Here is a 57,671-nt window from a genome sequence, read left to right on the forward strand (position 1 = left end):
TTCGGCGGGCGGCGTCCGGGGAATCCAGACCGCGCAGCAGCTCGACGATGCGCAGCACGTCGTCCCAGCTGCCGGGCTCGGCCGCGTCCACCGCACGCAACCGGTCCAGCAGTTCCTGTTCGCGACGCAACCGTTCCTCGGTGCGCCGGACCAGATCCGCGATCAGGTCGGCCGGAGCGAACTCGGAATCGTCGAGGGCACTGCCGATCTGGCTCAGCGACAAGCCGAGTGTGCGCAGACCCTCGACGTACAGGATGCGGCGGATGTCGGCGTCGGAGTACTCGCGGTAGCCGCCGACGGTGCGGCCGGTAGGCCGCACCAGCCCGAGCGAGTCGTAATGCCGCAGCATTCGCGCACTCACACCGGACCGGCGCGCCACCTCACCGATCAGCACGCGGCGGCCTCGTGCTCCGGCCCCAGCGCCGCAACCCGTTTCGCCGCGTCCACCGCGAGGTAGAACCCGGACTCGGGGTCCAGTCGCAGCCGCTCCGTTGCTTCGGCATGCGCGCGCACGGCCGGGTCGGGGCTGGTCATCGCCGCCCGCAGCACCGGTTCGGCGACCTCACCCAGCTCGGCCAGCGACCGGCTCAGGCTCAACCTCAGCTCCCGGTCGCCACGGGCGAGCTGGGTGGCCAGATCGGCGGCGAGTCCGGCCGCCGCCGACTCGGGCACCAGCGCCACGGCCGTACGCCACGCGGTCCGCGCTACTTCGTCCTCGGTGTCGAACAGCAGGTCCCGGGTGATCGACGGCCAGACGCCGCGATCTCCGATCTTCGACAGCGAATGCAGCGCCTGGCTGCGGGCCTGGGCGCGCTCGGATTCGAGCTCGGCCCGCAGTTTCGGCACGGTGTCCGCCGGCGCGTGCCGGGTCAGCGCCCAGGTGAGCATGTCGCGGACGTAGAAGTCGGGTTCGACGGCGCACCGTTCGATCAGCGCGTCGACGAAACCGGGGTCCGGGTGCGTGCCGATGGTCAGGGCGGCCGCGAGCCGGGTCGACGAGCTGTCGGCGGCCAGGCCGGTGATCACCTGCTGCGAGTTCCTCTGTGTCGTATTGATGGGTACCACCTCCGACTGTCAGTGAACGGCTTATCACTGTGTCAAGGTCAAATGCGCGAGCGCGCGGGCGTGGCGTGTCGAACTGAAACGTGTTCTAATTCTGGACATGAGCGGTGGCGCGCACGGCCAGGTCGATCCGGCCTTCCAGCAGGTGCGCGAGGTGTTCGAGGCGCACCTCGAGATCGGGGCGGCCGTGGCCGTCTTTCAGGCGGGACGGCCGGTCGTCGATCTCTGGGGCGGGGTCGCGGACTCGCGGACCGGGCGACCTTGGGAGCGCGACACGGCAGTCGTGACCTACTCGTGCGCCAAGGCGGTGACGACGGCGGCGGCACTCGACGTCGCGCATCGGCACGGCGTCGGCTGGGACGAACCGGTGACCACATGGTGGCCGGAGTTCGGCGCGGCGGGTAAGTCGGCGACGACACTCGCGGACCTCCTGACCCACCGCGCCGGGCTACCGGCGTTCGACCGGCCGGTTTCCGCGGCGAAGGCCGCCGACCCGGTGGCGATGGCGGCGCTGCTGGCGGAGCAGACTCCGGTATGGGAACCGGGCACCCGGCACGGCTATCACGCGCTGACCTTCGGCTGGCTGGTCGCCGAATTCGTTCGGCGGCACACGAATTCGACGATCGGCGAATATGTCGCCCGGCACTTCGGCGCCGAACTCCGATTCGGTGCCGCGCCGGATATGGCTCGCGTGGAATCACCGCCCGCCGAGCAGCGGCGCTGGACCGACCCTGGCCCGATCGGCGCGGACACCGTGGCCCGGATGGCACGCGCCTACCGGGATCCCGGCTCGCTCGCGCTGCGCGCGTCGACGAACCCGTTCGGGTCCTACAACAAGCCGGAGGTGGTGGCGGGCGGCTGGCCCGCCACCGGCCTGATCACCACCGCACGCGGATTGGCCCGGTTCTACAGCGATCTCGTCGGCGGCGCGATCCTGCCCCCGGGCCTGCTCACCGCGGCGATCGGCGAGCAGGTGCGCGGCACCGATGCCGTCCTGCTGCTCGAGAGCGCCTTCGGCCTCGGCTTCGTGCTGCCCTCGGAGAACATGATCCTGCCCGCCGCCGCCCGCCCCACCGCGTTCGGCCATCCCGGCGCGGGCGGCGCGCTCGGCCTCGGCGATATCGACCACCACCTGGCGATCGCCTTCGCCCCGAATCTGCGGCGCGACTGGCTCGCCGGCGATCGCCGCGCCCACGACCTGGTCACCGCGGTCTACGACGCGCTCTGAGCGTGTCGTCCCGCGACGGGCTCCGCGGTCCGGGCGGCCCGGTGGATACCGACCAGCAGCGCGACCGCGGCATGATGTCTCGGAACTGCTGGTTCCGCATGTTGCCAGCACCCGACCGGCCGGGTAAGCCGGTCCGGACGCGATATGGATCCCATTCCGATCAGTCGAAGGTGCACCCGGTGACCGGTTTGCCGGCCAGGCGATCGAGGAGATACGGGATGACGTTGTCGACGAAGCCGTCGATCAGCTCGGGACCGAAGTGGTTCGGCAGCGTCGCGCCCGGGGCGATCGCGGGCAGGTGGTTGGTGCGGAAGGTGACGGTGGCGCCACGTGCGCACCAGTACTGGGCCATCTGCCGGACCTGGTCGTAGGGAATGGTGTCGTCGTTGATCCCGCTGGTGACCAGAACCGGCACGGACGGAACGCGGTGGCCGATTCGCTGCGCGTCCAGAACTGCTGTTGCGGCCGGGATTTCGAGCAGATGCTGCGGCAGCGAGCGACCGTCGACGGTGAGGGCGGTCGACCGCAGGAACGGCTGTCGCAGGATGACGTCGCCGATGCACTCGGTGGCCAGCGTGTCCAGGGTGGCCCGGCCCTGCGGGGTGATGCGCCGGTCGACCTCGACGGCCAGTTCCGGGTGACGTTCCCGGAAACCGTTGAGCGCGAACCCGATCGCGCCGCCGATCAGATTGCCGCTGTCGATTCGGCCGATCACCGCGGTCAGATCGGCGGGCGGCGCACCGGACCAGACGCCTTTGAGATCCAGCTCGGGCGCGTACTCCGGCTGGAGTTCGGCCGCGGCGGCGGTCGCGCCGCCACCCTGCGAGTAGCCCCAGAACGCCAGCGGAGTCGGCGTTCCCGCGAGGCGGACCGCGGCGCGCGCCGCGTCCAGGACCGCGTGCGCGGACTCGGCGCGGTTCACGTAGGTGTGCACGCCGGGCGTGCCCAGCCCGATGTAGTCGGTCAGGAAGACGTTGGCGCCCAGCGCACTCCACGCCGCCAGCGCCACCGCCTCCTGGTTCGGCGAGATCGAGCGCCGCCCGACATCCACGGCGAGCCCGGTCGACACCGCGACCGAGGCGGCGCACTGATCGCCCTGCCCCGTGGTGCCCGGCGCGATGACGATCGTCGGCCGCGGGCCCGAGCCCTGCCAGGGCCGGGTGCCCGGCACGTACGCGCCACTGACGGCGACCGGCGAACCGTCCTGGCGCTGCGAGGTGTACAGCACCAATTGCCCTGGGACAGGCCACTGTTCACCCGGCACGGTCGCGAGGATCGAGGTCGGCTGGGTGCGGATGATCGAGCCGGGCGCACTGTCGAAACCGACCGGCGGCTGATAGAACGCGCCGACCGGATCGGCGGCGGCTTCGGCGCCGATCCCGGCGGCGGCCAGACAGCTCACGGCGAGGGCCGCGACAGTGCGACCGAGGGCAAATTTCATTGTTGTCTCCAGTATTTCGGGGTTCAGATGACGGCACCGACGTCGCGCGCGACCAGATTGTCGAGTGCGCGTTCGGCGATGGCCGCGATGGTCATGGAGGGATTACAGGCGGCGGCGCTGCCGGGCAGCAGCGCGCCGTCGACGACGTAGAGTCCGCGCTGTTCGAGCACGCGCCCGTCGAGATCGCAGACCGTGCCCATGCAGGCGCCGCCGAGCGGATGCCAGGTGGACGGGAACACCGCGTTGGTATCGGTGAGAATGCCGGTCGCACCGGCGATTCGATGCGCTGTCGGACCGATGTGGCCCTCCTGGATCACGCGATCACCGTCGGACGGCCAGTGCAGGACGGCATCGTCGGTGGCGGGGTCGTAGACGTAGCGCCCGCGGCTGGCGCTGACGCCGTAGCCGACCATCATGGTGCTGTGGGCATCCGCGCCCATCGGTGGTATGGAGGCTTGGATCAGGGTGTGCGCGCTGTGTGGGTCGGCCCAGTTCAGGCTGCCGTAGACCACCGGACCACCCTGCGCCGCACCGAATTCCGCGCTCGGATCGCTCCAGAGGTAGATGCGATCGGCGTTGGTGCCCCAGCCCTGTCCGACTCCGTCGGGCAGGTCGGGTATCTGCCCCTTGGCGGCCGCGCGCACCAGCAGGCGAGTGGTGTTGACGCTGCCCGCCGCCAGGATCAGGGCGCCGGCGGTGAGGATCCGGTGCTCGAGCACGGCGCCGGTAGTGTCGATCCGGTCCACCCGGACGACCCAGCGCCCGTCCGGCGCGCGCTCCAGATCCGTGACCTGGTGCAGGGTTTCGACGGTGACCCGGCCTGTCGCCTCCGCCTGGGCGAGGTAGGTGACATCGACCGAATGCTTGCCGCCGTTGTTGACGCCCAGCGCGCCGTCACCATTGGTGTAGGAGGCTTTCATCTCCCCGCGGAGCTCGGCGAGCGCGAAATTCCAGTCGATCGGCATCGGAATCTTCGACAGCGGCAGTCCGGCCCGGCGCACTCGGTCGGCGAAGAGCCGGGGTGCGGCGTAGGTGGGGCTCGCGATGAGTTCGTCCGGGGCGACGGCGAGTCCGAGCATGCGTTCCACCCGCCGGTAGTGGACCCGGTCCAGGGTCGCCCAGTCGAGTTCCGGCGGCAGGTGCGCGTTGAAGACGGACTCGGCGGGCTGTAGCGACATGCCCTGGTAGATCAGGGATCCGCCGCCCACTCCGGCGGCGCACAGGGCGGTCATATTGATCCCGGGCACCGCCTCGATCAGGCCGGGATAGCGCTCGACGGCCAGCTCACGGCCGAACGGGCTGCGCATGGACTCGTGCCAGAGCATGCGCCGATCCGGCCGGGCTGGGTGCGGGAAGGTTTCCGCGTCGGGCCCGGTCGGCCAGCGCAGTCCGCGTTCGAGCACGGTGACCGGAACACCGGCTTGGGCCAGGCGCAGCGCCGCCACACCGCCGCCGAAGCCGGAGCCCACGACGACGGCGCGGTGCTCGGACCGCGTCAGCGGAATGGGTGTGGCGCGCGCCGACGGTGGGCGCAGGAGCAGTGCTCCGGCCGCGGCGGCCCCGGTCAGCAGTGACCGGCGCGTCATGGAGGGCATGGCAGATCTTTCGATTCAACGGTTCGAGTAACACGGTTACTCGAGTAACGGCGTTACTGTAGCGGGGTGAGCAAAGAACCGGAAGAGGCTCTGCGCGGCCGCATCGTCGACGTGGTGCGCGCGCAGCTGGAAACCGAGGGCTACGACGCGGTCCAGCTGCGCGAGGTCGCGCGCCGTGCCCGGGTCTCGCTCACCACCATCTACAAGCACTTCCCCACCCGCGACGAGCTGATCCTGTCGGCGCTCGAGGCGTGGATGGCCGAGAACTCCTATGTCGCAATGGAATACCCGCCGCCCGGGGAGAGCATCTACGACGGGCTGATGCGGGTGATCCGGCATGTCTTCGAGCCCTGGGAGCGGCATCCGATGATGCTGCGCGCCTACCACCGCGCGCGCCGCGGCCCCGGCGCCGAACGCCTGGACACCCAGGGCCTCGACGCGGTCCTGCCGGTCGTCGGGGCCGTCCTGGCCGGGGCCGAGCAGACCTATCTCCAGGACATCGCCACCATCACCTCGAATATGGCGTTCGCACTGCTCGGCCAGTGCGCCGACGGCACGCTCGAGGTCGCCCAGGCCCTGCCGCTGATCGAGCGGGCCATCTACCGGCTCACCGCCGACAACGTGCCCGAGGCCACCGCCGCCGTCGAGCGCCGTACCTCCGATCCGGCCGCCACGCCGTTGGACCCCGAAATCGCCGGACCCTACCGCCGCACCCCGAATTCCGAAGCGCTTTAGCGCCTTTCCCCATCCCGCAGGTACAGATACCGTTCAGGAACCTCGATTACGGCTGCGATCACCTGACCAACTCGCTATCGTCCGGACCAGCAACCGACCACCAAGCTACGGAGTCGACGCATGACCCACCCCCAGGACATCCCGGAAGCTCAGCCGCCCTCGCGCGGAAACCGCGTCGCGCTGACCGTCCTCGCCGTACTCATCGTGGCCGCGCTCGTCACCGCCGCCATGTCGGTGGGCTGACCCCGGACACACGAACGGCGACCCGCTGTCGCGGGTCGCCGTCGGTGTGCACGGCCGGAACTCAGTAATCGATCCGGTCGGTCTTGGCCAGCCATGCCTCGAAGGGAGCGTTGCGGTTGGGCAGATCCAGCTGCTCGACCCGGGTGGGCCAGTTCGCCTTGGGCTTCAGCTCGAACAGCTCGTAGAACTTCAGATCGTCGAAACCGGCGACGGCGGCGTCATGCCGGTCGGCGGCGTAGACGATCCGGTCCACCCGCGCCCACAGCGCCGAGGACAGGCACATCGGGCACGGCTCGCACGAGGTGATCAGCACGCAGCCTTCGAGCGAGAAGGTGCCGAGCTCGCGACAGGCGGCGCGCATCGCGGTGACCTCGCCGTGCGCGGTCGGGTCCAGCGTGGAGGTGACCTGGTTGTGGCCGACGGCGACCACCTCGCCCGCCTTGGCGATCAGCGCGCCGAACGGGCCGCCGCCATCGGCCACGCTGGTGGTGGCGACCCGGATCGCCTCGTCCAGCCAGGCCCGTTCCAGGTCCTGGACGCTCATCTCTCGAGTCGTGGTCACGGTCACTCCATTCGGCTACGGCAACGTGTGTTCAGGAGTACACAGGGAAACCGCGGACGCCAGCTAGAGGTGGAAGACATGAAGACATTACCGGCCCGGCCGCGGCTTTTCGTAGGCTTTTACAAGCGTCACGAAGTGTTGACCGACAGAAACGAATTCGTCATCTCCGATGGTGTGAATAACCGACCCGGCGCACCATTTCCATCGCGAGTGTCGGAGCTTCCTACAAACGGGGCACGGCGGCTTGACCTATGGCCTGGGTCACCGTAACTTCGAGCCCACCGACCCGTGAGCTGCCCGAAGGAGGCGATGTCGATGCCTACCAGCTACGACCTGCGCCGCCGCGCTCACCGGACCGTCTGGGTCCCGGGCCGGGTCGCCCACGGCAACTGAGTCGTTGCCGCGGCATTCTTTCGATCTTCCAGACCTCTGCGGCATGTTCGTCGTGCCGATTCGCGCGCCCCCGTTCGGCTGCGCGACCGAATAGAAAGCTCCTGAAATGGCGACTAGGATTGGCGTATCGAGCGCGCTCCGAAATGAGGTTGTGCCATGGTAGCCGCGCGAATCACGGTGAATGGTTCCTCGACTCCGATTTCCCCGGCCGAGCCGAACACCTCGGTCCTGGATTTCCTGCGCGAGCGGGGTTTCACCGGCAGCAAAGAGGGCTGCGCGGAAGGCGAATGCGGCGCGTGTTCGATTCTCCTCGCCCGCCCCGGCGTCGAGGCGCCCACCGACTGGGTCGCGATCAATGCCTGCCTGGTGCCGGTCGCCGCGCTGGACGGGCAGGAGATCGTGACCGCCGAGGGGCTGGGCACGCTGGACCCGACGGGCGCGCCGACCGCCCTGCATCCGGTGCAGCAGGAGATGGCTGTGCGCGGCGGCTCGCAATGCGGTTACTGCACCCCCGGATTCGTGTGCAGCATGGCCTCCGAGTACTACCGGCCCGGCCGCTGCGCCTCGCTCTGCTCGTCCGGCGAAACCGCGGATTCCGCTGCCGCCGAATCGGATTCGCATGATTCCGAGCACGGACCCAATGGCTTCGACCTGCACGCGCTGAGCGGAAATCTGTGCCGCTGCACCGGATACCGCCCGATTCGCGATGCGGCGTTCGCGCTCGGCGCGCCCGAGGCCGACGACCCGCTCGCTCGGCGGCGCACCGAGCCCGCCCCGGCCGCGGTCGCCACCGAGTACACCCAGCGGGGCCGCACGTTCCGCCGCCCGGAGCACCTGGCCGAGGCGGTACGACTGCTGCGCGCACGTCCCGACGCAGTGCTCGTCGCGGGCTCGACCGACTGGGGTGTCGAAGTGAATATCCGCGCCCGGCGCGCGGAGTACGCGCTCGGCATCGACCGGCTGCCCGAATTGCGGGAGCTGCGTATCGAATCCGATCACCTCGAGATCGGCGCGGCCGTGCCGCTGACCGAGATCGAGCGCCGCCTCGACGGCAGCGTGCCGCTGCTGGCGCAGCTGTTCCCGCAGTTCGCGTCCCGCCTGATCCGCAACAACGCCACCCTCGGCGGCAATCTCGGCACCGGCTCCCCCATCGGCGACAGCCCGCCCGCGCTGCTCGCGCTCGGCGCGTCGGTGGTGCTGGCCTCGGTCGACGGCGAACGCGAGATCGATCTGGCCGACTACTTCACCGGCTACCGGCAGAGCGTGCGCCGCGCCGACGAGCTGATCCGCGCCGTGCGGATTCCGCTGCCACTGGCGCCGGTGGCCGCGTTCCACAAGATCGCCAAACGGCGCTTCGACGATATCTCCAGTGTCGCAGTCGCTTTCGCGCTCGAGCTGGAGGACGGCGTGGTCCGCGGCGTCCGCATCGGCCTGGGCGGTGTGGCCGCCACCCCGATCCGCGCCCGCGACACCGAGGCGGCGCTGCTCGGCAAGCCGTGGACCACCGAGACCATCGAGGCCGCGGCGCTGATCCTGCGCTCGGAGGGCACCCCGATGAGCGACCACCGGGCCAGCTCCGAGTACCGCTCCGCGATGCTCGGCCAAAGCCTGCTCAAGCTGTACGCGCAAACCACCGAGGCGGAGTCATGAGTCAGCTGTCCGAGATTCCCGAGCGTCCGGTCGTCGGGCTGCCGCTGCCGCACGAGAGCGCGTCGCTGCATGTCACCGGCACCGCGCTCTACACCGACGATCTGGTGTACCGCACCAAGGACTGCCTGCACGCGTATCCGGTGCAGGTCATGCAGGCGCACGGCCGGATCACCGGGTTGCGCACCGAGCCCGCGCTGGCCGTACCCGGCGTGGTGCGGGTGCTCACCGTCGCCGATGTGCCCGGCGTGAACGACGCCGGCATGAAGCACGACGAGCCGCTGTTCCCGGACGAGGTCATGTTCTTCGGCCACGCGGTGGCCTGGGTGCTCGGCGAGACGCTGGACGCGGCCCGCCACGGCGCGGCGGCGGTCGAGGTGGACCTGGACGAACTGCCCGCGATCGTGACCGTGCGCGAGGCGATCGAGCGCGAGAGCTTCCACGGCGCGCGGCCCACCATGATCCGCGGCGATATCGCCCAGGGCTTCGCCGACTCGGCGCATGTCTTCAGCGGCGAGTTCGAGTTCAAAGGCCAGGAGCACTTCTACCTGGAGACCCATTGCGCGCTGGCGCTGGTGGACGAGGCCGGGCAGGTGTTCATCCAGTCCAGCACCCAGCATCCCTCCGAAACCCAGGAGATCGTCGCGCACGTGCTCGGCCTGCCCAGCCACGAGGTGACCGTGCAGTGCCTGCGCATGGGCGGCGGCTTCGGCGGCAAGGAGATGCAGCCGCACGGGTTCGCGGCCGTCGCGGCCCTCGGCGCCAAGCTGACGGGTCGCCCGGTTCGCCTGCGGCTCAACCGTACTCAGGATCTGACCATGTCGGGCAAGCGGCACGGCTTCCATGCCGACTGGAAGATCGGCTTCGACGCCGACGGCCGCATCCAAGCCCTGGACGCCACGCTCACCGCGGACGGCGGCTGGAGCCTGGACCTGTCCGAACCCGTCCTGGCCCGCGCGCTGTGCCATATCGACAACACCTACTGGATTCCTCACGCGCACGTCGCCGGACGGATCGCGCAGTCGAATACGGTGTCCAACACCGCCTTCCGCGGATTCGGCGGCCCGCAGGGCATGCTCGTGATCGAGGACATCCTGGGCCGGTGCGCGCCGCTGCTCGGCCTGGATCCGGCGGAGCTGCGCGAGCGCAACTTCTATGCGCCGGGCCAGACCACCCCGTACGGTCAACCGGTCGGCCAGACCGATCGGATCGCAAAGATCTGGCGGCAAGTGCAATCCGGCGCCGACTGGACCGAACGGCAGCGCGAGATCGCGGCATTCAATGCCGCGCATCCGAATACCAAGCGCGCCTTGGCGATCACCAATATCAAGTTCGGCATCTCGTTCAATCTGACCGCCTTCAACCAGGGCGGTTCGCTGGTGCTGATCTACAAGGACGGTTCGGTTCTGATCAACCACGGCGGCACCGAGATGGGCCAGGGCCTGCACACCAAGATGATGCAGGTCGCCGCCACCACGCTCGGTATCCCGCTGCACAAGGTGCGGTTGGCGCCGACACGAACGGACAAGGTGCCCAACACCTCCGCGACGGCCGCGAGTTCCGGGGCGGACCTCAACGGCGGCGCGATCAAGAACGCGTGCGAGCAGTTGCGCTCGCGGCTGGCGCAGGTCGCCGCGTCGCAGCTGGGCACGAGCGCCGCCGACGTGCGGATCGCCGAGGGCGTGGTCACCGCGCTGGGCAGCGACCGGGAACTGGACTGGGACACCCTGGTCCGGGCCGCGTACATGCAGCGAGTTCAGTTGTCCGCCTCCGGTTTCTATCGGACCGAGGGGCTGCACTGGGATGCCAAGGTGTTCCAGGGTTCACCGTTCAAGTACTTCGCCTACGGTGCCGCCGCGACCGAGGTCGAGGTGGACGGTTTCACCGGCGCCTACCGCATCCGACGGGTCGACATCGTGCACGACGTGGGCGACAGCCTCTCACCCCTGATCGACATCGGCCAGGTCGAGGGCGGTTTCGTGCAGGGTGCGGGCTGGCTGACGCTCGAGGACCTGCGCTGGGACACCGGCGAGGGCCCGGGCCGCGGCCGGCTGCTGACTCAGGCGGCCAGCACCTACAAGCAGCCCAGCTTCTCGGAGATGCCCGAGGAGTTCCACGTGACGCTGCTGGAGAACGCGACCGAGGAGGGCGCGGTCTACGGGTCCAAGGCGGTCGGCGAGCCGCCGCTGATGCTGGCGTTCTCGGTGCGGGAGGCGCTGCGGCAGGCCGCGGCGGCGTTCGGGCCCAGCGGTACCAGCGTCGACCTGGCCTCGCCCGCCACGCCGGAGGCCGTGTTCTGGGCGATCGAGCGGGCGCGCCGGGGCGAGGCGCGGCGCGACGGGCACGCGGGCAACGGGCACGCCGCACTCGGCGACACCGCCGCGGTGGACACGAAAGAACTTGCGAACCAAGGAAACAACGGCAACGGGCAGGACGGCGACCGCGTGCCCGCCGCGGCGCACACCACGGGCGGTGCCTGAGATGTCCTGGGTGGCCGCGGTCGCACGGTTACGAGCCCGCCGGGAACCCGGCGTGCTGGTGACCGTCGCGACGGTGCGCGGCCACGCCCCGCGCAAGGCCGGCGCCAAACTCGTAGTGGGCCGGACCGAGTCGTGGGGATCGATCGGCGGCGGCAATATCGAGGCCGTCGCCATCGATCGAGCCCGGGAGCTCATGGGCGAGCCCGAGCCGGCGACCGAGGTACTGGATTTCGCGCTCAACGACAAGGTCAGCAACCGGCACGGCGTGCAGTGCTGCGGCGGCACCGTCAGCGTGCTGCTGGAGCCGCTGCCGGTGGTCCCCGCCGTGGCGATCTTCGGCGTCGGGCACGTGGGCTACGAACTGGCCCGAATCCTGGCCCGGCACAACCTGGATCTGCACCTGATCGATACCCGCCCCGAGCAGCTGGCCGAGGAACGGCTGGCCGTGCTCGCCGACGCCGAGGCGCAGATCCACGTCCACCGCACCCTGCTGCTGCCCGAGGAGGTGCTGGCCGAACTGCCGCCCGGCGCCCACGTCCTGATCATGACCCATGATCACGCCGAGGACGCCGCACTCTGCGACACCGCGTTGCGCACCGCGGGTCTCGGCTCGATCGGCCTGATCGGCTCCTCCGCCAAGTGGACTCGCTTCCGCAAGCGCCTGGCCACCGAGGGCGGCCACGACGAGGCCACGATCGATCGGATCAAGACGCCGATCGGGCTCGCCGAGATCACCGGCAAGGAGCCCGCCACGATCGCGGTCAGCGTCGCGGCGGAGCTGCTGCTCGGCTTCCAGAAGGGTCAGTAGGTGATCACGGTCCAGGTCTGCATGCTGAACGGCAGATCGCAACTGCTCCAGGACTGCTGGGCGCCGACGGCGGGATTGCCCCAGCGTTCGTAGCTGGAGAACCAGGCCCACCAGGCCCAGCAGGTGATCCGCACCTGATGGTGCACGCCCTCACCGCACATCGAGTAGGCGGCGGTGGCGCCGACCGGGTTCACCGAACACCAGGGTCCCGGCTGGGCCCCGGCGGTGGGTGCGCCCAGCAGCGCGGTGGCACCCAGCAGCGTTACCGCGGAGCCGCTCACGGCCATCCGCTTCCACATCGCGTTCATGACAACCTCCGGGCGTGGGGCTGGACACCCCGACCGCTATCGGCCCACGCGTTTCATCCGAGCACGGTGACCGCTGGTCACCCTTACGTGAGCTACATCACCGAGGCGACGCGACGCGTTACAGCAACGGTTCGGCAACCAGGAAGCGCTTGAGCACCTTTCCGGTCTCGCCGCGCGGCAGCTTGTTCAGGAACGCCACATCGCGCGGCACGGACACCCGCCCGAGCCGGTTGCGGATATAGGTGCGCACCATCTCCGGATCCAGGCCCACCCCATCGCGTTTCACCACGAACGCGGCCAGCCGCTGCCCGAAATCGCGGTCCGGCACGCCGACCACCGCCACCTCGCTCACCTGCGGCAACAATGCCAGCGCCTCCTCCACCGGGCGCGGGAAGACGTTCTCGCCGCCGGAGATGATCATCTCGTCGTCCCGGCCCGCGATGTAGAGCCGGCCCGCCGCGTCCAGATACCCGACATCGCCGGTGTCGAGCAGTCCGTCCACCTCCTCCGGCGGCGCGGCGCTGACATAGCCGTCGAACAGCATGTGGTTGCCGACGAAGATGCGGCCCACCACACCGACCGGCGCCGGTCGCCGATCGTCACCGAGCACGGCGACCTTGGTGCCCAGCGGCGGACGGCCCGCCGTCATCGGGGACAGCCGCAGATCCGCCGGGGTGGCGATGGTCGCCCAGGACACCTCGGTGGAGCCGTACACGTTGTAGAGGATGTCGCCGAAGACCTCGAGGAAGCGCAGTACCGTCGCCGCCGCCAGCGGCGCGCCGCAGCTGGCGACGACGTGCAGGCTGGACACGTCGTAGCGCTCGCGCACCTCGTCCGGCAGCTCGAGAATGCGCTCCAGCATGGTCGGCACCACCAGCAGACTTGTGACCTGATGCGCGGCGATCAGGCGCAGGGTGTCCTCGGCGTCGAATTGCTCCGGTAGCACGGTGGTGGCGCGCAGCGCGGTGCTGATCTGGAGTCCGGCCAGGCCCCAGGTGTGGAACAGCGGGGCCGGGATCAGCATGGTCTCGTGCATCCGCAGCGGAATGCGCGAGAGCAGCGCGGCGATGGTGGCGAAGCCGCGCGGGTGCGGACGGCGCGCGCCCTTCGGCGATCCGGTGGTGCCGGAGGTCAGCACCACCAGCCGGCCGGGCTGCGACGGCATCCGGAACTCGGTCCGCCCCAGCGTGATCAGATCGTCGAGGGTGCTGCGGCCGGGCGGTGGCGCGTCGTCGGTGGTGAAGCGCGGAATGTCGGCGCGCAGATATTTGACCAGTTGCTCGAGGTCACCGTCGATGAACAGCGCCATCAGCCGGTCGCGCTGCACGATCTCCTCGAGCGTCCGCCCGGACAGCCCGGCGTTCATGAGGACCACGTCGACGCCCAGTTTGCCTGCGGCGACCATGGTTTCGACCATGCCGCGGTGATTGCGGGCCAGCAGGCCGATCGCGTCGCCGGTGCCCAGACCCAACTCGGCCATGGCGCCGGCCAGCGCCGTGGAGCGCGTATCGATATCGGCGAAGGTGCGGCTGCCGTGCGCATCGACGACGGCGACCCGCTCCGGGGCGTAGGCCGCGCCCGCCGCGTAGCCGCCCGCCAGGTTGAAACCCCAGCGCAGCAGCCGCCGCACCTGCTTGACGCCGAGGTCGGGCCGGCTGGCGACCACGCCGGTGACGATCATCTGCCGGATGACGCCCGCGCGCCGGCGCACCGGGGAGTTCTCCCCGTTGGTCACCACCGCGGTGGGCTTGCCGCGCACGATGTCGACGACGCGGTCCAGTCCCGCCTGAACCCACTGCACCAGTGCCGCTTTCGACATCTCGGCCAGCGCCGGATGCAGGCGGCCGACGGCGAAGCAGGTGATGATCACCTGGGTGCGATCCCCCTCGCCGCGCAGCCGGATCGAGGCGAAACTTCCCTCGCTCGGGCAGTGCAGTTCCAGACGCTCGTACCAGCGCACGACGATCGGCTGGACGTCGATGGTGCGGACGCCCGCCTCGATCGACCCGATCCGGAAGCGGACCAGCGGCCGACCGTCTATCGGCTCCCGTGGTTCACAGGCACCGACTCCCACCAGGATCCGCGGATAGTTCTGCGGATCCCCAAGCAGCTCATAGAGCGCGCGCCGGGAGACCGGAACCTCCGCGACGACTTCGACAACATCGGTAATCAACTACGCTCGACTTCTCCGACGACCGGCGCCACTGCCGGTCGCTCTCGCTTCTCTGCCGCGACGATATCCGCCGAAATGCCCTTTGTGGTGCGGTTTCCCGGAGTACAGGACACGTCACAAACCGAGTTCCGGTCCGCTGTGAACCGGAGGCAAATTCCGGTCGAGGATCCGGGACCGCTGTTAGCTTCAGTGGGTGGATTTCGATTACGACGTCATCGTCGTCGGTTCCGGTTTCGGTGGCAGCGTCACCGCCCTGCGGCTCACCGAAAAGGGGTATCGCGTCGGGGTTTTCGAAGCCGGACGGCATTTCGATGACGCCGATTTCGCCAGGACCAACTGGGACCTGCGCCGATATCTGTGGGCGCCGCGCCTGGGTTGCTACGGGATCCAGCGCATCCACCGGCTGCGGGACTGCTTCATCCTGGCCGGCGCGGGCGTCGGCGGCGGGTCGCTGAACTACGCGAACACACTGTACAAACCCGGACCCGCGTTCTTCGGTGACCCGCAGTGGGCGGGCATCACCGATTGGGACGCCGAACTCGACCCCTACTACGAGCGGGCCCGCGCCATGTTGGGCGTGGTGCAGAACCCGCACCTGACGCCCGCCGACGAGGTCATCGCGGAGGTCGCCGCGGACATGGGCGTCGGCGACACCTTCGTGCCCACCCCGGTCGGGGTGTATTTCGGCACGCCCGGCGAGACCGTGCCGGACCCGTACTTCGGCGGCGCGGGACCGGCCCGGACCGGGTGCGTCGAATGCGGCGAGTGCATGACCGGCTGCCGCCACGGCGCGAAGAACACCCTGGTGAAGAACTATCTGGCCTTGGCGCAGGCCGGCGGCGCGCAGGTGCGCGCGCTGACCACGGTGACCGAGCTGCGGCCCGGCCCCGGCGGCAGCTGGGAGGTACTGACCCGGCGCACCGACGGCCGAATCCGGCCGCGGCGCACCACCTTCCGGGCCGCGCACGTGGTGCTGGCCGCGGGCACCTGGGGCACCCAGCACCTGCTGTTCGACCTGCGCGACCGGGGCATTCTGCCCGCGCTGTCGCCACGGCTCGGCGTGCTGACCCGCACCAACTCCGAGGCCATTCTCGGCGTCGGCCGCACCACCGTCGACCCGGCCATGGACATCACCAAGGGCGTGGCGATCACCTCGTCGTTCCATCCGACCCCCGACACCCATGTCGAGCCCGTGCGCTACGGCAAGGGCTCCAACGCCATGGGCCTGCTCCAGACCTACCTGATCGACGGCGGTCACCGAATCCCGCAGTGGCTGCGGGTGTTTCCGCTCGCGCTGGCGCACCCGATCCGGAGCGCGAAACTGCTGCGCACGAAACAGTGGAGCGAACGCACGTTGATCCTGCTGGTCATGCAGAGTCTGGACAACTCGATCACCACCTACACCCGCCGCGGGCTGTTCGGCCGCCGCTTCACCAGCAAACAGGGCTACGGACAACCCAATCCGACCTGGATTCCGACCGGCCACGAGGCCACCCGCCGGGTCGCGGACAAGCTCGGCGCCACCGCGGGCAGTACCTGGCCGGACCTGTTCAACGTGCCGATGACCGCGCATTTCATCGGTGGCTGCGTGATCGCCGACGACCCGGCGCAGGGTGTCATCGACCCGTACCACCGCGTGCACGGCTATCCGAGCCTGAGTGTGGTGGACGGCTCGGCGATCTCGGCCAACCTCGGCGTCAATCCCTCCCTGACCATTACGGCCCAGGCCGAGCGCGCCGCCGCGCTGTGGCCGAACAAGGGGGCCGCCGACCCCCGCCCGCCCATGGGCGCGGGCTATCGGCGGGTGCCGCCGGTACCACCGGAACATCCGGTGGTACCGGCGCACGCACCGGTCGCGCTCGGGCTGCCGGGGGTCGCGGTCAGGGAAGGGTCGTGACGGCGAGTTCGCCGGCGGCGTGCTGGGCGCGCAGGCGCTTCTTGTCGTACTTACCGACGCTGGTCTTGGGCACCTCGGTGACGAAGGTCCAGTATTCGGGCAGCTGCCATTTCGCGAACTTGTCCGCCAGGTAGTCACGGAGCTCTGCCGGTTCGGCCCGCTGTCCGTCGGCGAGCACGACCGCGACCAGCGGGCGCTCGTCCCACTTGGGGTCGGGGATGCCGATGACGGCCGCCTCCGCCACGGCCGGATGGCCGATCATCGCGTTCTCCAGATCGACCGAGGAGATCCACTCGCCGCCGGACTTGATCACGTCCTTGGAACGATCGACCAGGGTGAGGAAGCCATTCGGGCTGATCTTGCCGACATCGCCGGTGCGCAGCCAGCCGTCGTCGAACTTGTCGGGATCGGGTGCGGCGCCGTCGGGCGCGTAGTAGGAGCCGGTGATCCAGGGACCGCGTACCTGTAGCTCACCGAGCGACCGGCCGTCGTTCGGCACGACCGCGCCTGCGTCGTCGACCAGCCGGGCGCGCACACCCGCCGGGAACCGGCCCTGGGTGTAGCGATAGGCCCACTGCTCCTCGCCCTCGACGCCGACCGGCGGATGTGCGACCGAGCCGAGCGGGGAGGTCTCGGTCATCCCCCACGCGTGCAGCAGCTCGACGCCGTACTTCTCCTCGAAGGCGTGCATCATGGCGGGCGGCAGCGCCGAACCGCCGACCAGGCAGGTGCGCAGATGCGAAATGTCCTGCGGCGCGGCCTGCAAACCCGCCAGCACGCCGCCCCAGATGGTGGGCACCGCCGCGGCGAAGGTCGGCTTGACCGCCGCCATCATCTCCAGCAGCGGCTGCGGTTGCAGGAACCGGTCCGGCATCAGCACATTCGCACCGGACATGAGCGCGGCGTAGGGCAGGCCCCAGGCATTGGCGTGGAACAGCGGCACGATCGCGAGGACGGTATCCGCCGCGGAGAACCCCATGCCGTTCGGCGCGCACACCTGGGTGGCATGCAGCCAGTTGGAGCGGTGCGAGTACACCACGCCCTTGGGGTCGCCGGTGGTGCCGGAGGTGTAGCACATGCCCGCCGCGGAACGCTCGTCGACGATCGGGAACTCGAACGTGTCCGACTGCGCGGCAAGCAGTTCGGTGTAGGAGTGCACCTGCACACCCGCGGGCGCTTCGAGCGCGGCGGCGTCACCGTTGGCGACGATGACGTGGCGCACTGTCGTCAGCTTCGGCAGGTACTGGGCGAACATCGGCAGCAGCGAACCGTCGACGATCACCACCTGATCCTCGGCATGATTGGCCACGTACACCAGCTGCTCCGGGAAGAAGCGGATGTTCAGAGCGTGCAGTACCGCGCCCATGGCGGGCACGGCCACATACGCCACCATGTGCTCGTTGTTGTTCCACATGAAGGTGCCGACCCGGTCGCCGAGGCCGATGCCGAGCCCGCGCAGGGCATTGGCCAGACGCCGTGCCTGCGCACCCAATTCGCGGTAGGTCAGGGTGCGCAGGCCCGCGCCGGTCCAGGTGGAAACCGTGCTGTCGCCCTGGAAGGTGGACGCGTAGTTCAGCAGGGTCGCCAGCGACAGCTGCTCGTCCTGCATGGTGCTCAACATCGGAACGGGTTTTCCTCTCGAGATGATTTCTCAGCCGTGCCGGAGCACGGTCAGCGTCGCCAGCAATTTGTCCACCGTGGCGGTGCGAGCGAAGGTGGTCAGCGCCAGGAGCGCCGGAAGACGGCGACGGGCAACGGATTTCGCGAAGGTGAACTCCTTGAGCCCGTCCGGGCCGTGTATCCGGCCGAACCCGGAGTCGCCGACGCCGCCGAACGGCAGCTCCGGCAGCGCCGCGAACAGATACACCAGGTTGACCCCGGTCATACCGGAGCGGATCCGCCGGGCCAGCTCCTCGCCGCGGCGTTTGGAGAACACCGCCGACCCCAGCCCGTAGCGGGAGTTGTTGGCGCGCAGGATCGCCTCGTCCATATCGCGTACCCGGTTGACCGCCAGCGTCGGCCCGAAGGTCTCCTCGGTCATGGCCAGCGAGTCCTCCGGCACGTCCACCAGCACGGTGGGCTGCACCAGCCGCGCGCCGACCGCCTCGGGACCGCCGACGACGGCACGCGCGCCCTTGGCCAGGGCGTCGGCGATGTGCGCGGCCACCACGCCGGGCTGCGACGGCATGGTCATCGGGCCGATCTGCGCGTCCGGATCATCGCCGGCCCGAACGGCTTTCGCCGCCTCGGTGAGCTTGGCGAGGAACACGTCGAACACCTGCTCGTGCACGTAGACACGTTCGGTGCCGATACATGCCTGCCCCGCGTTGGACAGCCCGCCCCACACCGCGGCCGTCACCGCCGCGTCCAGATCGGCGTCGGCGTCCACCAGCAACACGTCCTTGCCGCCCGCCTCGATCAGCACCGGGGTCAGCGTGTCGGCGCACGCGCGCATGACCTTCTTGCCGGTCTCGGCGGAGCCGGTGAAGGCCAGCTTGTCGACGCCCGAACGACACAGGGCCGCACCGGTTTCCCCGAGACCGGTGACCAGTTGCAGCACCGGCTGCTCGGGCACCACCTGGGCGAACGCGTCCACCAGCCACTTGCCGACTCCGGGGGTGAACTCGCTCGGCTTGAACACCACCGCGTTCCCGGCGGCCAGGGCATAGGCGATCGACCCCATCGGGGTGAAGACCGGGAAGTTCCACGGCCCGATCACGCCGATCACGCCCAGCGGCAGGTACTCCACCGAGGCGCCGAGATCACTGGCCATCAGACTGGGCGTGATGTTCTTGCGGCCCAGTACCTTTCGCGCGTTCCCGGCGGCCCACGCGAGATGATCGAGCATCATGACGATCTCGAGCTGCGCGTCGCCGACCGGCTTGCCGGTCTCGGCGTGCGAGAGCTCGGCCAGCTGCGCCATCCGGCGGGCGATCACACCACCCCATTTCTTCAGGCGCTCGGCCCGTTCGTCGAAGCTCAGCTCGGCCCACCAGCTCGCGGCCACGCGGGCACGCGCGACGGCCTCGTTCACCTGCTCGGCATCGCAGATCGGATAGGTGCCGACCACGTCGCCGGTCGCGGGGTCCAGCGAATCGAAGGTCGCCACGGCGGTCGAAGTCACGGTCATGTCCTGGAATCCCTCGGTCTCGGTCGTCGATGTCATGCGCGGATCAGATCGGAGGCCTTCTCGCCCACCATGATCGAGGGGGCGTTGGTGTTGCCGCGCGGCACCGCCGGCATGACCGACGCGTCCGCGACCCGCAGGCCCTCGATGCCGCGCACCCGCAGCTGCGGATCCACGACCGACTCCGCGCCGGCGCCCATGGCGCAGGTACCCACCGGGTGGTACAGGGTCTGGGTCCAGGCCCGGATATGGTCGGCGAGTTCGTCGTCGGTGCGGCCGCGTCCCGACTCGGGCAGGAACGATCGGGACAGGAAGCGCGCGAACGGTTTCTCGCGCGCGATCTCGAGCAGCCGGCGCGCGCCCGCGACGGCGGCGGCGAGGTCGACGGGATCGCTGAAGTAGGCGGGATCCAGGTCCGGTTTCCACGCCGGATCGGCCGACCGCAGCCGCAATCGGCCCCGGCTGGCCACATTCACCAGAGTCACGCCCGCGGTGACCATCTGGGCAACCGGCTCGCGTAATCCGTTGTCGTAGAAGCCGGTCGGCGCGGTGAGGATCTGGATGTCGGGCGCGGCCTGACCGTCCCGGGAGGCGAAGAACGCGCCGCCCTCGCCCACATTGGAGGTCAGCGGGCCGCGGCCGGTCAGCTTCCACTGCATGAGCCGGGCCGGGTTGGAGAAATCGGTGAGATCGGAGGTGTCGCGGCTGTACCACAGGAACGGGGTCACCGGATGGTCGTGCAGGTTCGCACCGACGCCCGGCAGATCCACCACCGGATCGATGCCGTGCTCGCGCAGGTGCGCGGCCGGGCCGATACCCGAAAGCATCAGCAGCTGCGGCGAATTGATCGCGCCGCCGGACAGCACGACCTCGGCCTCGGCCCGGGCGATGTGCTCCGCGCCGGCCCTGCGGTAGGCGACGCCGACGGCGCGGCCGCCCTCGAGCACCACCCGGGTGACGAAGGCGTGGGTGCGCACGGTCAGGTTGGGCCGATCCAGCGCCGGGCGCAGGTAGGCGTCGGCGGTCGACCAGCGTCTGCCGTCCTTGCAGGTCACCTGGTAGCGGCCCGCGCCCTCCTGCTCGGCGCCGTTGAAGTCGTCGTTGCGCTTCAGCCCGTGCGCGACCGCGGCCTCGATCCAGGCGTCGGTGGTCTCGTGGGTGTAGCGGCGATCCTCGACGTGCTGCGGGCCGGTACCACCGTGGTAGTCGTCGCGGAAACGCGTATTGCCTTCGGCGCGTATGAAATACGGCAGCACATCGGCGTAGCCCCAGCCCTGCGCGCCGAAATCGTCGCGCCAGCCGTCGTAGTCGGCCCGGTTGCCGCGGATGTAGATCATGGCGTTCATCGAGGAGCAGCCGCCGAGGCCCTTCATCCGGGGCCAGAAGGCGCGGCGGCCGGCCATGTGCTTCTGCTCGGCGGTTTCGTAGTTCCAGTCCCATTTGGTCTTGAACAGGTTCGCGAAGGCGGCCGGAATGTGGATCTCGTCGGCGTCGTCCGGGCCGCCCGCCTCGAGCAGCAGCACCGACACCGACGGGTTCTCCGACAGGCGCGCCGCCACCACGGCCCCCGCGCTGCCTGCCCCGACGATCACGTAGTCGAAGCGGTCCTTCTCGGTCACAAGCTCTCCTCGCATCCTCGCCGTACGTGGCCGTGACCGGGGTCACGGATCGTCCACCGGAAGGGTAGGGCGGATCGACTGGGGATTCCTACGTCCGCCAGGGCCCATTTTTTGATATTTTTGGCCAATGGTGGCGGCAGGGTCGATACGGCGGGCAGACACCCTGATCGGGATGCGCGCGCCGACCAGCGCGCTCCTCGTCACCCGGCTGGCCGCCGAGCACGGCCTGACCGAAGCGCGGTGCCTGGAGGGCACCGGCCTGACCGAAGCGGACCTGCGCACACCGGGCATGTTGGTGACCGGCGCGCAGGAGATCGCGATCATCACCAATATGCTGCGCGCCCTGCCCGACAGCCCAGGGCTCGGCCTGGCCGTCGGCCTGCGCTACCACGCCACCGTGCACGGCATGTGGGGATACGCGCTGATCGCCAGCCAGTCCATTCGCGACGCGATCGAGGTGGGCCTGCGCTTCCTGGATCTGTCGTACTCGTTCTGCGATATCACCGCCGTGGAGTCCGCGGACGAGATCGCGCTGGTGATCGAACCGGTGGTGACCGATCCCCGGGTGGCCCGCTTCGTGGCCGAACGCGATATCAATGTCATCGCCACGCTGCTGCGTGATATCGCCGGGCCCGCACAGCGTTTAAGCGCGGTGCGCCTGCCCTACCCGCGCCCGGAACCCGACGCCGCCCAGCGCATCGATACCGCGCTGTCGGGCCCGCCCGAGTACGACTGCGCCCACTACGCAACGGTTTTCGACAAGCGAACGATCGACGACCCACTCCCCCAAGCCGATCCGTACACCGCCGAGCTCGCCACCCAGCAGTGCCGGGAACTCGCCGCCCAGCGCCGGGCGCTGACCGGCACCGCGGGCCGAGTCCGCGATCTGCTCTTCGGCCAGCCGCGCGGACCCCGTACCGAAGCCGAAGTCGCTGCTGCCCTGCACCTTTCGGGCCGTACACTGCGCCGTCAGCTGGCCGCGGAAGGCCACTCCTATCGCAGCCTGCTCGACGAAGTCCGCCGCACACTGGCCTGTGAACTGCTCACCGGCACCGACCTGTCCACCGCCGCCATCGCCGACCGCCTCGGATACACCGAGGCGGCCAGTTTCACCCGTGCCTTCGGACGCTGGACCGGCACCTCGCCGCTGCGCTGGCGCAAAGCCCACTAGGACGCGTCATCGGAAGGGCTGCTCCAGCGGCGCGCCGAGATGTGCGCGTACCTCGTCAAGGGGTGACGATGGCGAAGTTCGGGTCCGGCTTGTCGACCACGCCCTTGATCTGTCCCAGGACCGACGGATCACCACTGACCTGGACCGCACCGGATTTCACCGCCGCCGCCGGATCCTGACCGCCCATCAGCAGGCCCAGCAGCGCCTTGCGGGTCAGCGTGAAGGTGGCCTGCGGCGCCGGGGCGTTGTCGTCGGGTGTGCGGTCCCAATGCACCAGCACGCCGTTGCGGAGTTCGGCGCGGTGCGTCACGTGCTCGTCGGTGAACACCCAATCCGTGACGACATGCAGATCCCAGGCTTTCGGCCCGTTGATCTGCAAGGACAGCGCGTCGAAAATCTGGTCGACCGAGAGGCTGTCGAGCATGCTCGGCGACGCCGTCTCGGTCGGCGTGCCGAACGAGCCGTTGCGCAACTCGTAGGCGCCGCTGAGATAGAAATTGCGCCAGGTGCCGGCCTCCGCGCCGTAGCCGAGTTGCTCGAAAGTGCTGGCCTGCAACATCTTCGCCGCCTCGTTGTGCTGGTCGGCGAAGATCACGTAGTTCAGGATCTGCGCGGCCCAGCGGTAGTCGCCGTCGTCATAGGCGCGCTGTGCCTTGCGCACCGCGTCGCGCGCACCACCCATGGCCTCGACGTGCCGCTGCGCGGATTCGACCGGCGGATGCTCCCACAGGTGCGCGGGATTGCCGTCGAACCAGCCCATATAGCGCTGGTAGACGGCCTTCACATTGTGGCTGACGGTGCCATAGTAGCCATGGGTGTTCCACTGGCTGGTCAAAGCCGGTGGCATCTGAAACATTTCGGCGATCTCCGTGCCGACATAACCCTGATTGAGCAGCCGCAGCGTCTGATCGTTGATGTAGCCGAACATGTCCCGCTGCGTGGACAGGAAGTTCACGATGTTCTCGGTGCCCCAGGTCGGCCAATGGTGCGAGGCAAACGCGACATCGGACTTCCCGGCGAACATCGAGATCGACTCGGTGAGGTACTTCGCCCACTCGTGCGGGTCACGAACCAGCGCACCGCGCAGGGTCAGCACATTGTGCATGGTGTGCGTCGCGTTCTCGGCGATACACAGCGCGCGATGGTCGGGGAAGTAGAAGTTCATCTCCGAGGGCGCTTCGGTACCCGGCGTCATCTGGAAGACGATCCGCACGCCGTCGAGCACTTCTTCCTGCCCCGTCGTGGTGATGTCTCGAGTAGGCGGGATGAGCGTCGTGGTCCCCGTGGACGTGGTCTGGCCGAGCCCCGCGCCGACCTGCCCTTTCACACCGCGCGGCAGGGCCGCGCCGTACATGTAGGCCGAGCGCCGGGCCATGGCGGTGCCCGCGTAGATGTTCTCCGAGACCGCGTGATCCATGAACCCGGACGGCGCCAGTACCGGAACCTTGCCTGCCGCAACGTCTTCCGGTGTAGTCACGCCGTAGCCGCCACCGAAGTGATCGACATGGGAGTGGGTGTAGATCATGGCGGTCACGGGCCGATCGCCTCGGTGCGCCCGGTACAGCTTCAAGCCCGCGGCGGCCGTCTCCTGCGAGATCATCGGGTCGATCACGATGATGCCGGTGTCGCCCTCGATGATCGTCATATTCGACAGATCCAGGCCGCGGATCTGATAGATGCCCGGAACCACCTCGTAGAGGCCCTGTTTGATCACGAGCTGCGACTGCCGCCACAGGCTCGGATTCACCGAGTTCGGGCAGGTGCCCTGGATGAACGAGTAGGAATCGTTGTCCCACACCACTTTTCCGTCGGCATTCTTGACCACATCGGGTTCCAGCGCGGCGACGAAACCGCGGTCGGTGTCGGCGAAATCCCGGGTGTCGTCGAAGGGCAGGGTCTCGGCCAGCTGTTGCTGCTGATCCACGATGTGGTCGCTGGGATCGACCGGATCCTTGGATTTCCGCTGTACGTCCGGTGTCGATGCGCAGCCGCCCAGCGACGCGACGGAACCGACGGCCAATAAGGCCGCCCCGGCCACGACGACGCCGCGCCGGGAGAAATTCGAACCTGAATCGCCGTCCACAGTGCACTCCTGTCTCGAACCGACAAGCCCTGACGAGTCGCGCTGGCTGAAGTATCAGCGCAGGTCATCCTAGGCGCACGATCCGAACCCGCGCGGATTTGCCTCGCCGGGGGCAGGCAAATCCGCGCGGTGACGGCGAGCACGGGAACTAGGCGGGCAGGCCGGCCTCGATCGCAGCGATGATCCGCGGCCGCAGCGCGGTGACGCTCACGACCGCGTCCACCGAACCGACCTCGACGGCGCGCTGAATGTTGTGCACGCGGTCGAACTCCGCAGCCACCTCACCCAGCTTCTCGGCACGGACCGACGACCGGACCTCGCCGAGCTCCGCGGTCAGCGTCGCCCGGTCGGTGCCCGAGGCGTTCGCGGCGCGAGCCTCGAGCTCACGCACCCGCGGATCGGCGGCGGTGCGCGAATCGACCTCGCCCGAGAACACCACGGCTGCCGCCGGAGCGCCACCGAGCACCGAGGCGAACGAGCCCTCCACGGCGAGCACGGTCATATTCGGGTTCAGCTTGTTCGAGAACACCACGAACGCGCCACCGTGATACCGGGAGATCACGCAGAACACGATCGGCCCCTGGAAGTTCACGACCGCGCGGCCGATCTCGGCGCCGTACTCGAGTTGCAGCTTGCGCAGCGACTCCGGCGAACCGTCGAAGCCCGACAGATTCGCCAGCACCACCAGCGGCCGGTTGCCGCTGGCCGCGTTGATCGCCCGGGCCGCCTTCTTCGACGACTGCGGGAACAGGGTGCCGGCGGTGTAGGTGTCCGGGCCATCCGTGGCCGGGAAACCGCGCCGCGCGATACCGCGCGACTCGATACCGAGCAGGCACACCGGGATACCGCCCAGATGCGCGTCCTGCACCACCGAGGTGTCGGCGTCGGCCATACCGGCCCACCGCTCCAGGACCGGATGGTCCTGATCGGACACGGCCCGCATGACCGTACGGATGTCGAAGGGCTTCTTGCGGTCCGGATTCGCCGCGGCCGAGAAGATCTCCCCGACCGTGCGGAAATCGCTGCCCGCCACCTCGTGCGGGAAGTCCGACACGTCGCGGTCGATCGGGTCGCTGCTGGGCGCGCGGCGCGGGGCCTGCTCCTCGGGCGCGATGTAGGTGTGGTCGTAATGCGCCATCAGCACATCGCGCGCGGCCGGCAGGTTCGGCGCCCAGTACTGCGCCTGACCGTTCGGGCCCATCACCCGGTCGTAGCCGCCGATGCCGAAGTTGTCCTCGGCCGAGACGCCGCCGGAGAAGTCCAGCGCCTGCTTGCCGGTGAGCACCATGGCCGAATCCGGGGTCATCACCAGGATGCCCTTGGTGTGCATGAGCATGGTGGCCTCGGCGTTCCAATACGGCTGCGCGCCGACATTGATGCCCGCGACCACGATATTGATCTCGCCGCCGTCCTGGGTGAACTCGACGATCCGCTTCAGCGCGGCCGCCACCCAGTCCATGTTCTCGGTACCCGAGGCCATGGAGATCCGGGCACCGGCCGACAGCGCGTACCACTCCAGCGGCACCCGCAGCTGCTCGGCCAGATCCAGGGCGGCGATCACCCGGCGGCACTCCGGCTCGGACAGCGCGCCCAGCGATTTGGTCGGATCACCGAGCAACACCACGCGGGTGACGCCCTCGGGGTATCGATCGGTCGGCGTGGTGACCACACCCGCGACGATGGCCGCGGAATTGCGGCCGCGCGGGCGCTGGACCGGAACCAGCGTGTGCGTGTCGTCGAGGTCGTACTCGCTGAAATCACCCAGCAGCCCGGTCAATTCGTACGGGTAGACGGTGTTGCGGCTGGCCGCGCGCAGCACCTTCTGCCGGTACTCGTCGATCGGCTCGACGACGTCCTCGGACACCTCGCCGACGGTCACCTCGGCGCCGCCGTGCACATCGAAGGAGATACGCAACGCGACCTTGGTCAGCGCGCCGGTCTCCGCGTCGCGCTCACGCGCGATCAGCAGGATCTCCTCCAGGCCCGCGCCCGCCGTGGTCGGCAGCACGTGCCCGGCGATGATCGACCGGAGCTCGGCCCGGGTGACATCGACCGGCGGCCAGATGTACATGACGATCCGGTTGGTGTTGAACCGGTTCTTCGACGGCCGCCGCGACTGGGCCCGGCGGATGGAATCCAGGCAGGTGGCGATGGTGATCTCCGCGGTGGGCAGGGCCCGCAGGCGACCGTCCGCGTCACGCAGCGTGGCCAGGTCGCGGACCTGTGCGAAGGCGATCAGGCGATCGTCGGCCGGATTCTCCTTGGCGACACAGCGGAACAGGTACACCTCTTCGTCGTCCGAGGAGGGCAGGCGGGTCAGGTCGAACTTGCGCAGCCGCTCCATCTGCATCCGCTGCGCGATGTAGGGATGCAGGCCGCGGATCAAGCGCTCCTCGGCCATCCCGGTCGCCGACGGGCGGAAGGTGAAGTGGTGGTGCATGACCGCGCCGCCGCTGCCCGCGACCGTGGCGGTGATCCGGTGGATCTGGTTGGGCAGCTGATGCGCGCCGATCGCCTGTTGCAGGGCTGCGGCCATGGCGTCGAAATCGGCCGGCTGATCTTCCCAGCTCAGGTAGATGTCGGCGTCGATCGAGGCTGCGCCGGCGGCCAATTCGACCAGACCGCGCAGCGCGGCGTCGAGCGCGTCGAACCGCACGGCGGCCGAGACCAGGCTGGACCCGTCGCGCTCGGCGATGACGAACGTGCAGCCGTCCTCGTGGGTGCGCACGCCGGTCAGACCCTTGTTGCCGTAGTAGCGGCGGGTCAGCACCTCGAGCATGACGGTGTTGTCCAGCTTGCCGCGGACCAGGCGCTGGCCGAGCAGGCGCACCAGCGGCTCGGTGCTGCGCACCATGTCCGAGACCCGCTCGGCGCGATCGGCCGCGCCCGGGTTCGCATCCAGGTGGGTGAGATGCTTGCGGACATTGGTGTAGACGCGAGCACGGTTGCGACGCAGCAGCGGCTGGCCGTACCAGGCGTAGACCACGCCGCGAGCCAGATCCGCGATCACCGGGAACCGAACCTGGGTGGCGGCCATCAGCCGCTCCAGGGCCAGGCCGACGGGCTCGCGCAGCACCTGGTCCGGCACCGGCTCGGGCACCCATTCGCGCAGCAGTGTCGTGATCACCGGGACGGTCTCGGCCAGGCGCTGCTGTGCGAGGAAGACCCGGAACACGGCGGCCTCGAGCTCGGGGGTCCGGTCCAGCTCGGTGATGCCGTAGTGGCCCAGCGCCTTGGTCAGCTTGTCCTGGAACGACTCCGGCACACCGGCCCGCTCGACGTCCAGGCTCTGCAGGTAGGTGTGGAAGTACTCGCGGGCGCTGTGCACGTGGCCCTGGCTGTCCTCGCCGAGCGAGCCGTTGTGGCTGAGCTCGGCGATATCGGCGAAGACCTCGATGAGATCCAGCTCCTCGGCCAGCGGGCGACGGCCGTCGCGCACGGCGGTGGCGCGGGCGGCGAGGTAGTCGTCGAGGACGCGGCGTTCGTCGTGCGGGTCGACGTCGAAACCGAGCAGCAGGCTGCGCAGATCCTCCTGGCCGCGGGTGGTGCGCTCGTGCGGCAGCACCTCCGGCCGATCGGGCAGATCGAGTTCGACGGTCTCGGGGGCTGCCTCCTCGGCTTCCTCGGCGTCGTCGACGATGGGCTCCAGCCGCAGCAGCGGCGCGCCCGTTTCGACCTGGGTGCCGACCGAGACGACGCACTCCTTGAGCCGCGCCTTGAACGGCGCGCGCAGCACCGTCTCCATCTTCATGCTCTCCAGCACGAGCACCGGCGCGCCGGCCTCGACCTCGGCGCCGACCTCCAGCGGTGTGGCCACCACCAGCGCGGGCGCGGGCGAACGGACGACGCCGCCCTCGTCGCGGCTGACCCGGTGGGTGACGCCGTCGACGTCGACCAGGTGGATCGTGCCGTGCGTGCCGGTGATCAGGCGGTAGCGGGTGCCGTTGACCACGATCTGGCTGGTGTAGCGATCGAAGCGCTCCAGATCGACATCGGCGGTGCGGATTTCGCCGCCGGCCTCGATGCCGACGCGGAAACGGTGCGCGCCGATCCGGGCGACCCGGACGCGGTAGCCGACGCCGCGCAGTTTGAGATCGAGCGGACGGCCGCTCTCGTGCTGCACCTGCGGGCGGCCACCGGAGGCGGTGGACAGCAGCCGGTGCTGCTCGATCCGCTCCTCCTCCTCGTAGGCGTCGATGGCGGCCGCGGCCAGCGCGACGGCGGAATGCCGGTGCGAGATCAGGCGGCCCTCGCCGCGGACCCGGTCGATCCAGCCGGTGTCGGCGCTGCCGTCGATCACCTCGGGCTGATTGAGCAGATCGAGCACGAAACTCTTGTTGGTGGCGCCGCCCTCGATGATGACGCGGGTCTCGGCCATGGCGCGGCGCAGCCGGCCCAGGGCCTGTTCGCGGTCGCGGCCGTAGGCGATGATCTTGGCGATCATCGAGTCGAAGTCGGCGGGGATGGTGTCGCCCTCGCTGACGCCGGTGTCGACCCGGATGCCGGGGCCGGCCGGCAGGTCGAGCCGCTCGATCCGGCCGGGCGCGGGCGCGAAGTCGCGGTCCGGGTCCTCGGCGTTGAGGCGGGCCTCGATAGCGTGGCCGCGTTCGATCGGCGGCTCGCCGTCCAGCCGGCCGCCGGAGGCCACCAGCAGCTGGGCGCGCACCAGATCGAAGTCGGTGGTGACCTCGGTGATCGGGTGCTCGACCTGCAACCGGGTATTGACCTCGAGGAAGGCGAAGAGCCGCTCACCGGGGTGGTAGAGGAATTCGACGGTGGCCGCGCCGCGGTAACCGACCGCGACGGCCAGCCGCTCGGCGGAGCCCTTCAGCTCGGCCACCTGCTCGGGCCCGAGGACCGGTGAGGCCGATTCCTCGATCACCTTCTGGTTGCGCCGCTGCACCGAACAATCGCGCACGCCCAGTGCCCAGGCCGTGCCCTGCCCGTCCGCGATGACCTGGACCTCGACGTGGCGCGCGCCGGTGACCAGACGCTCCAGGAAGACCACGCCGCTGCCGAACGCGCGCACGGCTTCCTGGCGGGTGCGTTCATAGGCCTCGACAAGTTCGGCCTCGTTGGTGATGACGCGGATACCGCGCCCACCGCCGCCCGCGGTCGCCTTGAGCATCAGCGGGTAGCCGATTTCGGCGGCCGCTTCGATGGCGGCCTCGACCGTGTCGACCGCGCCGCGGCTCCACGGCGCGACCGGCACGCCGACCTCCTCGGCGATGAGCTTGGCGCCGATCTTGTCGCCGAGCTTGCGCATGGCGTCGGGGCTGGGCCCGATGAAGGTGACGCCGATCTGCTCGCAGAGTTCGGCGAAGGCCGGATCCTCGGCGACAAAACCCCAACCCACCCAGGCCGCCTCGGCCCGGGTGCTGATCAGCGCCTGTTTCAGCGCTTTCAGGTCGAGGTACGGGCGCGCCGCGGCCGGACCGAGATCGTAGGCATGGTCGGCCTCGCGCACGAATGTCGCATTGCGATCGACATCGGTGTACAGGGCAATTGTCTCGATCGACTGTCCAGTCTCTGCGGCGAGATCCCGCACGGCATGAATGAGGCGCATGGCGGCCTCGCCCCTGTTCACGATGGCGATGCGGTTGAACACCCGCCGACTCCCTTCCGTCCCGTTGCTGTGGTTGCCCCTAGGTAAGCACGTTCGCTATGTGTTCTGCGAGTTACTCGTCGGTCACCTGAAGCACTTCGCGGCCGATCTCCCCGGCCATCACTTCTGTCGAATACGCCATGAGTTGACCTGCTTCGGCATCGCGCAGATACCGTTGGATCGGAGACTGTTTCAAATAGCCCGAGGCGCCACCGACACGGACACCCAATTGCGCGACCTCCACCGCAACTTTATTCGCCAGATATTTCGCGCGCATCAGGGTGGGGAAAAAGCTGGGCCGCTTGCTGTCCGCCTGACTCAGCCCGAGATCATAGAGGGCATGCGCTGCGGCCAAGCGGGATTCGACATCGGCGACCTCGAATTGCACCCACTGCTGGTGTGACAGCGGCTTTCCCAGGATCACCCGGGAGCGCGCGTGCTCGGCCAGCGCGGCCAGGGCGGCGTCGGCGATACCGAGCGAAATGGCCGGCAGCCCGGCCGGGATCACCTGGAAATCGCCGGGTCCGGGGGCGCGGCCGCGGAACTCGGCGCGCAGCAGCGTCTCGTCGAAGGCCAGCAGCTGGCTGCGGGTGGCGCGCAGGCCGAGGGTGTCCCAGATCGGAATGATCGAGACCGACGAATCGGGCAGCGGCACACCGAAGAAGGCCGGCGCGTCGTCCACCCGCGCGTTCACGATGAGGTAGTCGGCGATCTCGGCGCCGGAGACGAAACGCTTGGCGCCGGTCAGCGTCCACCCGCCGGCCGCGGGGTGCGCGTCCTGCTGCGGATTGAGGAACCGGTTGCCGCTGGCCGGTTCGGACAGCGCGTTGGCGAAGCGCTTACCAGCCAGCAGTTCGTCGGCGAAGAACGATCCGAGGGTGTCGCGGGTGAACTCGGCCAGACCGACGGCGGCCCCGGCGTGCATCAGCCAGATCGTCGCGGTGGACGGGTCGGCCTTGGCCAGCACGCGCAGCAGCACGCCGAAACCGCGGTAGGTCAGCCCGGTGCCGCCGACCCACTCGGGCAGCACCGCCGTGTCGGCGCCCGCGGCGTGCAGGGCCGCCAGATGACCGGTCGCGATCTCGGCGCGCTCGTCGTACTCGGCCGCCTCGGCGGCGAATCCGACGGCTAGTTCACCGACGCGCTCCAGCAACCGCTGTTCGGCTTCGGGCAGGGACTCGGAAAGCTCGGTGATGATCACGAAATACCTTCTGGTCGAGCGGAATCGGCGGCGCCGACGATACCGGCGCCGCCCGCGGATCGGCCCTGATCCGCACGAAATTCGGATGCGTGCCGGGCGAATCGGTGGCACCGTGGGGTATGCGCAGACCAGGGTCGAAATGGGCCGGGCTCGTGGCCGCGGTGGTGGTCGCGGTCGGCCTGGCCGTCACCACATGCGTTGCCGCCGACCCCGAAGCGGCGAACCCCGCCCGGCTGGTCCTCTTCGAGCAGGTCGGCTACGACTCGCGAAGCCTTTCCATGGAGATCAGCGAGGCCGACCAGTTGGAGCGGTTCCTGACCGAACTCGCCCCCGCGACGGCGGCCTCGGCCCGAGCTGCCGTCCTGGATCGCGACCCGTCCCACCGGGCCTTCGGCTTCATCCGGCCCGGTTGCCGCGAAAACGGTGCCCACCTGACGATTTCGGAGGACCGGCTCGAGCCGGTGCTGACCGGCGGGGAGAACATCGCGTGCGCCCGCGCCGAGTACTTCCTCGCGGTCTTCACCGTCCCCGCCGAATCCGTCCCGCCGAACGCCCGCGTCGGCTGATCGAATCGCCGGACTCCACAGGGTCTTTCAGCCGTTACCCTCCCAATGCCTGGGCCAGGCGGCGGGAGATGAGCTGAGTGAGTACGTCGGGGACGGCGGTGAGTACGTCGCGGGTCTGGTCGGGACCGGAGCCGTAGGTGTGGGCGGCGACGGTGAATCCGATGCCGTACGACGCGGAGGCCACCTCCTCCGGATCCAGGTCCGACCAGCCCCACTTGGTGCCGAGCGCACCTGGTAGCCAGGTGGTGCCCCAGTCCTGGACGGTGCCGTCCGCGGCGACCGCGCCGGGCGCGGACATCCACTCGAAGATCGGCGAATCGGGGTCCTCGCGGCGCTTGCGGTTGAGGAAGTCGGCGACGTCGGCGGTGCTGGTCGTACTGTCCTGCCAGCGATTCTGCGGACGGGTGGAGCGCAGGCCGTATTCGGCGGCGATCGACTCGATCGCGGCCGGATATTTCGTCGCCAGCACGTCGGCGGCACCGTCGTCGGAGTAGCGGATCATCCGCTCGGCCAGTACCCGGTCCTCGGCCGACCGGTCACCGTGGCGCAGCGCGTAATCGACGATGTAGAGCTTCGCCAGCGACAGCGCACCCCGCTCCTCGTGCTCGTTGTGGCTGCCCCACTGCACATTCGGCACGGTGGTGCGCACCGAGATCGACGACCGCGGCGGCACCGCGCCCGGGTCCAGCGAATCCGCCCAGGCGGCGGGCGCGCTCGCCAGACTCACCAGCGTCACGCTCGCCACGGCTAGCCGCACCGGAAAGCCCATTCGACAACCTCCGTCTCCGCTGGTCATCGGATCAGCTTGCCGACCGCGGGGCGCGCGAGCCGCCGACACGCGGAGGCGCGACCCGCACCCCGGCCGGTGGGGACTCCGCCCGGTGCGCGCTTCGCGGCGGGCGGCGCTGCACGGTTGCCGACCCTAAAGGTATTCTGCCGCAAGCGATCTGCTCGTGTCGGCGAGCTCTGGGTAGAGGGGGTTGGTGTGGTCACGGTCGTCGGTGGCGGGATCGCCGGAACCACGCTGGCGGGGGCACTGGCCCGGCACGGGCAGCCGGTGACGGTGTACGAGCGCCGAGCGCGGACCGGCGGCGGGGCGTTCCTCGTCCTCGACGGGCACGCGCACGAGGTGCTGGCCGAGCTCGGCGTCCCGGTACAGGAGCTGGCTTCGGCTTCGTATCCGGTGCACGGCATCCGGTTTCATCACCTGCCCGCCGCCCGTGCGGCGGCCGCGAGCGAGGGGCAGCGGCTCTATCGCAGATCGGACCTGATCCGCGTACTGACCGAATTCGCCGCGCCGGCCGACATCCACTACGACACGCCCGTGACCGATCTCGACCCCGGCACCGGGACGCTGTTCAGTGACGCCCGCGCACTCCCCCGCGACGGCCTCGTGATCGCCGCCGACGGCACGGATTCCAGCGTCCGCGCCCGGCTCGAACCCGATCGCACCCCGCGCTACGCCGGGCAGATCATCGCCTACGGCTGCACCGTGGGTCCGGTCCGCCTGCCCACCGAACCGTCTGTCCTGCACTTCGACGGTCGTCCCGGCCCGGGCCCCGTTCCGCTTGCCACATTCGGCCATCTCTGGTCGGGCACCACCGCCTTCTGGTTCGTCCGGCTCACCCGTGAGCCGATTCCGGTGCGCGACAGCGGACTTCACCCCACCGAGGTCTGGGCCGAACAACTCACCCACGCCGCGCCGAACCTCCAGGGCACCCTCGAGGCGCTGATCGCCGCCACCGACCAGGTCCACGTGGCCAACACCCGCCACGTCCCCTTCGCCGAGGCCGCACCCCCCGCCGCCCCGGTCATACTCTGCGGCGACGCCGATCACGCCATCACCCCGGCGGCCGCCCGCGGTGCGATCGAAGCCATCGACGACGCCGCCGCCCTCTGCGCCGCGCTGGCCACCGGCGCCGATCCGGCGGCCGCGATGTCCGCCCGGCGTGCGCGGATCACCGCCGAACGCGAGCGCTCCCGGCGCCGGTTCACTCCCCCGGCTCGAAATCCATGACGCCGCTACCGATGCCCGCGGTACTACCATTCGAGTATGCGCTCGCAGGTGCGAGAACCGGGCGATGCGGCGGCGTGGGATGTGGTGTGCCCGCCCCGCCGCCCTCGGGTGCCCGGCGTCCGGATGGCCGGGTTCCGTGACCGCGCCCCGGCCGCGGGCGGCCATCGCGCCATCCCACATCCGGCGGTGACGATTCTGCTCGAATTCGGTTCCAGCGCACCGGTTGTCGAGACCGCGAGCGGGCAGCACCGGGGCAGTCTGGTCGCCGCACCCGGCCCCATCGCGCTCTGGGTGCGGGGCGAGAATGTCGAATGCGTGCAACTGCGGCTGTCGCCGGTGCTCGCCCGGACGGTGCTCGGCGTCTCGCCCGCCGAACTGGACGGCTCCGTGGTCACCCTCACCGAACTGTGGGGCCGCGAAGCCGCCCGGATCCGCGAGCAGCTGAGCGCGGCCTCCTGGCCCGAACGCTTCGCTCTCGCCGAGACGGCGGTCCTGCGGCGGCGCGCCGGCACCGGGATCGATCCGGAGATCGCCTGGGCCTGGCACCGCCTGGTCACCACCCGTGGACGCGCCCGGATCGACACGCTGGCCGCCGACCTCGGCTGGAGCCGGAAACGCCTGTGGTCCCGCTTCACCGGTCAGCTCGGGATGCCGCCCAAACGCGCCGCCGCGCTGATCCGCTTCGATCACGCCGCCCGCGATCTGGCCGCCGGCATCGCCCCCGCCCTGGTCGCGGCGCAGTGTGGCTATACCGATCAATCCCACCTGCACCGTGACGTCGCCGCGTTCACCGGACTCACACCGGGCACCCTGGCGGTGGAGCCGTGGCTCGCCGTCGACGATCTCGCCTGGAGCTGACCGGTGGCGATCGAGGCGATGAGGGAGCCCCCGGAGCGAGCCGGACCTCAGTAGCCTGGGATTCGCCAACCGACTCGAGACGGGACCACACATGGACGACCGCATCGACAAGCTGCTCGCCGAGCTCGATCTGTCCGGGAAGCTGCGGCTGATCTCCGGGGCCGGAATGTTCCGGATGGCGGGCGATCCGGACCTCGGACTCGCCGAGATGCCGATCTCGGACGGCCCGTCGGGGGTGCGCGGGGAGCACTGGGACGAACGTGACCCGTCGGTGAGCCTGCCCTCGGGCACCGCGGTCGCCGCCGCCTGGGATCCGGCCCTGCTCGGCGAGATCGGCGCGCTCATCGCATACGAGGCGCGCCGCAAGGGCGTCTACGCGGTGCTCGGCCCGACCATCAACCTGCACCGATCCCCGCTGGGCGGCAGGCATTTCGAATGCTTCTCCGAGGATCCGGTGCTGACCGCGGAGATGTCGGCCGCCTATGTCGCGGCTGTGCAGGCGCACGGGGTGAGCGCGTGCCCGAAGCACTACGTGGCCAACGATTCCGAGACCGACCGATTCACCGTCGACGTGCGCGCCGACGATCGGCCCCTGCGCGAGCTCTACCTGTATCCGTTCGAGCGCAGTGTGCGGGCGGGCGCGTGGATGATCATGGACGCCTACAACTCGGTCAACGGCGTCACCATGACCGAGCACGATCTGCTGGACGAACCACTCAAGGGCAGCTGGGGTTTCGACGGCGTGGTGGTCTCGGACTGGATCGCCGTGCGCTCGACGGCGGGCGCCGCCAAGGGCACCGACCTCGCGATGCCCGGTCCACCGCTGATGTGGGGCGGCCCGCTGGCCGAGGCGGTGGCTCGCGGCGAGGTGCCGGAATCAGCGATCGACGAGAAGGTGCGCCGGATCCTGCGTTTCGCGACGCGGGTCGGCGCTCTGGACGGATCACCCGCGCCCGCACCGGAATTCACCGATGAGCAGGCCGCCGCCCTGGTGCGCCGCGCCGCGGCGGCGGGCATGGTGCTGGTCCGCAACGACGGCGTACTGCCGCTGCGGCCGGAGACGACGGTCGCACTGCTCGGGCCCAACGCCGCCCGGCCACGGTTCATGGGCGGCGGCAGCGCCACGGTCATCCCCGCGCACACCAGCACACCGCTGGAAGGGCTGAATGCCGTTCTGCCCGTGACACACACGCCTGGCGTCCGGTTGGCGGAAAAGCTCATCCCGGTCCCCCTGGAGCTGATCACCGATCCGGATACCGGCACGCCCGGCCTGAGCCTGCGCTACCTGCGCGAGGGCACCGTCCTGGCCACCCAGCATCGCACCGCGGGCAACCTCATGCTGTTCGGCGATCAGCAGGCCGCCGCGGCCGACACCATCGAGATCCGGGCGCGACTGCGCGCCGACGCCACCGGCGACTGGCAACTCGGGGTCGGCACGCTCGGCGCGGCCACCGTGGCACTCGACGGCGAAACCGTGCTGGCGGAGACCATCACCTTCGAGGGCACCGATCCGGTCGGCGCCATCCTGTACCCGCCGCAACGTTCGGTCGACCGGCGACTCACCGCGGGCCAGGAGGTCGATGTCCGGATCACGGTCGCCGCACCGCCCGCCATCCCCGGCCTCGGCGTGATCCTCGGCCTCACCCTCGGTGTCACGCGCCCGCAGCGCGGTGCGGACGCGGAATTCGCGGCCGCGGTCGAGGCGGCCCGCGCCGCCGAGGTCGCGGTGGTGGTGGTCGGTACCACCGAGCAGATCGAATCCGAGGGTTTCGACCGCACCGACCTGCGCCTGCCCGGCCGCCAGGACGAGCTGGTGGCGGCGGTCGCCGCGGTCAACCCCCGCACTGTGGTGGTGGTGAATTCCGGTGCGCCCGTGGAGCTGCCGTGGCGCAACGACGTGGCGGCCGTGCTGCTGGCCTGGTTCCCGGGACAGGAGTTCGGCACGGCTCTGGCCGAGGTGCTCACCGGCGCGGCCGAGCCCGGCGGCCGGCTGCCCACCACCTGGCCCGCCACCCTGGCCGACGTGCCGGTGTCGAACACCACGCCCGACAGCACGGGCGCGCTGCCCTACACCGAGGGCATCCATATCGGCTACCGCGCCTGGCTGAAAGCCGGTGTGGCCCCGGCCTATCCGTTCGGTCACGGGCTGGGCTACACCAGCTGGGAGCTGCGCGACCTCGCCGTCTCCGGCCGCACCGCCACCGTCACGCTCACCAACACCGGCGAGCGTGCGGGCAAACAGGTGGTGCAGGCATACCTGTCCCGGGAGCAGAGCGCGGTCGAGCGGCCCGTGCGCTGGCTCGCCGGATTCGCTTGCGCGACAGTGCAACCCGGCGACTCGCAGACCGTCACGATCGAGATCCCGGCGCGCGCCTTCGAGCACTGGACCGATGCGGGCTGGGTCACCGAGCCGGGCGCGTTCACACTGCACATCGGCACCTCGGTGACCGCGCTACCGCTCACCGCGGAAATCGGCTGACCTACAGGACGACTCGCTGATCCGGGGGCAGCCACATCGCGTCGCCGGGCCGGACATCGAAGGTCGTGTAGAACTCGGTGAGGTTGCGAGCCGACTGGTTGCACCGGAATTCCGCGGGCGCGTGCGGGTCGCTGGCGAGCTGGGCCGCCAGCGCCTGCGGTGTCATCGTGGTGCGCCAGATGCGAGCCCAGGATTCGAACACCGTGCGCAGACTCGGTGCGGTGTCCCCGCGGGTGGCCGCCAGGCGCACCGCGGCCAGTGCGATCTGCAAGCCGCGCAGATCCGCCAGATTCTCGCCGACGGTCAGCGCGCCGTCGACGTGCTGTGCGGCCTCCAGGCCCGCGGGGACCAGGGCGTCGTACTGGGCGATCAGCTGGGCGGTCTTGGCGTCGAAGGCGGCGCGGTCCTCGGCGGTCCACCAGTCGTGCAGATTGCCGTCGCCGTCGAAGCGCGACCCCTGGTCGTCGAAACCGTGGCCGATCTCATGGCCGATCACCGCGCCACCCGCACCGTAGTTGACGGCCGGTTCGGCCTCGGCGTCGAAGAACGGCCGCTGGAGAATCGCCGCGGGGAACACGATCTCGTTGGCGGCGGGGTTGTAGTAGGCGTTCACCGTCTGCGGCGGCAGTTCCCACTCCGCCTTGTCGACCGGCTTGCCGAGCCGGTCGAACATCCGCCGATCGGCGAAAGTCTTCGCGGCGAGCAGGGATTCGACCAGCCTGCCCCGGGTGACGGTCAGGCCCGAATAGTCCGGCCACTGCTCGGGATAGCCGAGTTTGGTGGTGATCTTGTCGAGTTTCGCGACGGCGGCGGCCCTGGTGGGCGGTGACATCCAGGAAGAACGCTCGAAATCGGCGCGGTAGGCCGCCATCAGGTCGGCGACCATGTCCTGCACCCGCTGCTTGGCCTCCGCCGGAAAGTACTCGGCCACATACATTTTCCCGAGCTGATCGCCCAGGTACCGGTTGACGACGGCCAGGCCGGACCGCCAGCGTTGCGGCGGCTGCTGGGCGCCTTCCATCTCGGTGCCCCAGAACTCGAAGCGCGCCCGCGCGATCTCGCCGGTCAGGTATTCGGCGAAGGCGCGCAGCAGCGCGAGCTTCAGATAGTCACGCCACGTGGCGATATCGACCTCCTGCCACAGGCTCGCGGCGCCGGTGACGAAGGAGGGTTCCCGGACCACCACCTGCTCGAAGAGTTCGCGGGGCCGGTCGGTCTGCCCGGACAACCAGCGATCCCAGTCGAAACCCGGTGCGCTACCGGTCATTTCATCCCAGGTCATGGGATTGTAGCCGGCGTTCGGATCGCGCTCGCGTACGTCGTCCCAGTACAGCGCCGCGATCCGGGTTTCCAGGTCCAGCACCCGCTGTGCCGGCGCGACGGGATCGGCGAAACCCGCTCCGGCCGCGATCCGTTCGAGGAAGGTGCGGTAGGCGGCGAGTTTGCCGGCGGCCTCGGGCTTGCGGTAGTACTCTTCGTCCAGCCCGATCCCGGATTGCGACACCGTCGCCACATAGGCGGTGGACCGCTTCGGATCCGGTGCGACCCGCAGCCCGATCAGCCCGCCGATCGGCAGCGCGCCCATCACCTCGGCGAGATCGGGTTTGGCTGCGGCGGTATCGATCCGGTCGAGCAGACCCGCCAACGGTGTCACCCCCAGCTCGTCGAGGGTGCCGGTGTCGAGGAACGCGTCGTAGAGATCGCGTACCTGCTGCGCCTCGGAACCTGGCGCGGGATCCCGGATTCCATCGATCAGGTCGCGCAGTTGCGCCTCGGTGCGGTCGGCCACCTCGGCGAATGTGCCGTAGGAGGCCCGATCCGGCGGCAGCCGGTACTCCTGCAACCAGCGGCCGTTCACAGACCGGTACAGATCGTCGCGGGGCGTGATCCGCGAATCCGATCCGGCCAGATCCGGTCCGGCCAACGGTTTCGGTGGCTGCTCGCACGCCGCCAGCGCGGGCAGCAGCCCCAGCGCGATCAGGAAGCCACGGCGGTCGAACTCGGAACGGCCGGAGGTGCCCACGTAACTCCTTCGACGACGCTGCGATCCGTACGGCCGCCGACCCTACCGGCTGCGGCCGCCGCGCACGGCGACCCGCACGCGCCGCGCGTCGCGGTGCGGACCGGCCGGGTCACCGGTCCGCACCCTCGGGCTAGGGCGCGAGCGATGGCTGGTCGACCGCCCACAGCCAGGAGCCGTCGGGCTGGCGGCGCGCGATCTCCACGACCACCTCACCGGTGGTCAGCGTGGTCGAGGTCATCGCCAGATCACCGCTGATCAGCGCCGGATGCGGACGACCCGGCTCGAGCACGGGCGCGGCCGCCACGAACTGCTCGTACACCTTGCGGATCTCCGCGTGACCGGTCGCGATAGTGCCGGGCGGGAACGCCAGCACGGCGTCCGGCTCGTACAACGCCACCAGCCCGTCGACATCGCCCGCGTTGGCGCGCTCGATGAAGAATTTACCCAGGTCGTTCGGCTCTGTGGCCGGCTTCTTGTTGGTCATGGGGTCTAGGCTGCCAAGTAATCACGACATCTCATGTCGTGTATTCGGAAGAGGATTTTCTCCATGCGCGCCGACCGGCTGGTGTCCCTGGTTCTGCTGCTGCGCCGCCACGGCCGGATGTCCGCGGCGGCGCTGGCCGCCGAACTCGAGGTGTCCACCCGTACCGTGCTGCGCGATATCGAGGCGCTCTCGATCGCGGGCGTCCCGGTATACGCCGAACGCGGGCGACACGGCGGCTTCGCGCTGCTGCCCGGGTTCCGGACCGAGCTCACCGGGCTCAACCACGAGGAGGCGCTCGCCCTCCTGGTGGCCGGATCACGCCGTGGCGCACAGGCTTTCGGCCTAGGCTCGGCACTGGCCTCGGGCATGCGCAAGGTGGTCGACGCGCTGCCCGACAGCTATCGCGACATCGCCACCGGCGCGGCCGAGCGGCTGCTCATCGACCCGGAAACCGATCTGTTCTCGCGTCGGCTGGTGGCGGAGGCGGTGCCCGACGCCGTAGTGGCCGAGGTGCGGCGGGCGGTGTTCGCAGGACGGAAACTGCGCATCCACTACGCGGCCGTGGACCAGTCCCCGCGATGGCGCACAGTGGACCCGATCGGCCTGGTCACCGTGCGCGAACAGGGATATCTGCTGGCGACGCGCGCGGGTGCGGATCGTACCTATCGGCTGTCGCGAATCCGGGCCGCCGAAGCGCTCCCGGAACCCGCCCAGCGCCCGCCCCGCGTCGATCTGGATCAGGCCTGGCAGGAGCGCGGCACCCGGTTCCGCACCGGCGGCGACCAGGTCGCGGTGCTGGCCCGGCTGCATCCGGCGCGCCGCGAGGAACTGGTGGATACGGCGCTGGCGGTACTGGCCGAGGGCAGCGATACCGACGGCTGGGTGCGGCTCGAGCTGACCTTCCAGGACGCCAGGCACGCCGAGTGGGCGCTGTGGCAGCTGGGCACCGATGTGCAAGCCCTCGAACCGGCCTGGTTGCGTACGACCATGCGCGAGCGTGCCCTCGCGCTCGCGCGGTATTACCAGACCTGAGCTATTTACCGAGGGCGTCGGCCAGCTGGCGCTTGTTCATCTTCGAGCGGCCCTTGATATTGCGCTGTTTGGCCTCGTTGTAGAGCTGGTCGCGGGTCAGACCCTTGGGCCGGTCGGTGCCGGAGCGCCGGCCACCGCGCTGCTGGGGTGATTTGCCGCGCGTCGACGTGCGGCTCGCGGTGCTGGATTCGCCGGAGCGGGCGCGGTTCTTGTTGACGGTGCGCGCCGCGATCTCCTTGGCGCGTTTCGTGCTGGTGCCGCGCTCCTGCTGCGCTTCCTTGATGTGCTCGTACTGCCGTTCGCGTTTGTCACTCCATTGCTGCTGGGGCATGTCCTCACACCTCCTTCGACTGGCGTATACCCGCATCCGCGATCGCGACACCCCGGATCAGAGCCAGCCGTGCAGCGCGAGGTCGGAGGCGTATTTGCGGATCAGCGCCGGATCCAGGTGCGGGATGTCCAGCCCGGCGGAGCGGACCGCGGACCGGAACCGTTCGGTGGGCAGGGCCGCGCCCGCGCGGGGGCGGGCCGGACGGGTATAGGCGTGCAACAGCGGGAGCAGGGAATGCTGGCGCTGGTGTTCGGGCAGAGCCCGCAGCGCGCCTTCGAACCGGGTGCGCCAATCCTCGTAGTCGTCGAGCCGCAGGATCTCGTGGCCGGACTCGATCAACCAGTCGACGAAGGTGTCCAGGGAGATGTCGTCGTCGTGCGGGTTGAGCACGTCATAGGTCCGATAGCCCGACGGCCGGCCCAGGGCGGTGACGGCGGCCGCGGTGAAGTCGGCGGGCAGGCCGTCGTAATGGGCCCGGCCGCGGACGCCGCCGGGGCCGGGCCGGTAGAAGGAACGGGGCGCGAGGCCGGTGGCGAGCACACTGAACAGCAGCCGGGTGAATACGTCGGGCAGGTTGAGCTGCCCCGCGAAACGACTGTGCGCCAGGATCATGTCGGAGCGGAAGACCGCGACGGATAGGCCGAAGCGCTCGTGCGCCTCGCGCAGCAGCACCTCCCCCGCCCATTTGCTGGTGCCGTAGCCGTTGGCGTAACCGCCGTCCACCTGCCGGACCGGACTGATCACGCGGATGTCGGCGTCCTCGTCGAACGCGGCGGGATCGATCTGGGCCGCCACGGCGACGGTGGAGAGGAAGTCGACGGGGGTGCGCCGGGTGTGCAGGGCGAGCCGGATGATCTCGGCGGTACCGACCACATTGGGGCCGAACAGCTGCCGGTACGGCAGCACGTGATTGACCAGAGCGGCCGAATGCACGATGTGATCCACCTCCGTGGCCAGCCGCAGCCAATCGGACTGGCTCACACCGAGATTCGGCTCGCCCACATCACCCGCGACGACCTCCAGCCGTTCGGCCAGCCGCGCGTACTCGGCCCGCAGGGCCGAATCGCCGGAATCGAAGGCCGCGTCCAGCCGTGCCCGCGCCCGCGCGGTATCGGCACCGCGTACCAGGCAGATCAGCCGCCCGTCGACCGCGGCCAGCCGCCGCAGCCATTCCAGGCACAGGAAACGCCCCAGGTAGCCGTTCGCGCCGGTGAGCAGGACGGTACGGACCTCGGCGGCGGGCGGGGCGGCCCCGGCCAGCGCGTCGACCGCCATGAACCGCTCGAGCCTCAGGTCGGCGGCCCGGACCCGGTCCGCGGCACCGTGCACGTCCTCGAAGGCGATCCGGGCATTCGCCGAATCGCGTTGCACCTCGATGTATTCCGCGATCGACCGCAGATCCGCCGCCGGGCCGGTGAGCACACCGACCGGCACCTCGACCTCGAAGATCTCCCGTAGCAGCGTCGACAGCGACAGCGCCGAGAGCGAATCGCCGCCGAGATCGGTGAAGTGCGCGTCCGGCGCGATATCGGAGTCGGCGCAGCCGAGCAGTGCGCGCACCGCCCGCGCCAGCGTGGCCGGTACCGGCTGCGCGGCGGCCGTGCGCCGCAGGTCGAGCAGGTCGTTCGCCTGCGCCGCCGCGAGATCGGCGTAGAGCTGTTCCAGCCGCGCGCCGTAGCATTCTTTCAGCTTGGGCCGCAACAGTTTCCCGATGCCGGACAGCAGACCGTTCTCGACGCTGAACGGCTCGGTCTCGACCAGGAAATCCCTTGGGATCTCATAGGATTCGAGGTGCGCCTCTCGGGCCAGGCGCTGCATCGATTCCGCCAGCGCGGCTTTCGGATCCGCGAGGCGCGACGCCTGGGCGCTGGGCACGACGACCGCGAGCAGATAGGCGCGCTCGCTGCTGCCGTAGACATAGATCTGCCGTATCAGCGCGCTGGTGGCGAACACCGCCTCGAGCTTCGCGACCGTCACGAATTCACCCTGGGCCAGTTTGAGCACATTGTTGCGCCGGTCCACGCACACCAGTTCGTCGGGCCCGAGCTCGACCACGATGTCACCGGTGCGATAGAAGCCGTCCGCGTCGAAGACCTCGGCCGTGACATCGGGGCGTTTGAAATAGCCCGGAATCATCGCTTCGGTCTTGAGCAGCAGTTCACCGCGCGGATGCGGCCGATCGGAACCGAAGTAGCCGAGTTCGGGTACGTCGAGGAGCTTGTAGTCCAGCACCGGCGGGCGGCGCACCCGATTGTCGATGACCAGACCGCCGCCCGCCTCGGTGGAGCCGTAGCCGTCGTGCAGGTCCAGATCGATCACCGATTCGATGAAGGTCCGCATCTCGGCGGCCAGCGGGGCGCTGCCGCAGATCGCGGTCATCGCCCGGCCACCCAGGAACTGTTCGCGCAGTTCGGTTTTCACCTCGGCCTCGAGCACGGTGCGATCAACGCCGGGCGTGTGGCGTCGATCGACCTCGCCGAGGAAACGCTGGAACACCATGTCGCACACGCGCGGCACGAAGAACAGCTCGGTCGGCCGGACCAGGGCGATGTCCTCGAAAAGGGTCGACATATCGCTGTGTGCCGCGAAATACCCGGTGCCACCGCGTGCCAGCAGGCCGTGCAGGGTCATCCGCCCGGCCACGTGGCTCAGCGGCATGAAGTTGAGGTTGATCGCCGCGAGCTGCGGCTGCGCCAGCCAGATCTTGCGCACCAGCGGCTCGGTGTACATGGCCCCCTTGGGCGTTCCGGTACTGCCGGAGGTGTAGATCAGCATGGTCAGGGTGTCGTCGGCGGGTTCACAGACGGGCGCGGCGGGCAGGCCCCGGCCGCGCTCGATCAGCGCGTCGAGCGCGACGACGCGGCCTTCCAGTCGCGCTTGTGCGGAATCGACGGCCGCGCAATGCTTCTCGTCCTTGGCGCGGAAGTCGAAGACCACGACGGCAGCCGGCACGGCGGCGGCGAGCATGCAGTTCACCGCGTGGTCGAGCAGTTCCGCGCTCGCCGCGACCACGCGCGGCGCGGTCTCGGCGAGAATCGACGCCAACTGCGCCACCGGCGCGCTCGCCTGCATCGGCACCGCGACCGCGCCGAGCCGCACGCACGCCAGATCCAGAATCGTGTAGTCGATACTGGTGAATCCGACGATCGCCACGAAATCCCCGGCGCGCACGCCGGATTCGTACCAGGCCGCCGTGACCGCGTCGACTCGCGCGCCCAGCTCCGCATAGGTGATGGTCTCGAACTCGGGACGCAGTTGCCCCGTGGCGTCGTCGAATACCCGCTGCCCCAGGGCAGGCCGGTCCGCGTATGCCTCGGTCAACCGCTCGATGATGCGCGGCAGCCGCAGCTGGCGCAGTTCCGCGCTGACCGCACTATCCGGGCGAGCCGCCTGGATCTCCGGATACTCGGCGTACAGCTGCGCCACCCGGCGTGCACGCCGCTCCTGCACCGTCTCGACCATCGTCACCCTCCTCGGGCGACGTGGTCGCCGCCCGACCCCATTCTGATGGCACATGCCGCCAGATTGCGAGCGAGCGGCTCGCGTGTCCGGAAGATCGTCCGGTCAAGCCCCCACAAACAACTGAAGCGCAGCCGGTTCAGATCCGGCTACGCTCACGAATGGGCGGCGGTCCCGACCCGCCGCCCATCCCGACCACTACTTCTTACGGTCCCGCTTCTCGCGGATACGCACCGAGATGCGCACCGGCGACCCGTCGAAACCGAACTCCTCGCGCAGCCGCCGCTCCAGGAACCGGCGATAGCCCGCCTCCAGGAACCCGGTGGTGAACAGCACGAACGTCGGCGGACGAGTGGAGGCCTGGGTCGCGAACATGACCCGGGGCAGCCGGCCACCGCGCATCGGCGGCGGGGTGGCCGCGACGACCTCCTTGAGCCAGTTGTTCAACCGGCCGGTCGGCACCCGCTTGTCCCACGACTCCAGCGCGGTCTCCATCGCGGGCACCAGCTTCTGCACCGCGCGACCGGTATGCGCCGAGATATTGACCCGCTGCGCCCACGGCACCCGGACCAGCTCGCGGTCGATCTCCTTCTCCAGTTGCAGCCGCCGGTCCTCGTCGACCAGATCCCACTTGTTGAAGGCGAGCACCAGCGCGCGACCGGAATCGGCGACCATGCTGATCACCCGCAGATCCTGCTCGGTCATCGGCTGCGAGGCGTCGATCAGCATGATCGCCACCTCGGAGGCCTCGAGTGCGGACTTGGTGCGCAGCGAGGCGTAGAACTCCATGCCGCTGGCATGGGAGACCTTGCGGCGCAGACCCGCAGTGTCGACGAACTTCCAGATCTTGCCGCCCAATTCGACCAGCGAGTCGACCGGATCGACCGTGGTGCCCGCGACATCGTGCACCACGGAGCGCTCCGCGCCGGACAGCTTGTTCAGCAGACTCGACTTACCCACGTTCGGCTTACCGACCAGCGCCACGCGGCGTGGCCCCTGACCGCCGGTGCCCTCGCGTGGCGTCTCCGGCAGCACGGCCAGCACGTCGTCGAGCAGATCACCGGTGCCGCGGCCGTGCGCGGCCGAGACCATGCGCGGCTCGCCCAGCCCCAGCGACCACAGCGCCGCCGCCTCGGCCTCGAGCTTCTCCGAATCGACCTTGTTGGCGACCAGGATCACCGGGATCTTGGAGCGCCGCAGCTTCTTCACCGCCGCCTCGTCGGTGGCGGTAGCCCCCACGGTCGCGTCCACGACCAGCAGGATCGCATCCGCGGTCTCCATGGCGAGCTCGGCCTGGCGTGCCACCGACTGCTGCAAGCCCTTGGCATCGGGTTCCCAGCCACCGGTGTCCTGCACGAAGAACCGGCGGCCCGCCCAGGTCGCCTCGTAGGAGATGCGGTCGCGGGTGACGCCGGGGATGTCCTCGACCACCGCCTCGCGGCGGCCCAGAATCCGGTTCACCAGCGTCGATTTGCCGACATTCGGCCGGCCGCAGACAGCCAGGGTCGGCATGGCGACATACTCTTCGCCCTCCCCCTCGCCGTCGAAATCGAGCAGCTCCCAGTCGGATTCGTCGCTCCAGACGCCGTCACCGGCCAGTACGTCCTCCGTCACCGGGACCCTCCTGTCGTCGAAAGCTGCTGGGCGACAACCTGATACAGCGCGTCGATAACCTGGTTCTTGGTCAGCGCGCTGGTATCGACCAGCACCGCATCCGCCGCCGGCCGCAACGGAGAGACCGCGCGCGTGGAATCCAGATTGTCACGGCGCTGGACGTCGGCCAGCACGGCCGCGTAATCGTCACCGCGGCCCTCGGAAATGTTCTGCTGATTGCGGCGCTGCGCTCGCGCCTCGGCCGAGGCCGTCAGATAGATCTTGGCGTCGGCGCCGGTCAGCACGACCGTGCCGATATCGCGTCCCTCCACCACGATCCGCCCGGCGGCCGCGGCGAGCTCACGCTGCACGGCCACCAGCAGATCACGCACCTCGGGCACCGCCGAGACCGCCGAGACCGCCTTGGTCACCGCGTCACCGCGGATCTCCGAGGACACATCCACGCCGTCGAGCTCGATCACCTCACGGCCGGGGTCGGTGCCGATATGCAAGGGCAGTTCCTTGACCGCGGCGGCGATGGCCGCGGCATCGGTCAGATCGACCTCGGCGCGCAGCACACGCAGGGTCGCGACCCGGTACATGGCGCCGGTATCGAGATAACGCGCGCCCAGCCGGGTGGCCAGCATCCGCGACACGCTCGATTTACCGGTGCCCGACGGCCCGTCCATCGCGACGACCAGGGGACCGCTGCCGATCAGCTGTTCCGTAACCGCCACGGAAGTCTCCACACCGTTCACAACGACACCGCCTCATACAATTTGCCGACTTCGCCGCGACCGAGCACCTTCAGGGTGCCGGGCCGCTGGTCGCCCAGCGCGACCGGTCCGATATTGGTGCGCACCAGGCGAATCACCGGGTGGCCCACCGCCGCCAGCAGGCGGCGCACGATGTGCTTGCGGCCCTCGTGCAGCTCCAGCTTCACCAGCGAACGTCCCTCGCCCAGCTCGAGCACCTGGAACTTGTCCACCTTGGCGGGGCCGTCCTCGAGCTCGATGCCGTCGCGCAGGCGCTTGCCGATCCCCTTGTGCACCTCGCCGTTCACCGTGGCCAGGTAGGTCTTGGAGACCTCGAAGGAGGGGTGCATGAGCCGATGCGCCAGGTCGCCGTCATTGGTGAGCAGCAGCAGGCCCTCGGTGTCGGCGTCCAGACGCCCGACATGGAACAGCCGCTGACCGGCCGCGATCCGCTCGGCGACGATATCGCCGACACACGGGCGGCCCAGATCGTCCGACATGGTCGACTGCCAGCCCTTGGGCTTGTTCAACGCGATGTGCACGAGTTCCTCGCGCACCATGACGCGGGTGCCGTCGACCCGGATGACCGCGGTCTGCGGGTCGATCCGCAGACCCTGCTCACGCACGATCACGCCGTCGACCTCGATGCGGCCCTGATCGATCATCTCCTCGGCAGCGCGGCGCGAAGCCACACCCGCCTTGGCCAGCACCTTCTGCAAACGCTCGCCCTCGCCGGCGGGCAGCTTGGTGAGCGATTTGCCGCCGTCGACCTCGGCATCGATGTACTGATGCTTGGCCGGCTTGGCATTGCTCAGCAGCGGCGCCGACGGACTCGGCCGCTGTGGCTTGGCGGTCTTCTTCTTGCCGGTCGGCGCGACCGGTTTGCGCGCGGCGCCGCGACCGGCCGCGGCCGCACCACGCCCGCCGCGCTCATCCTGGCCCCACGATCCGCCGCGCTGCGACGATCCGCGCTGCGGCGTGCCACTCGGCGTGGTGTACTCCCCGCGCGAGGAGGCGCGCGATCCGGCGCCCCGCTGCGGGGCACCACCCCGGCGGGCCCGATCCTCACCCCAGGCGCCACGCTCGGCAGCCGCTCCGCGCTGTGCCGCGCGGGCACCGCGGGAACCGCTGCCGCGGGCCGACCCGCCCCGGGCGGGCTGGTCACTTCTACTTCTACGATCCGGTGTGCCATCTCGGCGAGCGGGCGTATTCAATGTTTTTCCTAGTCCTCGGTGCCGAGGTCCATCTCTGGCTCGGCGTTCTTTTTCAGCCTGGTGTACCGGGGATCGGTATCCAGACTGTCGTTGATCTCATCGATCAGGTCGACGCCCGGTAGCAGGGGCGCCAGGGGCGGCAGGTCCGACAGTGACGCGAGCCCGATCCGCTCCAGGAACAACTCGGTTGTGCGGTACTGCGTGCCGTTCGTTTCCGGATCGGCCCCGGCCTCGGCGATCAAGCCGCGCGCCAACAGCGTGCGCATCACTCCGTCGACGTTCACGCCGCGAACCGCGCTCACCCTGGTCCGGGTCACCGGCTGGCGGTAGGCGACCACCGCCAATGTTTCCAACGCCGCGCGGGTCAATTTTGTTCGCGCGCCGTCGAGCAGCACCTGTTCCACATACGGCGCGTACTCGCTGCGAGTATAGAAGCGCCACCCGTCACCCGCGAAACGCAGATCGATGCCGCTGCGACGTGCGCTGAGCTCGGCGGACATGGTCCGCAGCGCGTCCTCGACCCGCTCGGTGTCGCTGTCCAGGGCCGCGGCCAGCTGTTCTGCGGGCGCGGGCGCGTCGACGACCAGCAGCATGGCCTCGAGCGCGGAGCGGAATTCGTCGTCGTCGAGGGCGCCGGGGGTGTCGAGCGTCTCCTCGGGGGCGGCCGAGGATTGCCCGGCGAGCTCGGTATCCAGCCCGATGAGTTGGATATCACTGTCCGCGAGCAGGTCGGCGTCGCGCCGGATCAGCTCGGCGGTCGTGGGCACCGCGGGCTCGTTCGCGCGGGCCTGCCGCGCCGCCAGGCGCGCGACCTCGGCCAGGCGCGCGGCCTCCATCATCCGCGCGGCCGCGGTCTGGCCGTTCGCCTCGGCCGCGTCGTCCGCGGTCGATGGCGGCTCCTGCTCCCCGATCGGCTCGTTCTCGCCGGTGGGCTCGCTCACCCGTAGTCCTCCTCGATGGTCATCGTCGGGGCGTTCACGTCCACATCGCCGATCCAGCTCACCGCGAGCGGGCCCAGCGGATCGGGCTGATCGAATTCGATCGTCTTACCCCGATAGAGCTCGAGCAGCGCCAGGAAGCGGGCCACGATCTGCACCGGCACCGTACAGTCGGCGACCAGCTCGGCGAAGGTGGTCCAGCCGCCCGGGCCGCGCTCCCGCAGACGCTCGAGCACCCAGGCCGCCTCGTCGGCGACCGAGATGGCGTGCGCGTGCAGATGGTCCAGCCCGACCCTGGGCACCGGCCGCGGCCGGAAGGCGACGGCGGCGATCTCGGCGAATCCGGCGGCGTCCACTCCCAGCGTCACCTCGGGCAGCAGCCCGGCGAACCGCTCCTCGAGGCTGACCGAACGCGGGTAACGCCGCAGCGCAACCGCTTCCAGCTCACCCAGCAGCTCGGCAACCTGCTTGAACGCGCGATACTGGAGCAGCCGCGCGAACAGCAGGTCACGCGCCTCCAGCAGTTCCAGATCCTCGGCGTCGGTCATCTCCCCCGACGGCAGCAACCGCGCCGCCTTCAGATCCAGCAGAGTGGCTGCCACCACGAGGAATTCGGTGGTTTGATCGAGGATCTTGTCGGCGCGCAGCCCGGTCTCGGCGGACATACCCGCCGTCAGCGCCTTGGTGTAGGCGATGAATTCGTCGGTGACCTTGTGCAGCGCCACCTCGGTGACATCGAGCTTGCGCGAGCTGATCAGGGTCAGCAGCAGATCGAACGGGCCCTCGAAATTGCTGAGCGTCAGATGGAATCCGGACCGCTCGGCGGGCACGCCGACGGCACCCGCGTCGTCGGGGAGGTCCTGAGCGGCCGGAGCGGGGTCGAGCGTGCCGTTCACCGGCCGGACCGGTGGATGACTTCCCTCGCCATCGCCCGATACGCTTCGGCGCCACCGGATTTCGGCGCCCAGGTAGTAATCGGTTCACCGGCCACGCTGGCGTCCGGGAACCGGACCGTGCGCGAGATCGCGGTGTCGTAGACCAGGTCGCCGAACACCTCGACGACGCGTGCCATGACCTGCCGTGAATGCAGTAGTCGCGCGTCGAACATGGTGACCACGATCCCGTACAGGCTCAACCGCGGGTTCAGGCGATCGCGCACCTTCTCCACGGTGTCGTTGAGCAGGGCGAGTCCTCTCAGCGAGAAGTACTCGCATTCCATCGGAATGATCACACCGTCCGAGCAGGCCAGCGCGTTGACGGTGAGCAGGCCGAGCGAGGGCTGGCAGTCGATGAGGATGTAGTCGTAGCGGTCGCGCACGGGTTCCAGGGCCCGGCCCAGGGTCTGTTCCCGGCCCACCTCGTTGACCAGCTGGATCTCGGCGGCGGAGAGGTCGATGTTGCTGGGCAGCAGGTCCAGGTTCTCGATCCGGGTCTCCATCAGCACGTCGTCGATGGAGGTGCGGGTGCCGATCAACAGGTTGTGCACGGTCTGGTCCAGATCGTGGTGGGCGACACCGAGACCCGCGGACAGCGCGCCCTGCGGATCCAGGTCGACCAGCAGGACACGACGGCCGTATTCGGCCAGCGACGCACCGAGATTGATGGTCGAGGTGGTCTTGCCGACGCCACCCTTCTGGTTGCACATGGCGATGATCAGCGCGTCACCGTGTTCGGCGAGCGGCTGCGGATCCGGTACCAGGCGCAACGGCCTGCCCGTCGGTCCGAGTTCCGTGCTCTCCGGCACGGGTTCTGCCCCGTTGGCCCACAGCGTTTCCGCCGCGGCGTCCGAGTACGGCCCAGCAGCTCCTGCTGTAGTCACGATCCCGCTGCTCCTTATGCGTTTGCCCGTCGTCTCGCCGAGCGTAGCGAGACCATTCGGGCCCGACCTCGCTTTCGTACGGTCCAGCTCTGTTTTAGACGCTACCGCTTGACAGCGCGAGACCTGCGCTCGGACACGCGAGCCGACGTACGTACCACTCGGTCAGACGATACCTGGTGATCGGGTTCTGGATCCCCGCGTACGCGAACGCAATCAGCGGGCGCGGGGATGCGCGGTGGCCCAGACTTCACGCAATGTGCTGACCGTCACCAGGGTGTAGATCTGGGTGGTGGTCACCGAGGCGTGGCCCAGAAGTTCCTGGACCACACGCACATCCGCGCCGCCGTCGAGCAGATGGGTGGCGAAGGAATGCCGCAGGGTGTGCGGTGACACGGCCGCGCCGATGCCCGCGCGCTCGGCGGTGTCCTGGAGCACCTGCCAGGCGGACTGGCGGGAGAGCCGGCCGCCGCGCGCGTTCAGGAACAGCGCGCCCCCAGTGGATTTCCCGGACGCGGCCAGACTCGGTCGCCCGCGCACCAGGTAGGCGTCCACCGCGGCCAGCGCCGGCCGTCCGATCGGGACCATGCGCTGTTTACCGCCCTTGCCGCGCAGGAGCACCGACCGCTCTGCGGTGTCGAGATCATCGACGTCGAGCCCGACGACCTCGGAAATCCGTGCGCCCGTGGAATACAGCAGCTCCAGCAGTGCCCGATCGCGCAGTTCGCGGGGCCCGCCGTCGCCGCCGCCCGCCGCCTCCAGCAGGCGCAGCACCTGGTCGTAGGGCAGGGCTTTGGGCAGCCGGCGGCCGGGCGCGGGCGGTTTCACCGCATGCGCCACATCGGTGCTGGTCATGCCTTCCGCGGCCGCGAAACGATGCAGTCCGCGCACGGCGATCAGCGCGCGGGCCACCGAACTCGCGGCCAGTGGCGGATGTCCTTCGGACCCGGCGCGCAACGCCATGGTGAATTCGGCGACATCGGTTTCCCCGACTCGATCCAGCGCGGCGATACCGCGCTGGCTCAGAAAGTCGCGGTAGCGGGCCAGATCTCGCCGATACGCGCCCAGGGTGTTGCGCGCCGCCCCGCGTTCGACCGCGAGATGGTCGAGGTACGAGTCGATCTCGCGCACCCTGGGCTCCTGTCACCGACGGGGACGCGGGCGGTCGCGCCCGCCCCGGGCGTGATTGTGCACCGCTCGCGGACCGAAGTCACGCACCGTCCGGCGATGACTTCCCGGCCTTGCGGTGCAGGAAATCGGTCGGCTGCCCCGGCCACGGCGCGTCGGCCGGACGCAACCGGAGATCGCCCGCGCGCGACGCGGCCAGGGCGAGCACACCCGCGACGGCCGTGGCGTTGACGATCTCGCCGGCCAGGGCGGCGCGGACCGCCTGGTCCACCTTCAGGACCGTGACCTCGAGGTCGGCTTCCTCGAATTCCGGTTCCGGACGGTCGGTTTCGTAGAGGCCGCGGGCCAGATAGACCCGCAGCGCCTCGTCGGTGAAGCCCGGCGACAACACCACATCGACCAGCACCGCCCACTCCCGCGCGGCCAGCCCGGTCTCCTCGGCCAGTTCCCGCTTGGCCGCCGCCAGCGGGTCCTCGCCGGGCACATCGAGCAGACCGGCGGGCAGCTCGAGCAGCCGCCGGCCGATCGGATGCCGATACTGGTTGATCAACACCACATTGTCGTCGTCGTCGATCGCGGCGACGGCGACCGCGGCGTGATGCTCGACCACCTCGCGCTCGGCGACGCGGCCGCCGGGCATGGCCACCTGATCCCGGCGCAGGGCGAGAATCGCCCCGCTGTACACGGTCTCACTGGACACCGTCTCGAACTCGTGACTACCCGGCACCGCTCCCCCGCTTTCGCTCATGGGACTACTTATCCGCACCCGCGAGTTCGTCGGCGCCGGCCAGATCCACCGGAAGCTGCTCGGCCGCCTTGTATTCCAGCGCCGCCGCGATCAGCGCCGCGAACAGCGGATGCGGGCGGGTCGGACGGCTCTTGAGCTCCGGGTGCGCCTGGGTGGCGACGAAGAACGGGTGTACATCGGCAGGGTATTCCACGAACTCCACCAGATGCCCGTCGGGCGAGGTGCCGCTGAACTTCAGGCCGCTCTTGCCGATCCGGTCACGGTAGGCGTTGTTCACCTCGAACCGGTGCCGATGCCGCTCGGAGACCTGCTCGGCGCCGTAGGCCCCGGCCACCACGGAGTCCTTGGCCAGGGTCGCGGGGTAGGCGCCCAGGCGCATGGTGCCGCCCAGATCGGCCGCACCGGCCACGGCGTCCTTCTGATCGGCCATGGTCGAGATGACCGGATGCTGGGTGTCCGGCTCGAATTCGGCCGAGTTGGCGTCGGTGAGCCCGACCGCGCGGGCCGCCTCGATCACCACGCACTGCAAACCCAGGCACAGCCCGAGCAGCGGAATGGAACGGGTGCGGGCGTAACGGATCGCGCCGACCTTGCCCTCGATGCCGCGGATGCCGAACCCGCCGGGGATCAGGACCGCGTCCACGTCGCGCAGCGCGGTGGCCGCGCCGGCCTCGGTCTCGCATTCGTCGGAGGGCACCCAGCGAATCTTGACCTTGGCCCGGTGCGCGAAACCGCCCGCGCGCAGCGCCTCGGTGACCGACAGGTAGGCGTCGGGCAGATCGACGTACTTGCCGACCAGCGCGACCTCGACCGTCTCGCGCGAATTGTGCACCCGGTCCAGCAGGTCGCCCCACACGGTCCAGTCCACATCGCGGAACGGCAGGCCGAGGCGGCGCACCACGTAGGCGTCCAGGCCCTCGCGGTGCAGCACCTTCGGGATGTCGTAGATCGACGGCGCGTCCGGGGTGGAGATGCAGGCGTCGACATCGACGTCGCACATGAGCGCGATCTTGGACTTGAGCGCCTGCGGCACCTCGCGGTCGCAACGCAGGATCAGCGCGTCGGGCTGGATACCGATATTGCGCAGCGCCGCCACCGAATGCTGGGTCGGCTTGGTCTTGAGCTCGCCGGAGGGGGCGAGGTAGGGCACCAGCGAGACGTGCAGGAAGAACACATTGTCGCGGCCGACGTCGTGCCGGATCTGCCGGGCCGCCTCGAGGAACGGCTGGGATTCGATATCGCCGACGGTGCCGCCGATCTCGGTGATCACCACATCGGGGGTGTGGCCCTGCAGATCGGGGCCCTGCATCGCGAGGATGCGCGCTTTGATCGCGTCGGTGATGTGCGGGATGACCTGCACCGTGTCACCGAGGTACTCGCCGCGGCGTTCCTTGGCGATGACCGACGAATAGATCTGTCCCGTGGTGACATTGGCGTCCCGGGTGAGATCGCGGTCCAGGAACCGCTCGTAGTGGCCGACGTCGAGGTCGGTCTCGGCGCCGTCCTCGGTCACGAACACCTCTCCGTGCTGAAACGGATTCATGGTGCCGGGATCGACGTTCAGGTAAGGGTCGAGTTTCTGCATGGTGACGCGCAATCCGCGCGCCGTCAGCAGCTGACCGAGGCTGGATGCGGTAAGGCCTTTGCCCAATGAGGAGGCGACACCACCGCTGACGAAGATGTGTTTCGTGGCAGTTCGCGCCTGAATCCGTGTTTGACCCACGGGTCTTCACGGTAACACTCTTTGCCCCCGGCGATCCAACGCCACGCACGTTTGCCCACAAGTCGCCGGAATGACATCCCTCGGCTGACCTCCCGCCCGGTCGGTACGCTCGCACACACGATGAGCCGAACATCACGTTCGACGGCGGTTGCGGGTCGTTGACCACGCGGCGTGAACATGGCGCGGTTCGCGGCCGCGAGCTGATCGGCGGGCACGATCAGCTCGGCAGCGCCGCGAAGGTCAGGGAGGTGGCCTTGCTGCCGGTACCGTAACGGCCCGCGCCGCCGTTGAGCTGCTCGGACAGGCCGAGTACGGCGGTGACCCGACCGATCTCGCGGTCCAGGTGATCGACCGTGGTGACGGTGGTGGCCAGCACCGAATCCGAGCGCAGCTGCGCGATCGGCCCGGGGCCTTCGGCGGCGCCGGCGCGCCCCGCCAGCACGGTGCCCGCGCCGCGGGCACGCAGCGCACCGGCGAAACGGGCGACATTGGCGCCCTGGCTGTTCTCGTCGGCGCGCGCGCCGTTGCCGGTGATCAGCAGTGCCAGCTGCGCGGGCCGGACCGGGGTGTCACCGTAGGCGAGGAACCCACCGCCGCGCAGCGTTTCCAGCACCAGCGCCGATTCCTCCGGGGTGCTGCGCGGCTGGTCGCCGGCCGGATCCTGCAGCAGCACCAGGCCGAGCAGGTCACCCGCCAGGCTGGCCTGATCGACCGCGCCGGTGCGCAATTGCGCGCCGGCCGGAATGATATTGGTCAGCGACGTCCGCATCCGGTCACCTTCGTCGGCGTCGAGGAACGCGTCGGTCAGCGCGATCCGGCCGGTGATGGCGGCGCCCGCGGTCTCCAGGCCGCGCGTCACCGCCTCCACGTCCGCGGGGTCGGCGTCGGGTGTGGTGAACACCGCGACGGCGCGATCGGCCAGCGTTCCCTTCAGGATCCGGTCCGCCGAACCGGCGATGAACCGGTCCGCGGCGGCCAGTTCGTCGGTGTGCCGGCGATTCTGCTCGGCCAGCGTGTCCACCTGCTGCCGCAGTTCGGTCTTGTCCGAACGCAGTCCGGTCAGCATGTCGGCCGCCAAGGTCTGCGAACCGAGCACCACGCCCACGGCGAGCGCCAGGAAGATGCCCACAATCGAAATCAGGTGCTGGCGAACCGAGATCATGATCCTCCGATACTGGTCGAGAGCGTGGGGTCAGAGCAGTCCGTCGATGGTGTCGCGGGCCCAGAACACGGCCCGATCCCAGCCCGCACCCACCCAGTCGAGCACCGGGCCGGTCGAATTCGAGGCCAGCAGCACCACGATGATCGCGATGAGCGCGGCCAGCACCACCGCCGACAGGGCCACTCCCGACATCCGGCTGCGATAGAGCGTGGCGACCGCGTTGGCATCCATCATCTTGGTGCCGAGTTTGAGCCGGGTCAGGAAGGTGGCCGGGCAGCTTTCGCGGCGACCGGCATCGAAGAAGTCGTCCAGGGAGGCCGGTGCGCCCGCGGTGACGATCAGCGCCGCATCATGATGCCCCGCCAGCAGCAGCGCCAGATCGGCGGGTGCCCCCGAGGACGGAAAAGTCGTCGCGCCGATCCCCAGATCCTGGATGCGCTCGAGGCCCTTGGCGTGGCCGTCGGTGTCGGCGGGCAGGATCATCTCGGCGCCGGATTTCAAGGTGGAGGTGCTGATCTCCTCCGGATCGCCCACGATCAGATCCGGTTGGTAGCCCTGCCGGACCAGGGTGTCCGCGCCCGCGCCCACCCCGATCAGTACCGGGGAGTATTCCTTGACGAACGGTCTGAGCGCCTTGAGTTCGGCCGCGTGCCCGGGCCCGTCGGCGACCACCAGCACGTGGCGGTCCTTCATCGACAGGGTCAGCTCCGGAATCCCGACACCGTCGATGAGCAGCGCGCTTTCGGTCCGGATGAACTCGATCGCATTGCCCGCGAAGGCTTCCAGATGGTCCGAGAGCCCGATCCGCGCCTCGACCATCCGCTCGATGATGACGGCGTCGGTCAGCTGGATGCCCTCGAACAGGACCTCCGGCTCCTTCTTGGTCAGCTTGTCGGCGTAGACGACGCCCTCGTCGATGCGCACCTTGGCGCCGTCCTTGATCCGGGTGTGGACGTCCGGACAGGCCGTATCCAACAGCAGGATCCCGTTGGCGACCAAGGTCTCCGGGCCCAGATTGGGGTAGCGGCCGGAGATCGAGGGCGCGGTGTTGATCACCGCGACCACCCCCGCCGCCACCAGGCGGTCGGCGGTCAGCCGGTCCAGATCGAGTTCGTCCAGCACGGCGATATCGCCCGGACCGACCCGCCGTAGCAGGCGCCGGGTATCGCGATCGACCCGGACGACGCCGGTCAGGCCGGGCAACGCTTCCGTGTTCCTCGACAGCAGCGCCAACATCCTCATGGGCCCAGGATGGCCGCGAACCCTCGACCTTTAGCGGAGGCGCGCCGACCATCGGCACCGGCGGCGCCGCAGCCGAATACCTATATGCTTCCGTCACAGACAGTTCGAACAGGAGAATGCGCCATGGTTACCAGTACGGTCGAAACGGTGATTGCCGCCCCGCGCGACGTCGTCTACAAGTTCTTCACCGAACGCGACGGCATCGCCCCCTACCTGCCGGTCGTGAACTTCACCCTGAAGAAGCCCGGCACCGAGACGACCACCGGAGTCGGCGCGCAGTACCTGATCGGCGTCGGCGGCCTCGGGATCACCGAGGAGACCACCCGCCTGGTGCCCGGCGAGCGCATGGAATACCGAATCGTCAAGGGCGCGCCGGTGAAACGGCACGTCGGCACCATCACCTTCGCCGACGCCGACAACAACAGCACCGTGGTGAACTACACGATGGAGTCCGAGCCGAGCTTGCCGGTCCCCGCGAAAGTCCTCGAACTCGGGCTGCGCACGTTGATCAACCAATTCCTCGGCGGCGCCAAGAAAGCGCTGCGCTGAGTTCAGGCCCGTTCGGCCTTGGCGGTTGCCAGCAGTTCCTCCGCATGGGCGCGGCCGGTCTCGGTGTCGTCGAGACCGGCCAGCATGCGGGCCAACTCGATGACGCGCTCCTCCTTGGTCAGCGCCCGCACCCCGCTGTTCACCGTGCCCTTGCCGTTATCGGACTTGTCCACCAC

At 69.5% G+C, this 57,671-nt stretch carries 44 protein-coding genes (2 of these 44 cut by a window edge); 14 read left to right on the plus strand and 30 right to left on the minus strand.

The genetic code is table 11. The features are described 5' to 3' along the window. On the minus strand, nucleotides 1–394 hold the 5' portion of the coding sequence (locus ACFVMC_RS30935; RefSeq protein WP_379216173.1) for a MerR family transcriptional regulator. Its footprint begins 626 nt before the window's first position; the window shows 394 of its 1,020 coding nt (coding positions 1–394); its start codon is at nucleotides 392–394; the stop codon falls past the left edge of the window. Then, the gene (locus ACFVMC_RS30940; RefSeq protein WP_379216175.1) at nucleotides 388–1,065 is read right to left on the minus strand and encodes a HEAT repeat domain-containing protein; all 678 of its coding nucleotides are present in this window, start codon (nucleotides 1,063–1,065) and stop codon (nucleotides 388–390) included. The genes ACFVMC_RS30935 and ACFVMC_RS30940 overlap by 7 nt, the downstream gene beginning before the upstream one ends. A 97-nt stretch (nucleotides 1,066–1,162) precedes the next feature. Here ACFVMC_RS30940 and ACFVMC_RS30945 point away from each other — a divergent pair, with 97 nt between their 5' ends. Further along, entirely contained in the window at nucleotides 1,163–2,290 is a 1,128-nt protein-coding gene (locus ACFVMC_RS30945) for a serine hydrolase domain-containing protein (protein WP_379216177.1), read from the plus strand. A 160-nt stretch (nucleotides 2,291–2,450) separates the two neighbouring features. Here ACFVMC_RS30945 and ACFVMC_RS30950 read toward each other — a convergent pair whose 3' ends face one another. Both ACFVMC_RS30950 and ACFVMC_RS30955 read right to left on the minus strand, forming a co-directional pair. Continuing rightward, nucleotides 2,451–3,731 (minus strand): lipase family protein, encoded by a 1,281-nt coding sequence (locus tag ACFVMC_RS30950; RefSeq protein ID WP_379216179.1) that lies wholly within the window; start codon nucleotides 3,729–3,731, stop codon nucleotides 2,451–2,453. A 23-nt stretch (nucleotides 3,732–3,754) separates the two neighbouring features. After that, the gene (locus ACFVMC_RS30955) at nucleotides 3,755–5,326 is read right to left on the minus strand and encodes a GMC oxidoreductase (protein WP_379216181.1); all 1,572 of its coding nucleotides are present in this window, start codon (nucleotides 5,324–5,326) and stop codon (nucleotides 3,755–3,757) included. A gap of 66 nt (nucleotides 5,327–5,392) precedes the next feature. On the opposite strand from ACFVMC_RS30955, the gene ACFVMC_RS30960 reads away from it, so the two are divergent. Both ACFVMC_RS30960 and ACFVMC_RS30965 read left to right on the plus strand, forming a co-directional pair. After that, complete coding sequence (locus ACFVMC_RS30960) at nucleotides 5,393–6,061, plus strand: TetR family transcriptional regulator (RefSeq protein WP_379216183.1); 669 nt, start codon at nucleotides 5,393–5,395, stop codon at nucleotides 6,059–6,061. A gap of 120 nt (nucleotides 6,062–6,181) precedes the next feature. Then, nucleotides 6,182–6,304, plus strand: a complete 123-nt coding sequence (locus ACFVMC_RS30965; RefSeq protein WP_379216185.1) for a hypothetical protein — start codon at nucleotides 6,182–6,184, stop codon at nucleotides 6,302–6,304. A 61-nt stretch (nucleotides 6,305–6,365) separates the two neighbouring features. Here ACFVMC_RS30965 and ACFVMC_RS30970 read toward each other — a convergent pair whose 3' ends face one another. Beyond that, nucleotides 6,366–6,866 (minus strand): nucleoside deaminase, encoded by a 501-nt coding sequence (locus ACFVMC_RS30970; RefSeq protein ID WP_379216187.1) that lies wholly within the window; start codon nucleotides 6,864–6,866, stop codon nucleotides 6,366–6,368. Between the two features lie 549 nt (nucleotides 6,867–7,415). Between ACFVMC_RS30970 and ACFVMC_RS30975 the strand changes: the two genes are divergently transcribed. From ACFVMC_RS30975 to xdhC, 3 genes are read left to right on the plus strand one after another with little or no spacing between them, the layout of a single operon-like run. Beyond that, nucleotides 7,416–8,909 carry a xanthine dehydrogenase small subunit gene (locus ACFVMC_RS30975; RefSeq protein WP_379216189.1) on the plus strand — a complete coding sequence of 498 codons (1,494 nt, stop codon included), beginning with the start codon at nucleotides 7,416–7,418 and terminating at the stop codon, nucleotides 8,907–8,909. Continuing rightward, nucleotides 8,906–11,386 (plus strand): xanthine dehydrogenase molybdopterin binding subunit, encoded by a 2,481-nt coding sequence (gene xdhB / locus ACFVMC_RS30980; protein ID WP_379216191.1) that lies wholly within the window; start codon nucleotides 8,906–8,908, stop codon nucleotides 11,384–11,386. Before ACFVMC_RS30975 ends, xdhB begins: the two co-directional genes overlap by 4 nt. 1 nt (nucleotide 11,387) lies before the next feature. Continuing rightward, nucleotides 11,388–12,194: a xanthine dehydrogenase accessory protein XdhC gene (xdhC, locus tag ACFVMC_RS30985; RefSeq protein ID WP_379216253.1), complete on the plus strand. Its 807-nt coding sequence runs from the start codon at nucleotides 11,388–11,390 to the stop codon at nucleotides 12,192–12,194. Here the strand turns inward: xdhC and ACFVMC_RS30990 are convergent. Continuing rightward, nucleotides 12,188–12,502 carry a hypothetical protein gene (locus ACFVMC_RS30990; RefSeq protein WP_379216192.1) on the minus strand — a complete coding sequence of 105 codons (315 nt, stop codon included), beginning with the start codon at nucleotides 12,500–12,502 and terminating at the stop codon, nucleotides 12,188–12,190. The two genes, xdhC and ACFVMC_RS30990, sit on opposite strands and share 7 nt — an antisense overlap. A 118-nt stretch (nucleotides 12,503–12,620) precedes the next feature. Continuing rightward, entirely contained in the window at nucleotides 12,621–14,675 is a 2,055-nt protein-coding gene (locus ACFVMC_RS30995) for an AMP-binding protein (protein WP_379216194.1), read from the minus strand. 193 nt (nucleotides 14,676–14,868) lie between these two features. Between ACFVMC_RS30995 and ACFVMC_RS31000 the strand changes: the two genes are divergently transcribed. Continuing rightward, complete coding sequence (locus ACFVMC_RS31000; RefSeq protein WP_379216196.1) at nucleotides 14,869–16,572, plus strand: GMC oxidoreductase; 1,704 nt, start codon at nucleotides 14,869–14,871, stop codon at nucleotides 16,570–16,572. Here ACFVMC_RS31000 and ACFVMC_RS31005 read toward each other — a convergent pair. The 3 genes from ACFVMC_RS31005 to ACFVMC_RS31015 are packed head-to-tail and all read right to left on the minus strand — an operon-like array spanning nucleotide 16,556 to nucleotide 21,318. Further along, nucleotides 16,556–18,193, minus strand: a complete 1,638-nt coding sequence (locus ACFVMC_RS31005; RefSeq protein WP_379216198.1) for a long-chain fatty acid--CoA ligase — start codon at nucleotides 18,191–18,193, stop codon at nucleotides 16,556–16,558. The two genes, ACFVMC_RS31000 and ACFVMC_RS31005, sit on opposite strands and share 17 nt — an antisense overlap. 30 nt (nucleotides 18,194–18,223) lie before the next feature. Beyond that, nucleotides 18,224–19,702 carry an aldehyde dehydrogenase family protein gene (locus ACFVMC_RS31010; protein ID WP_379216255.1) on the minus strand — a complete coding sequence of 493 codons (1,479 nt, stop codon included), beginning with the start codon at nucleotides 19,700–19,702 and terminating at the stop codon, nucleotides 18,224–18,226. Between the two features lie 32 nt (nucleotides 19,703–19,734). After that, nucleotides 19,735–21,318 carry a GMC family oxidoreductase gene (locus tag ACFVMC_RS31015; protein ID WP_379216199.1) on the minus strand — a complete coding sequence of 528 codons (1,584 nt, stop codon included), beginning with the start codon at nucleotides 21,316–21,318 and terminating at the stop codon, nucleotides 19,735–19,737. Between the two features lie 172 nt (nucleotides 21,319–21,490). Here ACFVMC_RS31015 and ACFVMC_RS31020 point away from each other — a divergent pair, with 172 nt between their 5' ends. Beyond that, nucleotides 21,491–22,489 (plus strand): AraC family transcriptional regulator, encoded by a 999-nt coding sequence (locus ACFVMC_RS31020; RefSeq protein ID WP_379216201.1) that lies wholly within the window; start codon nucleotides 21,491–21,493, stop codon nucleotides 22,487–22,489. Between the two features lie 55 nt (nucleotides 22,490–22,544). Here ACFVMC_RS31020 and ACFVMC_RS31025 read toward each other — a convergent pair whose 3' ends face one another. The 3 genes from ACFVMC_RS31025 to ACFVMC_RS31035 all read right to left on the minus strand — a co-directional run bounded on the left by ACFVMC_RS31025 (nucleotide 22,545) and on the right by ACFVMC_RS31035 (nucleotide 31,378). Next, nucleotides 22,545–24,413, minus strand: a complete 1,869-nt coding sequence (locus tag ACFVMC_RS31025) for an alkyl/aryl-sulfatase (RefSeq protein WP_379216257.1) — start codon at nucleotides 24,411–24,413, stop codon at nucleotides 22,545–22,547. Nucleotides 24,414–24,720: 307 nt separating this feature from the next. Continuing rightward, nucleotides 24,721–30,180 (minus strand): carboxyl transferase domain-containing protein, encoded by a 5,460-nt coding sequence (locus ACFVMC_RS31030; protein ID WP_379216203.1) that lies wholly within the window; start codon nucleotides 30,178–30,180, stop codon nucleotides 24,721–24,723. Nucleotides 30,181–30,250: 70 nt separating this feature from the next. Continuing rightward, on the minus strand, nucleotides 30,251–31,378 hold the full coding sequence (locus ACFVMC_RS31035; protein ID WP_379216205.1) for an acyl-CoA dehydrogenase family protein: 1,128 nt from the start codon (nucleotides 31,376–31,378) through the stop codon (nucleotides 30,251–30,253). Nucleotides 31,379–31,497: 119 nt separating this feature from the next. Here ACFVMC_RS31035 and ACFVMC_RS31040 point away from each other — a divergent pair, with 119 nt between their 5' ends. Then, entirely contained in the window at nucleotides 31,498–31,944 is a 447-nt protein-coding gene (locus tag ACFVMC_RS31040) for a hypothetical protein (protein ID WP_379216206.1), read from the plus strand. A 34-nt stretch (nucleotides 31,945–31,978) separates the two neighbouring features. On the opposite strand, the gene ACFVMC_RS31045 is transcribed toward ACFVMC_RS31040, so the two are convergent. Continuing rightward, nucleotides 31,979–32,713, minus strand: coding sequence for a hypothetical protein (locus ACFVMC_RS31045; RefSeq protein ID WP_379216208.1), 735 nt, complete (start codon nucleotides 32,711–32,713; stop codon nucleotides 31,979–31,981). Nucleotides 32,714–32,929: 216 nt separating this feature from the next. Here ACFVMC_RS31045 and ACFVMC_RS31050 point away from each other — a divergent pair, with 216 nt between their 5' ends. From ACFVMC_RS31050 to ACFVMC_RS31060, 3 genes are all read left to right on the plus strand, one after another. Then, nucleotides 32,930–33,961, plus strand: a complete 1,032-nt coding sequence (locus ACFVMC_RS31050) for an FAD-dependent oxidoreductase (RefSeq protein WP_379216210.1) — start codon at nucleotides 32,930–32,932, stop codon at nucleotides 33,959–33,961. 36 nt (nucleotides 33,962–33,997) lie between these two features. Then, a complete protein-coding gene (locus ACFVMC_RS31055) occupies nucleotides 33,998–34,819 on the plus strand; it encodes a helix-turn-helix domain-containing protein (protein ID WP_379216212.1) in 822 nt (273 codons plus the stop codon). Nucleotides 34,820–34,910: 91 nt separating this feature from the next. Next, nucleotides 34,911–37,298, plus strand: a complete 2,388-nt coding sequence (locus ACFVMC_RS31060; RefSeq protein WP_379216214.1) for a glycoside hydrolase family 3 C-terminal domain-containing protein — start codon at nucleotides 34,911–34,913, stop codon at nucleotides 37,296–37,298. 1 nt (nucleotide 37,299) lies between these two features. Here ACFVMC_RS31060 and ACFVMC_RS31065 read toward each other — a convergent pair whose 3' ends face one another. Both ACFVMC_RS31065 and ACFVMC_RS31070 read right to left on the minus strand, forming a co-directional pair. After that, entirely contained in the window at nucleotides 37,300–39,321 is a 2,022-nt protein-coding gene (locus ACFVMC_RS31065) for a M13 family metallopeptidase (protein ID WP_379216216.1), read from the minus strand. Between the two features lie 130 nt (nucleotides 39,322–39,451). Next, entirely contained in the window at nucleotides 39,452–39,805 is a 354-nt protein-coding gene (locus tag ACFVMC_RS31070; RefSeq protein WP_379216217.1) for a YybH family protein, read from the minus strand. Nucleotides 39,806–39,868: 63 nt separating this feature from the next. Here ACFVMC_RS31070 and ACFVMC_RS31075 point away from each other — a divergent pair, with 63 nt between their 5' ends. After that, the gene (locus ACFVMC_RS31075) at nucleotides 39,869–40,837 is read left to right on the plus strand and encodes a helix-turn-helix transcriptional regulator (protein ID WP_379216219.1); all 969 of its coding nucleotides are present in this window, start codon (nucleotides 39,869–39,871) and stop codon (nucleotides 40,835–40,837) included. A gap of 1 nt (nucleotide 40,838) precedes the next feature. Here ACFVMC_RS31075 and ACFVMC_RS31080 read toward each other — a convergent pair whose 3' ends face one another. The 13 genes from ACFVMC_RS31080 to steA all read right to left on the minus strand — a co-directional run bounded on the left by ACFVMC_RS31080 (nucleotide 40,839) and on the right by steA (nucleotide 56,946). Continuing rightward, nucleotides 40,839–41,168, minus strand: a complete 330-nt coding sequence (locus ACFVMC_RS31080; protein WP_379216221.1) for a plasmid stabilization protein — start codon at nucleotides 41,166–41,168, stop codon at nucleotides 40,839–40,841. A 57-nt stretch (nucleotides 41,169–41,225) separates the two neighbouring features. Continuing rightward, a complete protein-coding gene (gene car / locus ACFVMC_RS31085; protein WP_379216223.1) occupies nucleotides 41,226–44,630 on the minus strand; it encodes a carboxylic acid reductase in 3,405 nt (1,134 codons plus the stop codon). Between the two features lie 195 nt (nucleotides 44,631–44,825). Beyond that, nucleotides 44,826–46,241 carry a ribosome biogenesis GTPase Der gene (gene der, locus ACFVMC_RS31090; protein WP_379216224.1) on the minus strand — a complete coding sequence of 472 codons (1,416 nt, stop codon included), beginning with the start codon at nucleotides 46,239–46,241 and terminating at the stop codon, nucleotides 44,826–44,828. Beyond that, nucleotides 46,238–46,909 carry a (d)CMP kinase gene (cmk, locus tag ACFVMC_RS31095; RefSeq protein WP_379216259.1) on the minus strand — a complete coding sequence of 224 codons (672 nt, stop codon included), beginning with the start codon at nucleotides 46,907–46,909 and terminating at the stop codon, nucleotides 46,238–46,240. Before cmk ends, der begins: the two co-directional genes overlap by 4 nt. 65 nt (nucleotides 46,910–46,974) lie before the next feature. Next, nucleotides 46,975–48,189 carry a pseudouridine synthase gene (locus ACFVMC_RS31100; protein WP_379216226.1) on the minus strand — a complete coding sequence of 405 codons (1,215 nt, stop codon included), beginning with the start codon at nucleotides 48,187–48,189 and terminating at the stop codon, nucleotides 46,975–46,977. Between the two features lie 8 nt (nucleotides 48,190–48,197). Next, the gene (gene scpB / locus ACFVMC_RS31105; RefSeq protein ID WP_379216261.1) at nucleotides 48,198–48,890 is read right to left on the minus strand and encodes an SMC-Scp complex subunit ScpB; all 693 of its coding nucleotides are present in this window, start codon (nucleotides 48,888–48,890) and stop codon (nucleotides 48,198–48,200) included. 236 nt (nucleotides 48,891–49,126) lie between these two features. Next, the gene (locus ACFVMC_RS31110; protein WP_379216228.1) at nucleotides 49,127–50,023 is read right to left on the minus strand and encodes a segregation and condensation protein A; all 897 of its coding nucleotides are present in this window, start codon (nucleotides 50,021–50,023) and stop codon (nucleotides 49,127–49,129) included. Next, nucleotides 50,020–50,895, minus strand: a complete 876-nt coding sequence (locus tag ACFVMC_RS31115; protein ID WP_379216263.1) for a ParA family protein — start codon at nucleotides 50,893–50,895, stop codon at nucleotides 50,020–50,022. Before ACFVMC_RS31115 ends, ACFVMC_RS31110 begins: the two co-directional genes overlap by 4 nt. A gap of 264 nt (nucleotides 50,896–51,159) precedes the next feature. Continuing rightward, nucleotides 51,160–52,074 (minus strand): site-specific tyrosine recombinase XerD, encoded by a 915-nt coding sequence (xerD, locus tag ACFVMC_RS31120; protein WP_379216230.1) that lies wholly within the window; start codon nucleotides 52,072–52,074, stop codon nucleotides 51,160–51,162. Nucleotides 52,075–52,153: 79 nt separating this feature from the next. Beyond that, nucleotides 52,154–52,819, minus strand: coding sequence for an NUDIX domain-containing protein (locus tag ACFVMC_RS31125; protein ID WP_379216232.1), 666 nt, complete (start codon nucleotides 52,817–52,819; stop codon nucleotides 52,154–52,156). A gap of 4 nt (nucleotides 52,820–52,823) precedes the next feature. After that, nucleotides 52,824–54,542 (minus strand): CTP synthase, encoded by a 1,719-nt coding sequence (locus tag ACFVMC_RS31130; protein WP_379216234.1) that lies wholly within the window; start codon nucleotides 54,540–54,542, stop codon nucleotides 52,824–52,826. A 217-nt stretch (nucleotides 54,543–54,759) separates the two neighbouring features. Then, the gene (locus tag ACFVMC_RS31135) at nucleotides 54,760–55,704 is read right to left on the minus strand and encodes a copper transporter (RefSeq protein WP_379216236.1); all 945 of its coding nucleotides are present in this window, start codon (nucleotides 55,702–55,704) and stop codon (nucleotides 54,760–54,762) included. Between the two features lie 30 nt (nucleotides 55,705–55,734). Further along, the gene (steA, locus tag ACFVMC_RS31140) at nucleotides 55,735–56,946 is read right to left on the minus strand and encodes a putative cytokinetic ring protein SteA (RefSeq protein WP_379216238.1); all 1,212 of its coding nucleotides are present in this window, start codon (nucleotides 56,944–56,946) and stop codon (nucleotides 55,735–55,737) included. A gap of 123 nt (nucleotides 56,947–57,069) precedes the next feature. Here steA and ACFVMC_RS31145 point away from each other — a divergent pair, with 123 nt between their 5' ends. Then, the gene (locus ACFVMC_RS31145; RefSeq protein WP_379216240.1) at nucleotides 57,070–57,495 is read left to right on the plus strand and encodes an SRPBCC family protein; all 426 of its coding nucleotides are present in this window, start codon (nucleotides 57,070–57,072) and stop codon (nucleotides 57,493–57,495) included. A gap of 2 nt (nucleotides 57,496–57,497) precedes the next feature. Here the strand turns inward: ACFVMC_RS31145 and recN are convergent, their stop codons facing one another. Beyond that, a protein-coding gene (gene recN, locus ACFVMC_RS31150; RefSeq protein ID WP_379216242.1) for a DNA repair protein RecN crosses the window boundary here: on the minus strand, nucleotides 57,498–57,671 show its 3' portion. Its footprint extends 1,590 nt past the window's final position; only the last 174 of its 1,764 coding nucleotides appear in the window; the start codon falls outside the window, past its right edge; the stop codon is at nucleotides 57,498–57,500.

The sequence above is a fragment of the Nocardia sp. NPDC127579 genome (assembly GCF_042672005.1).
GTDB lineage: Bacteria > Actinomycetota > Actinomycetes > Mycobacteriales > Mycobacteriaceae > Nocardia.

What these genes read in the sequence shown, in the direction of transcription:
- ACFVMC_RS31055 (WP_379216212.1), top strand. Translation starts at nt 33,998, where the DNA reads ATGCGCTCGCAGGTGCGAGAACCGGGCGATGCGGCGGCGTGGGATGTG.
- ACFVMC_RS31010 (WP_379216255.1), bottom strand. Translation starts at nt 19,702, where the DNA reads ATGACCGTGACTTCGACCGCCGTGGCGACCTTCGATTCGCTGGACCCC.
- steA (WP_379216238.1), bottom strand. Translation starts at nt 56,946, where the DNA reads ATGAGGATGTTGGCGCTGCTGTCGAGGAACACGGAAGCGTTGCCCGGC.
- ACFVMC_RS30945 (WP_379216177.1), top strand. Translation starts at nt 1,163, where the DNA reads ATGAGCGGTGGCGCGCACGGCCAGGTCGATCCGGCCTTCCAGCAGGTG.
- ACFVMC_RS30975 (WP_379216189.1), top strand. Translation starts at nt 7,416, where the DNA reads ATGGTAGCCGCGCGAATCACGGTGAATGGTTCCTCGACTCCGATTTCC.
- ACFVMC_RS31075 (WP_379216219.1), top strand. Translation starts at nt 39,869, where the DNA reads ATGCGCGCCGACCGGCTGGTGTCCCTGGTTCTGCTGCTGCGCCGCCAC.
- ACFVMC_RS31020 (WP_379216201.1), top strand. Translation starts at nt 21,491, where the DNA reads ATGCGCGCGCCGACCAGCGCGCTCCTCGTCACCCGGCTGGCCGCCGAG.
- cmk (WP_379216259.1), bottom strand. Translation starts at nt 46,909, where the DNA reads ATGGACGGGCCGTCGGGCACCGGTAAATCGAGCGTGTCGCGGATGCTG.
- ACFVMC_RS31070 (WP_379216217.1), bottom strand. Translation starts at nt 39,805, where the DNA reads ATGACCAACAAGAAGCCGGCCACAGAGCCGAACGACCTGGGTAAATTC.
- ACFVMC_RS31005 (WP_379216198.1), bottom strand. Translation starts at nt 18,193, where the DNA reads ATGTTGAGCACCATGCAGGACGAGCAGCTGTCGCTGGCGACCCTGCTG.
- ACFVMC_RS31135 (WP_379216236.1), bottom strand. Translation starts at nt 55,704, where the DNA reads ATGATCTCGGTTCGCCAGCACCTGATTTCGATTGTGGGCATCTTCCTG.
- xdhB (WP_379216191.1), top strand. Translation starts at nt 8,906, where the DNA reads ATGAGTCAGCTGTCCGAGATTCCCGAGCGTCCGGTCGTCGGGCTGCCG.
- ACFVMC_RS31145 (WP_379216240.1), top strand. Translation starts at nt 57,070, where the DNA reads ATGGTTACCAGTACGGTCGAAACGGTGATTGCCGCCCCGCGCGACGTC.
- ACFVMC_RS31060 (WP_379216214.1), top strand. Translation starts at nt 34,911, where the DNA reads ATGGACGACCGCATCGACAAGCTGCTCGCCGAGCTCGATCTGTCCGGG.
- ACFVMC_RS30950 (WP_379216179.1), bottom strand. Translation starts at nt 3,731, where the DNA reads ATGAAATTTGCCCTCGGTCGCACTGTCGCGGCCCTCGCCGTGAGCTGT.
- ACFVMC_RS30955 (WP_379216181.1), bottom strand. Translation starts at nt 5,326, where the DNA reads ATGCCCTCCATGACGCGCCGGTCACTGCTGACCGGGGCCGCCGCGGCC.
- car (WP_379216223.1), bottom strand. Translation starts at nt 44,630, where the DNA reads ATGGTCGAGACGGTGCAGGAGCGGCGTGCACGCCGGGTGGCGCAGCTG.
- ACFVMC_RS31045 (WP_379216208.1), bottom strand. Translation starts at nt 32,713, where the DNA reads ATGGGCTTTCCGGTGCGGCTAGCCGTGGCGAGCGTGACGCTGGTGAGT.
- ACFVMC_RS31125 (WP_379216232.1), bottom strand. Translation starts at nt 52,819, where the DNA reads ATGAGCGAAAGCGGGGGAGCGGTGCCGGGTAGTCACGAGTTCGAGACG.
- ACFVMC_RS30990 (WP_379216192.1), bottom strand. Translation starts at nt 12,502, where the DNA reads ATGAACGCGATGTGGAAGCGGATGGCCGTGAGCGGCTCCGCGGTAACG.
- ACFVMC_RS31080 (WP_379216221.1), bottom strand. Translation starts at nt 41,168, where the DNA reads ATGCCCCAGCAGCAATGGAGTGACAAACGCGAACGGCAGTACGAGCAC.
- ACFVMC_RS31040 (WP_379216206.1), top strand. Translation starts at nt 31,498, where the DNA reads ATGCGCAGACCAGGGTCGAAATGGGCCGGGCTCGTGGCCGCGGTGGTG.
- ACFVMC_RS30965 (WP_379216185.1), top strand. Translation starts at nt 6,182, where the DNA reads ATGACCCACCCCCAGGACATCCCGGAAGCTCAGCCGCCCTCGCGCGGA.
- xdhC (WP_379216253.1), top strand. Translation starts at nt 11,388, where the DNA reads ATGTCCTGGGTGGCCGCGGTCGCACGGTTACGAGCCCGCCGGGAACCC.